Origin of the sequence: Microbacterium sp. P26 (genome assembly GCF_023712585.1) — a bacterium.
GTDB classification, from domain to species: domain Bacteria; phylum Actinomycetota; class Actinomycetes; order Actinomycetales; family Microbacteriaceae; genus Microbacterium; species Microbacterium algihabitans_A.
This window is the reverse complement of record NZ_JAMAXZ010000002.1, coordinates 397,368-454,284: the sequence shown is the minus strand read 5'-3', so window position 1 is coordinate 454,284 and position 56,917 is coordinate 397,368. Positions and strand designations below refer to the sequence as shown.

The window sequence follows — 56,917 nt, the reverse complement described above, 5'->3', positions numbered from 1 at the left end:
CAGCTCTTCGGGGCGCATGCGCGCGAGGGCGGGGCCGTCGAGGCGGATGCCGATGCGGTCGAGGTCGGGCGAGACGGTCCAGGTCGCCTCGACCACGGCGTCGACGGCGGCGGGGGCGAACCACTCCGCGCGGGGTCCGGGCCCGAGACGCACCTCGAGCACGGACGGCGGCACCGACCAGGGGAACCCGTCGATCGCGGGGACCTCGCCGACCGCGGCTCCGCTGTGCACGACGGCGTCCGCCCGCAGCGGCGCGGGGCCGAGACCGGCGAGCACGTCGGTCGCTCGGGAGCCGAGGGCGGTGGGCGCGTCGACTCCCCCGCGGATCGCGAGGTACAGCCGCAGGCCCGCGCGAGCGGGCGCGATGGACAGCTCGGCGCCCGCGGGCAGCAGCAGGGGCGCGTAGGCGTCGGCCGCGCGGCCGTTGACGGAGACGTCGGCGAGCGCGCCCGTCACGGCGACCCAGGTGTCGCTCTCGACCCGCGCGCGGAAGCCGCCGAGGGTGATCTCGATGCCCGCGGCCGACTCGGCGTTGCCGACGAGGCGGTTCGCGATGCGCAGCGCTGCCCGGTCGAGGGCGCCGGAGCGTGCCACGCCGAGTGACGCGCGGCCGGAGCGCCCGAGGTCCTGCACGGTGGCGAGCGGGCCGGGGGCGAGGATGCGCAGGGCGGGGGTCGCCTGCGGGGAGGGCGTCGCGGCTGCCGATGGTCCGCCCGCCGGATCTGCGGCGCCGACCCGCACCCGCTCCCGCGCGGGCACGAACCGCACGCGTGCTCGGGGAGGCAGCAACACGGGCTCGGCGGCATCCGGATCGAACAGCACCGCGTCGGTCGACGCGATCAGCCGCCACCCTCCCGGGGTGTCGCGCGGATACGCGCCGGTGAAGGCGCCCGCGAGGCCGACGGCTCCGGCGGGGACCCGCGTGCGCGGTCGGGCGAGGCGCGACACGTCGAAGGGCCAGTCCGGGCTCACGAGATAGGCGAAGCCGGGTGCGAAGCCGGTGAACGCCACCGTCCACTCCGCGGCGCGATGGCGGGCGACGAGGTCGTCGGGGCGGATGCCGAGGAGCTCGGCGGTGCCTGCCAGGTCGACGCCGTCGTAGCGGACAGGTACCTCTACACGGGGGCCCGGGGGCGCGGCATCCGGAACCGCGGTCTCGGCCGCGCGCACCCAGGCGCCCACGACCGCCGCGGAGGTGCGGCGCGGTTCGAAGGACACCAGCACCGTGCACGCGGCCGGCACGAGATCGTCGACGCCGGGGAGAGGATCCGCGGCGAGCGCCGCGTGCAGACGCGTGACGGCCGCGAGGTCGGCCACCTCGGCGAGCACGGCGCGCTCCCCCATCGGCCGCAGGATCACCATGGGGCGCGCACCTCGACACCGGCGTCGTCGAGGGCCGAGCGCACCGCCCGCGCCATCGCCACCGCGGCGGGGGTGTCGCCGTGCACGCAGAGCGACGCGGCGCGCACCTCGAGCATCGTGCCGTCGATCGCCTCGACGAGGCCGTCGCGCACGAGGCGCACCGCGCGTTCGGCCACGACCGCGGGATCGTCGACCAACGCACCCGGTTCGTCGCGCGGGACGAGGCCTGCGGCACGGGTGTAGCCGCGGTCGAGGAAGGCCTCGTGCACGAAGGGAAGATCCGCGGATGCCGCGGCCCCGGCGATCGCACCGGGCATGCCCAGCACGGGCAGGGCACGGCCGAGTCGCGCGGAGAGGTCGGCGACGGCGGCGACGACGGCCTCCGCCTGCCGGTGGTCGACGGTGACCGCGTGATAAAGGGCGCCGTGCGGCTTGACGTAGCGGAGGTCCGCCCCGGCGGCGGCGAGAGCGGAGAGCTGGCGGGAGACACCCGCGCGCAGATCCGCGGGGTCGGGGTCGCGGCGGATCCGTCCGAAGTTCGCGCGATCGTCGTACGAGGGGTGGGCCCCCACGGCGACGCCGAAGCGCGCGGCGCGCTCGACCGACGCCCGCATCGACGCCGCATCTCCCGCGTGCCCGCCGCACGCGACGTTCGCGCTCGAGATGACGGCGAACATCGCCTCGTCGTCGGCCGTGGGTACGCCGTCGACGGTCTCGCCGAGGTCGGCGTTCAGGTCCACCCGCATGCCGCCACGGTACCGGCGGGCGGCCCGACCCGGGCGGGTGCGGGGCGGGCCGCGGGTTAGCGTTGACGCATGGCACGGATGCGCGTGGAACCCGACGATGCTCCGACGGCGCGCCTGTCGGACGGATCCCTCGCCCGCGTCACGCCCTCGGGCTTCGTCTCGGGCTTCGAACTGGTGGTCGACGGCACGCCGCAGTCGCACGTCGACCTCGACGATCCCACGCACCTGCACTTCGAGTACGTGGCGCGCATGGGCGCCGTCATCGACAGACTCCGGATGCCGGGGCAACCCCTCACCGCCGTGCACCTGGGTGCGGGGGCCCTGACCCTGCCGCGGTACGTCGAGGCCACGCGGCCCGGATCGCGCCAGCAGGTCATCGAGCTCGAGCCGGCGCTCTGGGACCTCGTGCGCGAGAACCTCCCCCTGCCCCGCGGCGCCGCCGTACGCGTGCGCATCGGAGACGCCCGCGCGGGCGTCTCGCGATTGCCCGCCGGGCTCACCGGAGCGGTCGACCTTCTGGTGAGCGACGTCTACTCGGGCGCGCAGACGCCGGCCCACCTGACCACCGTGGAGTTCTACCGCGACGCCGCGCGACTGCTCGCCCCCGACGGCGTGCTGCTGGTCAACGTGTCGGACGGGCCCGGCCTCGCCTTCGCCCGCCGACAGGTCGCGACCGTGCGAGCGGTCCTGCCCGAGGTGATCGTGCTCGCCGAGGTGCAGGTGCTCAAGGGGCGCCGCTTCGGCAACCTCGTGGTGGCCGCCTCCGCCGCGGCGCTCCCCGTCGAGTGGCTCCCCCGGCTCATGGCCGCCGGACCCCACCCCGCGAAGGTCGCACAGGGCGCCGAGATCGACGAGTTCATCCGCGACGCCCGACCGGCCACCGACGCCGACGCGACGCCGTCGCCCAAGCCCTCGGCATCCATCTTCGAGAGGTGACCGCGTGGCGCGCCCGCCCGCGGGCCGCGGGCATCGCAGACTGGAACCCTGCCTGACCGAGAGGAGCGACGGTGAGCTTTATCCACGGGTACGACCCCGACACGTTGCGTGAGATCACCGACTCTCGTGAGTGCGCGGACCGTCTCGAGGAGATCGGTTCGCAGCGCAGTCTGCACGCGCTGCTCGAGCGCGTGTGGTTGCTGAAGGTGCTGGACCGCTTCGACGAGGCCCTGAGCATCTCCGAGCAGTCCGTGCGCGTCGCCCGCATGGCCGGCACCCGCCGCGACCTGCTGCGCGCGCGCATCCTGCACGCCACGATCATGCAGTGCCGCGGCGCCTACGCCGCCGCCGAGCAGGAGCTCACCATGTGCGCCGAAGAAGCCGAGGGCCAGGGCTGGGCGAGCATCGCCGCCTTCGCGCTGCAGCACCGCGGCAAGGTGCACTACGACGAGGGCGACTACGAAGGCGCCCGTCGCGACTTCAAGCAGGCCCTGTTCCTGCGCCAGAACTCCGGCGCGACCGACAAGCAGCTCGAATCGACCCTGCTCGCGATCGACGCCGCCGACCGTCGCCGCGCCCGCGAGGTCGTCGCGAGTTGAGTGTCGGAGCTTCGGCTTAGTCTTCCGGTCATGTCCGACCTGCAGCGAGTGCGCATCTGGGCCGAGGCGCTGATCGCCCTCCACCTCGATGCGTCGTGGACGTTCGCCTTCGACAACGCCAAGCGTCGCGCGGGGCTGTGCGACTACACCCGCAAGCGCATCAGCGTGTCGCGCTACCTCACCGCGCGTTACGACGACGACACCAACCACCAGACGCTGCTGCACGAGGTGGCGCACGCCCTGGCGGGTCCGGCCGCGGGCCACGGCCCGGGCTGGAAGCGGGTCGCGCTCGACCTCGGTTACGTCGGCGGAACGACGCACGCGGGCGAGACCGCCAACGAGCTCGCGCCGTGGGTGGGCACCTGCCCGGCCGGACACGTCGCCTATCGGCACCGCCGGGCCACCCGGCCGACCTCGTGCGCGCGCTGCGCCCCGTCGTTCGACCCGCGCTTCGCGCTGACGTGGGAGCACCGCGAGATCAGCACCGCGACACGTCTGGCGGCGGCGACGCCGCGCTGAGCCGGGTTCTGCGCGGGCGACCTGCTCAGGCGGGGCCGAACACCCCGTCGCGCAGCACCGGGACGACGGATGCCGCGTCGCGGGCCGCCGCGTGCAGCACGCCGTCGCGGCCGCCGTCGGCCGCCAGCGCCCGGCCCGTGCCGCTCGCGGTGAGCAGATGCCGCACGGCGCCCCCGAGGGCGCGGAAGCCCTCTCCGGCGACTGCGGCGTCGGGCGAGGCGTGGTCGACGCCGAGGTCGCCGAGCGCCGCGATCACCGCTCCCGCCCCGAGCAGGTCGTCGACCGCGAAGCGGAGGGCCTCGTCGCCGTCGGGGTATCCGGCCGCGACGATCGCGATGCTCGTGCGCTCTCCGCGCGATCGCTGCACGGCGAGCACGTGGTCGGCGACCGCGGCGGCGTTGCGCAGACCGCCGACGACGACGTGGGCTCCCGTCGCCTCTGCGGCGAGCGCAAGAGCTGCCGCGGGGTCGTCGTCGCCCGCCAGGTCGAGGGCAGCGCCGTGCTCCACCGCCGAGAGGGCGTGAGCGGTCAGGCCGAGGGTCTGCACCACGACGACGACGTGCGCCGGGGCGAGGCGGTCGAGGCCACGCCGCCCCCAGTCGAAGCGGACCTGGTAGTCGGACTGCGCGTGGGGATCACTGCTCGGCATCCTTCGAGCCTAGAACGCCAGGCTCCGGCTCCGCCGCGTCAAGCCGGGGTCGATGCCGAGGGTCGTCGTGCAGCATGGGCCGCATGCGAATTCTGCTGAAGTTCGTCGTCGACTGCGACCCGGATGCCGCCTGGCGCGCCCTGCACTCGCCGCGCGCCGTGGCGGAGCTTTACGGTCCCCTGCTCGATGTGGAGGCGCTCGGCACTATGCCCACGTCGTTCGAGTCGGGCGACGACGTGCCCGTGCAGATGAGCGTGGCAGGGCTCGTGCCGGTCGGACGCCAGCTCATCTCGGTGGCCGATCGGGAGACGCGCGACGGAAACGGCCGGGTGCGCGTGTTCCGCGACTGGGGCGTGCCGCTGACTGGTCCGCTCGCCGCGCTCGACGTGTGGGATCACCAGATGGCGGTGTCGGCGGCCCCGGGCGACGCATCGAAGACCCTCTGGCGCGAACGACTGACCATCGGCGGCGCCGCTGCTCCTGCGCTCTGGCCGGGCCTGTGGGCGACGTGGCAGTGGCGCGCGACGCGCATCAAGGCCCTCGCCCCGACGTGGGCGCACGACCCCGAATCCGAGAGCACCGCTTCGTCGTGACCGCCCTGTCCGTGCGTTCCGCGATCCCGGCTGACGGTCGGCGCATCGCCCACGTGCACGTGCGCAGCTGGACCGAGGCGCACGCCGGAACCGTGCCCCAGTCGCTGACGGATGCCTTTGACGAAGACCTGTCGGCCTGGCGCTGGGAAGTACGCCTGGCCGGAGGCACCCCTGTTGGCGCCGAACGACTGGGTGACGCCTGGGTCGCCGATGTCGACGGACGCGTCGTCGGGTTCGCCTCGGCCGGCCCCACCCGCGATCCCGACCTCCCCGCGAACCAGCGCGAGCTCTACGCGCTCTACGTTCTCGCGCAGCACCACGGCACGGGGGTCGGGCCCGCGCTGCTCGATGCCGCACTGGGAGCCGACCCCGCAAGCCTGTGGGTGCTCGACGGCAACGACCGTGCCGTCGCGTTCTACCTCAAGCACGGGTTCCGCCCCGACGGTGCCCGTCGCGACGACGAGCGCTGGGGAGATCCCCTTCACCAGGTACGCTTCGCGCGCTCCTGACAGGCGGTGCGCCTCAGGCCAAACCGTGCCGATAGGCGAAGACCACGAGCTGCACGCGGTCGCGCAGGGCGAGCTTGGTGAGGATCCGGCTGATGTGGGTCTTCACCGTCGCCTCCGACAAGAACTCCCGCTCCGCGATCTCGGCGTTGCTCAACCCCGCGGCGGCGAGGGCGAAGATCTCGCGCTCGCGCTCGGTGAGCGCGCCGAACGACGCGGGCACGGGCTCCGTCGACCCGGCGTCGGCGATGTGCGCGAACAGCTCCCGCGTGGCCTGAGCCGCGATCACCGCGGATCCCGCGTGCACGGTGCGTACCGCCGACAGGAGGAATTCCGGTTCGGAGTCCTTCAGGAGGAAGCCACTGGCACCACCCTGGATCGCGCGCGCCGCCGCCTCGTCGAGATCGAAGGTGGTCAGCACGATCACGCGCGGCGGCTCGGGCTCGCGCAGGATCTCGGCGGTGGCGGTCAGGCCGTCCATCACCGGCATCCGCACGTCCATGAGCACGATGTCGGGCCGCACCTGGCGCATCACCTCGATCGCCTCGCGTCCGTCGGAGGCCTCGCCGACGACCTCGAGGTCGCTCTGCGAGTCGATCACCATGCGGATGCCCGCTCGGAATAGGGACTGATCGTCGACGAGGACGATGCGCACGGGTGCGGTCATGACGACGCCACCTCTCTGGAATCGCGAAGGGGTCGGCATCCACTCTGCCCCGACGACCCTCGCGGCGTCGACGCCGCGCTCACGCCCGTGCGCCGATCGGCAGGCTCGCCCGCACGGCGAACTCGCCGTACTCCGGCCCGGCCGTGAGCCACCCGCCCACGAGCTGCGCGCGCTCGCGCATGCCGATGAGCCCGTGTCCTCCCGACGCGACCGGGGCCGTGGAGGGGGCGGATGCCGCGCCCCGGGCGTTGCGCACTGAGAGGTCGACGCGGTCGGGCCACCAGCCCAGGTGCACGCGCACCTCTCCCCCGGCGCCGTGTCGGAGGGCGTTGGTCAGGGCTTCCTGCATGATCCGGTAGACCGCCAGCTGGATGGCCGCGGGCGGCTCCCCGGGCGGTCGCGGGTCGACGTGCACGTCGAGGGCGAGTCCCGCGGCGCGCATGCGGTCGAACAGCGCGTGAAGGTCGGCGAGCGTCGGCTGCGGGCCCTCGCCCTGACTGTGGCGGAGTTGGGTGAGCAGGAGACGCACGTCGGTGAGCGCTGCGCGGGCCGTCGACGAGATCGTCGTGAGCGCCTCCGCCGTCGCGGTGGGGTCGGAGGCCGCGGCGTACCGCGCCCCGTCGGCCTGCGCGATGACCACCGCGAGCGAGTGGGCCACGACGTCGTGCATGTCGCGGGCGATGCGCACGCGCTCCTGCTCGGCGATGGTCTGCGCCTCGGCCGCCCGCTGGGCCCGGCTGGTGTCGGCCGCGCGCATCGCCGTGCGCACGAGCGCGCCCGACACCCACGACAGCATCAGGGCGAATCCGGATGCCAGCAGCAGGGCGACCAGCGCGAACCACTCGTTCGGCGAGGGAAGCGCGGTCATTCCGCGGCCCACGAGGTACAGCGGCACGATGACCGCCCCCGCGATACCGGACGCGAAGCCGCTCCAGAACACGCGCCGTGACCCGTAGGCGGCAGTGGTGTACAGCACCGCGAAGATCGCCACGTCGGTGGGCGAGGGTTCGCGACCGAACCCCATCTGCAGCAACGCGCCCGCCCACGCGAGGGACAGCCCCAGCGCCGGATGGAGGCGCCGGAAGGCGACCGCGCCGGTGAAGGCGAGGGTGACGAGCACGGCGCCGACGATTCCGCCGAAGCTCGTGCCGCCCGAGGTCTCGATCGCCAGAGCGATGAGGAAGAACGCCGCAGCGACCGAGAGATCGGTGATCAGCTGCGCGCGAGTGAGAGAACGGAGGACGAACATCACCGCAACGCTACGCGGGGCCCTCCGACACGGCATCCGCCGCACGATGTATCCGCGCGTACCTCGCGAGGATCAGGCGGGGAACTCGGCGGGTTCGATGGGCCGCGCCTCGAAGAAGGTCTGCAGCACGACCGTGGTGCGCGTGTTCACCTGGGCTGCGGCTCGGATGTCGCGGATCAGCGCCTCGAGGTCGCGCGGGGTGGGCACGCGGACGAAGAGCATGTACGCCGCCTCACCGGCGATCGAATGGCAGGCCTCGATCGCGCTCAGGTGCGCGAGCAGCTCGGGGGCGTTGTCGGGTTGAGCGGGATCGAGCGGGGTGATCTCGACGAACGCGGCGAGGGGGCGGCCGAGGGCCTCCGCATCGAGGATCGGCCGGTAGCCCTGCACGATCCCCCGGGCCTCGAGACGCCGCAGCCGCGACTGCACGGCCGAGACCGACAGACCGACGCGATCGGAGAGATGCGACAGGGTGGCGCGCGCGTCGATCGAGATCTCGCGCACGATCGCGGCATCGACGGAATCCTCCAGTCGCGGTGCGCGGGAGGGGGCCTCGGTCATGCGCTCGACAGTACCAGTGCGGCAAAACGGCGCTCTGGCGCATGCCGTAAGTTTTCCGTTAGCATGACGTTTTAACAGGAATATTTCCACCCTCGATCGGAGGATGCCATGACCATCGCGACGCCCACCCGTGCCGGCCACGAGCTGCTCGACGGACACACCGTCGACACGGTCGAACGGACCCCCGCATGGACGCAGCTGAAGACGGCCGCCACCGCCCTGCAGGCGCTGCAGGCGAAGGACGGCTCGATCGAGGACACCGCCGCCGCCTCCCCCCTCATCGACGAGGTCATCCAGTCCCTCGACGCGCTCGCGCCGCTCTTCCCGCACGATGAGGCGTATCTCGCCGCTTCGGTCGTCGACTTCCGCCGCTGGCGCGACGAGGGGCTCGGCGTGCCCGACTTCCTCGACTCGCTCGTGGCGTTCCAGCCACAGGAGCACCGCGTCGACGGCATCCGCCACCTCGTCGTCTTCCCGATGTACACCCAGAACGGCTCGAGCGACCGCCACGTCGAAGCCCTCATCGTCGAGGCGATCTGGCCCGAGTTCATCGCGCGGCTCGAGACCGAGTACACCAACCGCCTGTTCGTCTCGCTGCGTCTGGTCGACTTCACCTCGGGCTACGACACGAACTCGGCCGTGCTCTTCCCCGAGACCGTGGCGATGCGCGAGATCCCGACCTTCACCTGGGGCGCGATCTTCCAGGACCGCGAGGCCGCGCGATACCGCCGGGTGACCCGCGCCGCCGCCGACATCACCAAGCTCGACCTGCCCGCCGCCGCCGCCCGCATGCTCGACGACCAGGCGCTCACCGAGCAGACGTTCGTGATGTGGGACCTCATCCACGACCGCACGCACATGCGCGGCGACCTGCCGTTCGACCCGTTCATGATCAAGCAGCGGATGCCGTTCTTCCTCTACTCGCTCGAGGAGCTGCGTTGTGACCTCACCGCGTTCCGCGAGTGCGTCTCGCTGCAGGCGCGCCTGTCCCTCCGACAGGCTGAGGGAGCGGAGCTGGATGCCACCGAGAAGGCGATGCTCGAGCACGCCGAACTCGTGCAGTACGCCGTGATCTTCGACCGGATCTTCCGCTTCGCCATCACCGGCTCGCGCGTGCGCAACTACGACGGCCTCGGCGGACAGCTGCTGTTCGCGTGGCTGCACCAGCACCGCGTGCTGCACTGGACCGACACCTCGCTCGCGTTCGACTGGGACGAAGTGCCCGCCGCGGTCATCGCCCTCGCCGACGCGATCGACGAGCTGTACTGGCGATCGATCGACCGCCCGAAGGTCGCCCACTGGCTCGCGGCCTACGACCTCGTGCGCGGGGTCGTCACGCCCCACCCCGCCTCGGTGTGGGCGCGCGGACTGTCCGACGAGGTGCTCGCGGGATTGCCGAAGGGGTACACCGACGCAGTGCTCGACGACGAGTTCCCGCTGTCGATGTTCTTCGAAGCGCTCGAGAAGAAGATGCGCCCCGTGATCGCCTCGACCGAGGGCATCCGCGGCACGGACTGACGAAGGGGCCGACATGACCGATCGCACCGACGAAGGAGTGAACGGGCGGCTCGTGCTGCTCGCCGGCGGAACGAGCGCGGTGGGCCGTGCGAGCGCCCGCGCGCTCGTCGACGCCGGGGCGCGGGTGGCGATCGTCGGCTCCGACGCCGAACGGGTGGCCGCGGCGGCGGCCGAGGCGCCGGGGGCGTTCACCGAGGTGTGCGATCTGACGGATCCGGATGCCGTGACCGCCCTGCGTGATCGCGTGCACGCCGCGCACGGCAGCGTCGACGGCCTGTTCCCCCTCGTCGGGGGTTGGCGCGGCGGGGGCGGACTGGCCGGTCAGAGCGACGACGACCTCGCCTTCCTGATGCGCTCGTTCACGGCGTTGCGGCACGTCACGCGCGCATTCGACGCCGACCTGCGCTCATCTACCGCGGGCCGCCTCGCGATCGTCTCGTCGACCGCGGTCGCCCGCCCCCTCGCGGGCGGAGCGAACTACGCGGCGGTCAAGGCGGCCAGCGAGGCGTGGGTGCGCGCTGTCGCGCAGGGGTATGCGAAGGCCGCGCGGGATGACGCACGTGAGGTGTCGTCGGCCGCGGTGATCCTGCGGGTGCGGAGTCTCGAAGGACTCGAGTCCGCCGTCGCCTCGGCCTTCATGGCGCTGTGGGACGACGCGGCCGACGCATGGAACGACGTCGTGATCGAGATCGGGGCCGGCGGCTAGGACGCGGGCCGGTCGGGGCCGGAAGGGCGCTCGGCGGGGGCGTGTCGTTCGGGCGAGACGTGTCGTTCGGGCGAGGCGAGTCGTTCGGGCGAGGCGTGTCGTTCGGGCGAGGCGGACAGCGCGGAGGCGGGTCGTTCGGCGGCGGCGAGTTCAGCGGCGATGCCCGGCTCGCCCGGACCGACGGGGTGCTCAGCGGCGGCGGATCGCTCGGCTCCGGCGGCATCCGTCCCGTTCGTCTCGGCCACCTCGGTGTTGACCGTCGCCTCGCTGTACTGGCGCGAAAGAATCCGGTACGAACGGGTCAGAAACGCGAGCGCGCCGATCACCACCATGACGAGGCCCGCGATGAGGAAGACGAGGGCGATCCCCCGCGACTGCCCCTCGCCGAGCAACCAGCCCCACGTGGCCCGGCCGCTGTCGTCGTTCATGTAGGGGATGATCAGGAACTGCGCGATCGGGGCGATGAGGAACGACGTGACCGGCGCAGCCGCCGACTCGAACGCCGCCGCGAAGCCGAAGACCCGCCCCTGCGTCGCGAAGGGCACGACCTTCTGGATGACCGTCTGCTCGGCAGCCTCGACGGGCGGGATGAGCGCCATGTAGACCCAGATGCCGAGAGCGTAGAGCCACCACCATTCGCGAAGGGTGAACACCGCACCGAGGACGCCCATGCCGATGACGATCCACAGCATCGTGCGGATGGGGTTCTTGCCGAGGCCGAACTTCGCCACGAGCCCGCCGCCGATGATGAACCCGGTGGCCGTGACCCCCAGCACGATGCCCCAGATCTGCACGTCGAACAGCTCGAGTCCGTAAGGATCCATCAGCGCCATGTAGACGCCGCCGATGAGGTTGTTGAACGTCGAGAAGATGATCAGCGCGAACAGGCCCGGCGCGGAGCGGACGGCGCGCAGGGCCCCGCGCAGATCGACCATCGGCCCGGGCTCATCGGCGGCCGCGGGGCGGTCTTCGGGGATGCGGATGGTGAGGAGGTGCAGCAGCGCGAGCGCCGTGCACACCACGGCGATCGCGAGCGTCCACCCCATGCCGAGGAAGCCGACCGACAGGCCGCTGAAGACGCTGGTGACGACGAAGGCGAGGCCCTGCACCGTGCCCACGAGCCCGTTGGCGTTGGCGTGCCGTTCCACGGGGACGAGGAGCGTCACGGCCGTCGAAAGCGCGATGTTGCGCATGTTCTCGACGACGGAGCCGGCGAGGATGATGCCGGAGAACAGCCAGAACCACGGCTTACCCAGATCGAGCAGCGCCGCCTCGGGGAAGGCGAGCCAGAGCGCGCCCGCCAACAGGAACGCCGTCAGAGTGATGACGCCCGAGACCACCATGACGCGGTGCTTGCGGTGCCGGTCGACCAGCGAGCCGAACAGCATCGCGAACACGGCGAGCAGCAGCATGTAGGCACCGCCGACGATGCCCGTGGCCAGCACCGACCGGGTTTCGAGGTAGACCCAGAAGGTCAGGGCGAACCACAGGAAACTGGTGGTCACGTTGGCCGCGGCCGTGTTGACGAGCACGGCGAGGAAGGTGCGGTTGCCTCCCGCCGGGGCGGCGATCGCACCGGCGCCGACGGCGGCGGACGGCTGCGGTTCGGACATGGGGGTCACGTTAGACCGAACCTCCGACATCGACCAGGGCACCACCGTCACCGGGCATCGCGCGTGCCCGGGCGGCCGGGCGCGCGCGGGCGGCACCATCACCGGGCGTCGCGCGTGCTCGGGTGGCCTGGGGCGCTGCGGCGGCCCGGCGCGCTCGGGCAACCCTGCGCACTCCACCAGTCGGGCGCGCTCGCCCAACCGAGTGCGCTCAGTCGATGAGGCGGCGGATGTCGGCGGCGGTGAGGCGCGGCCCACCGGCGACCGACTCGCCCGCGAAGGTCTCGCCCTCGGCACCGTCGAGCACCTTGGCGAACAGCTCGGCCTTCGCCTCGCGCAGGGCCACGACCTTCTCTTCGACCGTGTCGGACGCCACGAGTCGATAGACGATCACCGGGCGCGTCTGACCGATGCGGTGCGCGCGATCGATCGCCTGCTCTTCGACGGCGGGGTTCCACCACGGATCGAGCAGCACGACGTAGTCGGCCTCGACCAGGTTCAGACCCACGCCTCCCGCCTTGAGCGAGATGAAGAATGCGGGGTCGTCGCCGTCCCGGAAGCGATCGATCTCGGCCTGCCGGTGCGTCGTCGCTCCGTCGAGGTAAGCCGAGCCGAGTCCCGCATCGGTGCACCGCTGCCGCGCCGCCCGGAGAAATCGCGTGAACTGGCTCAGGACGAGCACGCGGTGCCCCTCGGCGGCGGCCTCGGTGACGAGGTCGACGAGGGCGTCGAGCTTGGCCGACGGCGCCTCGCCCTCGTCGGTCAGCGCGGGATCGAGCGCGAGTTGCCGCAGCAGGGTGAGCGACCGGAAGATCGCGAAACGATTGCCGTCGACGTCTTCGAGCAAGCCGAGCAGGCGCTGGCGCTCGCGATGGAAGCGCCGATCGTAGATCTTGCGGTGCGCCGGGTGCAGGGTCACCTCGATCACCTGCTCCTGCTTGGGGGGCAGCTCGGAGGCGACGAGCTCCTTCGTGCGCCGCAGGAGGAACGGACGGATCCGGCTGCGCAGCAGCTCGAGGCGTGCGGCGTCGGAGTTCTTCTCGATCGGCGAGCGGTACCGGGCGGAGAAGGATTCGCGCGTTCCGAGGAGACCGGGGGCCACGAGCGAGACCAGCGCCCAGAGCTCCTGCAGGTTGTTCTCCATCGGGGTGCCGGTGACCACGAGCGTGAACGGCACCGACAGCGCCCGCGCCGCGCGGTAGCCGCGTGAGGCGGGGTTCTTGATCTGTTGGGCCTCGTCGAGAACGACCCCCGACCACGCGACGTCGGCGTACTGCTCCTGCTCGAGTCGCAGGAGGGCATAGCTCGTCACCACGACGTGCGCACCCTGGGCCACCTCGGCGATGGGTGCGGTCCGCCGAGCCTGCGTCGCGGTGACGACGGCGACGCGGAGTCCCGGCGCGAAGGTCGCGCACTCGCGAGCCCAGTTGCCCACCACGCTGGTGGGCGCGACGATCAGGAACGGCGGCGCGTCCGCGTCGGCGGTGCGCACGGTCTCCATCAGTGCGATCGTCTGCACCGTCTTGCCGAGTCCCATGTCGTCGGCGAGGACCCCGCCGAGGCCGTTCGACCAGAGGAAGGACAGCCAGTCGAGCCCTGCACGCTGGTAATCGCGGAGCGTCGCGCGCAGCCCCGGGGGCGGTTCGACCGGCACGATCGCCGCCTCGTCGGTCAGCCCGCGCACGCGCAGCCACCAATCGGCCTCTTGCGCCGCGATCATGCCGAGCTCGGCGAGGTCGTCCCACAGCCCGACGTTGTAGCGGTTGATCGACAGATCGGCACCCGGCCGATCGGCGAGGGCGCGCGCTTCGTCGATCACCTCCCGCAACCGGTCGAATGCCTCCGAGTCGAGTCGCACGTACGAGCCGTCGCCGAGGAACAACGCGCGATCGCCGTTCACGAGAGCCGTGTAGAGATCGGCGAAGTCGACCTCGATCTCGCCCACGCTGACCCGCGCATGCAGATCGAACCAGTCGCTGCCGTCGTCATCACCCGTCGAGAGGTGGACGGACGGTTCGGCGTCGGCCGGTCGATAGCGGACGGTCTCGCCGGAGACCGTCACCCGGACGTCCTCGAGATCGCGGAGTCGCGGAAGCACCTCGCCCTCGAGGATCGCCGCGACCGGGGCGGGCAGGATCACGGGGGACGACTCCCCCACCGCCCGCGGATCGGGGAGCTCGAGGCCGAACTCGTGCGCCGTGGTGCGAACGGCGGCGCCGACGCGGGCCTCGTGATCCTCGTCACGTCGCCCTCTCGTGGGGGTGCGGTCCCAGCGCATCCGGACCGACGCCCGACCGGCCCCGTGCTCGACGAGCACCTCGAGCACGTTGCGCGGGGCCGGCGGGAGGTCGACGGAGCCGCTCGGCGAGACCACCGGGCCCTCGAGCTGCAAGCGGGGCAGATACTCGCTCACGAAGGTGTCGGTGGCGGCGTCGATCGAGAGGGCGTCGGGCTGCGCCAGGAGGGCGCGGACGGGGCCTGCGACCGGGGACGCGAACCGAGCCAGCGTGATGCGTTCGTCGACGCCGTCGCGGTCGTCGACGACGGCGACGGCGACCGCCGGGTCGCCGATCACCCACGACGGCAGGCCCGCAGCGTCGTCGGTGAGGCCCTGCACCACTCCGCGCACCTCCAGCGCGTCGCCGATGCGGTCGACGGACACCGCGGCGGTGACGGTCTCCTCCGGGATGTGCACGGGGTGGTGGGCTCCGCCGCCCGAGACGAGCGGCACCCCCGCCGCGATGACGGCCTCGAGCTGCAGCCAGAGCGAGTGCGGAGGGACCGCCGACAATGGCATCCATTCATCGGAGAGGAAGACGCCGTTCGCGGAGCGGCCCAGGCGGCCGAGGCTGTCGAGGGCCGCGCGGGCACGCGGTTCGGCCGGGAGAGAGGGCAGGCTCGACCACCCGGCGCGGCCCTTGATCCACGTGCCGCGGGTGCCTCGGATTCCGGGGCGTACGGCCGGGGCGAGAGCCGCCCCGCGTCCGAAGCCGCCCGTACGGCGCACCGAGAGGAACAGGCAGAGGTCGGCGGAGGGCTCTTCGAGAGCCGGGGGGACGACCTCGAAGAGCTCGTCGAGCGACCGCTGCCACGCGAGCCGGCGCGGGCGGCCGACCGCGAGCATGCGATCGAAGAGCACCAGGGCCGCGGCGCAGGAGTGCTCGCACTCGGGCCCGCGCCCGCACGAGCACCAGCCCGAGACGCGGGAGAAGTCGGTCGGCACACGCAGTTCGAGGTGCTCGTATCCCGTCGGACCGAAGGACTGCGCCGTCGCCACCACCACGCCGTCGTACGCCTTGGCGTCGCCCACCTCGACCGAGCCGTAGATGAGCAGCCGGTCGGCCCGGGTCATCGCGCCCGACGAGAACATCTCGCCGGCGATGCTGATCGCCTCGGGGTCCATGTGCATCCCGTCATTCTCTCCGGGGCGGACGACATCGGGCCGCCGCACCGTCGGAGAAGTGGACAGTCCGACCACATCTCCCGATGGGGAGGAGGGGTGGGCCCGACGGTCGTTACGCTGGAGAAGTGACCACCCTCCACGACTCCTCGGTGCGCGGTTTCGCCTCCGACAACTACTCCGGCATCCACCCCGATGTCCTCGCCGCGATCTCCGCCGCCAACGAAGGCCACCAGGTCGCCTACGGCGAAGACGTCTACACCGCCCGCCTTCAGGAGCTGTTCGTCTCGCTCCTCGGCGACGGCGTCGAGGCCTACCCGGTCTTCAACGGCACGGGCGCCAACGTGGTCGGCCTGCAGTCGATGCTCCCCCGCTGGGGCGCCGTCATCTCGGCATCCACCGCGCACATCAACGTCGACGAGGGCGGAGCCCCCGAGCGCGTCGGCGGCATCAAGCTGCTGACCGTTCCGACCGACGACGGCAAGCTGACCCCCGAACTCGTCGACCGCGAGGCCTGGGGATGGGGAGACGAGCACCGCGCGCAGCCGCTGGTCGTCTCGATCACGCAGTCGACCGAACTCGGCACGCTCTACACGGTCGACGAGATCCGCGAGCTCGCGGCCCACGCGCACGGCCACGGCATGCGTCTGCACATGGACGGTGCGCGCATCTCGAACGCCGCCGCGGCCCTCGACGTTCCGCTGCGGGCCTTCACGCGCGACGCCGGCGTCGACGTGCTGAGCTTCGGCGGCACGAAGAACGGCGCGATGATCGGCGAGGCCATCGTCGTGCTCGACCCCGAGGCCTCCACCGGCCTCACCTACCTGCGCAAGCTCGACATGCAGCTGTCGAGCAAGATGCGGTTCGTGTCAGCGCAGCTGGTCGCCCTGCTCGAGAACGACCTGTGGCTGACGAACGCGCGGCACTCCAACGCGATGGCGCAGCGGCTGCGCCAGGGCATCGAGGCCGGTCTCGCCGACGGTTCCATCCAGGGTGTCGAGTTCACCCAGCCGACGCAGGCCAACGGCGTGTTCGCGATCCTCCCGGCCGGCGTCGCCGACCGCCTGCGCCAGAGCTTCCGCTTCTACGACTGGGACGAGCTGCGCCGCGAGGTGCGCTGGATGTGCTCGTTCGACACGACCGAGGCCGACATCGACGCCTTCGTCGCGGCGATCGCGCGCGAGACGACGGCCTGAGCCGCGTCAGCGCCCCCTCCCGTCGGACCCGAGGGCCGCGGCATCCGCTCGAGGATGCCGCGGCCCTCGTCGTTCACGCTCCCGCGAGCCAGGCCCGGTAGGCGTCGAACGTCGACTCGCGACCGAGGAACGACTGCACGAGGTCGCGGGCGTCGCGGGTGCCGCCCGGCTCGAGGATCTCGCGCCGGTACCGCGCGGCCGTGTCGACGTCGAACAGATCGTCGCCGAAGGCCGACAGCAGGTCGCGGGCGATCACGAGGCTCCACTGATACGTGTAGTAGCAGGCGCCGTAGCCGGTCAGGTGCCCGAAGCCCGCGTACGAGTGCGAGCCGTCGAGCGGGGTGACGGGGCTGGCGGCGCGATAGTAGCCGTCGACGGCCCCGGCGAGGTCGGCGGGGCGGTCGACGTGCAGGCGGTACGAGGTGGTGGCGTGCCCGAGCTGACGCGTGACCTCCAGGGCCCGGCCGAAGGCGTCTGCCGTGCGCATGCGCGCGACCAGATCGGCCGGGATCGGCTCGCCCGCGTCGTTCACCGCGAAGGCGGCGAGCGCCTCGGCGTCCCACGCCCACTCCTCGAGCAGCTGGCTGGGGGCCTCGACGAAGTCCCACTCGGTCGCCACGCCCGTCCACCGCGCCCACTTCTGGTGGCCGCCGAGGATGTCGTGCACGAGGTGACCGAACTCGTGGAAGAACGTCACCACCTCGTCGTGCTCGAGCAGGCCGCGCGAGAAGTTGCACAGCAGCACCGACTCGGGAAGCGACCGGTCGGTGATGCCGGGCGCCAGGCCGAAGCACGCCGCGTGGTTGTACTTGCCGTCACGCGGATGCAGGTCGAGATGGATGCGCCCGAGGCGCTCCGCTCCGCGCACGACGTCGTAGGTGCGCACGTCGTCGTGCCACGAGGGGGCGTCGACGGGGACGTACTCCACATCGAGAAGGCGAGCGGTGGTCGCGAGGACTCCCTCGAGAACGCGGTCAAAGCGGAAGTACGAGCGCACGAGCTGTGAGTCGACGTCGTACTCCTCGCGCTTGAGGGCGCTGAGGACGTACCAGAAGTCGGCGATCGTGACGGCGTCGGCGGTGGGCTCGTCGCGGCGGAGACGCTCGAGGACGCGGTCGTACTCGACGGCGGCGGCGGGAGCCACGGCATCCGCCACCTTCTCGAGGAACGCCTTCACCGCGGCCGACGACCCGATCATGCGGGTCTCGGTCTCGTAGTCGGCCCAGTCGCCGTACCCGAGCAGCTTCGCGCGCTCGGCGCGCACCGCCAGCAGCTCGGCGAGCACGGGCTCGTTCACGGGCCACGCGAGGTCGTTGTAGGCCCCCATGAGCTCGTGGCGAACCGCGCGGTCGCGCGCGTACTCGCGCACCGGCATGAGGTCGGTGTACTCGGTGGTGAGCGTCACCATCCCGTCGGCGTCGACCGGGTGCTCGGCGATGAAGTCGTCGGGGAGCCCGTCGAGCGACGACGCGGGCACCCGGATCTCGCGGCGACCTTCGCGGATGTTGCGCGAGAAGGTCAGCGAGAGCTCGGTGTCGCGGTCGGTGAGCTCGCGCACGCGCTCGCGGTCGGCGTCGTCGAGGTCGACGCCGCCGCGACGGAAGTCGCGCTGGATCTGGGCGAGGAGGCGCTGCTCGTCGGCGTCGAGTCCATCGGCGGCGGCGTCGGCGAAGACGCCCCACAGCGCGCGGTCGAGCAGCCGGCGCGACTGCACGGCGTCGACCGCCTGCGCCTGCTTCTCGGCGGCGTCTCGCACCTCGGCATCCGGATGCGATTCGCTCACCAGGTGCGAGGGCGCCGCGGCCTCGCTCAGGGCGATCTCGGCCTCGTTCCACAGCGCGAGACGCTCGCGCAGTGGGAGGTCGGACTCGGCGGTGAGTCGGGCGTCGATCTCGGCCACGCGCGCGAGGCGCTCGGTCGGACGGTCGTCGGCGAACGCTCGCCAGCCGTCGAGATCGCGCGGGAGGGTCAGGGGTTCCAGGGGAGGATGCGGCATGCTTCGACCCTAGGCAGGGCCTCCGACACAGGCAATGATCCGGCGCACGGGCCCGGGCCCGAGGGGTCAGCGCAGGGCGCCCACCGAGGCGAGCGCCTGACGGATGAGGGTGCCGCGGCCGCCCTCCATCTCATCGGACAGGGCGTCGGATGCCGCCTCCTCGGGCGAGAGCCAGGTGACCTCGAGCGCGTCCTGGCGCGGTTCGCACGTGCCCGTGACGGGGACGACGAAAGCGAGCGCCACGGCGTGCTGGCGGTCGTCGTGGAACGCGCTGACCCCGGGGAGGGGAAAGTACTCGGCGACCGTGAAGGGTGTCGGCGAGGGCGGGAGCAGTGGGAACGCCATCGGTCCGAGGTCGTTCTCGAGGTGACGGAAGAGTGCGTCGCGGACCGTCTCGCCGTAGCGGACGCGGCCCGAGACGAGGGTGCGGGTCATCTCGCCGAGCGGCGTCGCCCGCAGCAGGATGCCGACCTGGGTGACGGCACCCATGCCGTCGGTGCGCACGGGCAGCGCCTCGACGTAAAGCATCGGCAGGCGTCGCCGCGCCTCCGCGAGTTCGACCTCGCTCAGCCACCCCGGGTTGGAATTGGGCGCCGCGGGGGCACCCGAGAAGGAGGCTCCGAGCGACTCGCGCTCATCGCCGTTGTCACCGGGTTCGGGATCGGGGGTGCGCACGGGCATGCTCCCTGTATATCAACCGACCGGCCCGGGTGCCGCGTGTCCGGCCCACGGAGACCGGAACGGTACCGTCCGCGGGCCGCGCGCCGGAGCAGATCGCGGGCCGCGGTGCGGGCGATGTCGGAGGCCCTTGCCACAATGGCCGCATGAGTGTTGAGTCCTCCCTCGACCCGTCCGTCGTGCGGTGGTCGGTACCGCCCGCAGAGCGCGTCGGCCGGCCCGTCCTGCTGTTGCTGCACGGCTACGGCTCCGACGAACACGACCTGTTCGGTCTGGTGCCGTACCTGCCCGAGGCCTTCGTGGTGGCGAGCCTGCGCGCACCGCTCTCGCCGCCCTGGCCCATGCCGGGCGCGTCGTGGTACCCGATCGAGGGTCTCGACGGTCGTGATCCCGACGCGGTCACCCGCGCCGCTCAGGCGGTGCTCGCCTGGATCCGCGACGCCGTGGGTGATGGCCCCGTCGGACTCCTCGGTTTCTCGCAGGGCGGTGCCGTCGCGCTGCAAACCCTCCGGGCGAATCCGGATGCCGTGCAGTTCGCGGTCGTGCTGGCGGGGTACGTCGCAGGAGGTGAGCTGCCCGGCGACGCCGTGCTCGGCGAACGACGCCCGCCGGTGTTCTGGGGCCGCGGGGCCGCCGACGACGTCATCCCGACGCCTCTGATCGACGCGACATCCCAGTGGCTCCCCGCTCACAGCGACCTCCGCGGCCGGGTGTACCCGGGGCTCACGCACTCGATCTCGCAAGACGAGCTCGACGACGTGCGCGCCTTCCTCGACGAACGGCTGGCCGACCGCGCCGGTGACGACGCGACGTGACCAGAGGGGTACCGCACGAACCGACCGTCGGTTATCGTGAGTGCTCCTGTCCCCGAGAACGAGGTCTCCTCCGGTGAAGAACGTCGACGCTTCCGCGCCCCTGTCCGCGCGCTGACCCGTCGACCCGCCGTCTTCTCGGCATCCCTCCGCTGATGCGGACGGGTCCGGTGTCCGCGCACCCCGCGTCATCGGAGTTCCGTCTTGTCATCTCTTCCTCCTTCCCTCGTTTTCGACCGTGTCCGCCTCGTGTGGCCCGACGGAACCGTCGCCCTCGACGAGATCTCGGGGGCGATCGGCGTCGGCCGTACCGGCCTGGTCGGTCGCAACGGGGCCGGTAAGTCGACGCTGCTGCGCGTGGCCGCCGGTCTGCTCGTCCCGACCTCGGGGCACGTCTCCGCCTCGGGTGCGGTCGCGATGCTCCCCCAGCGTCCGATCGTCGACCCCCATCGTCCCGTCGCCTCGCTTCTCGGCGTGCAGCAACCCCTGTCCGCGCTGCGCGCGATCGAGAGCGGCGACGTCGATCCCCGCCACTTCGACGCCGTGGGCGACGACTGGGACGTCGAGGCGCGCGCCCACGCCCTGCTCGCCGAGGCGGGTCTGCCGCCCGAAGCCCTCGAACGCACGGTCCGACAGCTGTCGGGCGGGGAGGCGATGCTGGTCGCCCTGCTCGGCGTGCGCGCCGCGCAGGCAGCGGTCACTCTGCTGGACGAGCCCACGAACGATCTCGACCGCGACGCGCGCGCTCGGGTCGCGGAGCTGGTGCGGTCGTGGCCGGGCGCGCTCGTCGTGGTCAGTCACGACGTCGGTCTGCTCGAGCTGATGGATGCCACCGCCGAGCTGTACACGCACGAGCTCAGCGTCGTCCGCGGACCGTACAGCGTGTGGCGTGCCCACCGCGACGCCGAGCAGGAGGTCGCCCTCCGCGCCGAACGCGACGCCGCCCAGGCAGTGCGTCGTGAGCGTCGCGAACGCATCGAGGCCCAGGACAAGCTCGCCGCCCGCTCACGCACGGCGCGCAAGGCGCAGGTCGAGAAACGTGTGCCCGGGATCGCCGCGGGCCTTCGCGCCAGCGCCGCCCAGGTCAGCGCGGGGCGGCTGCGCACCGAGACACGCGCAAAAGAGGAGTCCGCTCGGTTGGCCCTGGCTGAGGCGTCGGCTCGGGTCCGCGACGACGACGTCGTCCGCATCGACCTGCCCGATCCCGGCAATGCCGCCGGGCGGCGCGTCCTCTCGCTCGGCGACGACGAGCACGCGTGGATCGTCACCGGTCGCGAACGCGTCGCGGTGGTCGGGCCGAACGGCGCCGACAAGACCACGCTGCTCGAGTTCCTCGTGCGCGGCGGCGAGCCCACGGCATCCGTTCGCTCCCGGACGCACGTCGATCGGCTCGGCTATCTGCCGCAGCGACTCGACGGGTTGGACGACGACCGATCCGTGCTCGAGAGCATCCGGGCGGCGGCGCCCGGCGTGTCCGACGCGGAGCTGCGCGATCGTCTGGCGCGGTTCCTGCTCCGCGGCGACACCGTCGCGCGGCCGGTGTCGTCGCTGTCGGGCGGCGAGCGCTTCCGGGTGGCGCTCGCCCGGCTGCTCTTCGCCGACCCGCCCCCGCAGCTGTTGGTGCTCGACGAGCCGACGAACAACCTCGACCTCGACACCGTCGACCAGCTCGTCACCGCTCTGCAGGCCTATCGCGGGGCGGTGCTCGTCGTGAGCCACGACGACGGCTTCCTCGCGCGCCTCGGCCTCGACCTGCGGCTCGAGCTGAGGGAGGGGAGGCTCCGCGAGGAGCCGGTCTGAGCGGGTGTTTCCGCGGCGGGCGAACGTCAACCCCGACCCGATGTCGGAGGTCCGGGAGAGGATGTCGGCATGGCCGACGTGTTGGAGAGATTCGGTCCTGCGACGCAGGACTGGTTCCGTGGCGCCTTCTCAGCGCCGACCAATGCGCAGAAGGGCGCGTGGGAATCCGTGTCGTCGGGCCGCAACGCGCTCGTGGTCGCGCCCACCGGTTCGGGCAAGACGCTGTCGGCCTTCCTCTTCGCGATCGACCGGGTGTTCCGTGAGAAGGGGCCCGAGGTTCCGGATGCCGCTCCCGCACGCCGCGGCAAGAGCGCTGCCCCGAAAGCGCCTCCGACCACTACCCGCATCCTCTACATCTCACCGCTGAAGGCCCTCGGCGTCGACGTCGAGCGCAACCTCCGCTCGCCGCTCGTCGGGATCGGGCAGTCCGCGCGCCGTCTCGGGATCGACGTGCCCGCGGTGACGGTGGGCGTGCGCTCGGGCGACACGAGTTCGAGCGACCGACGCAAGCTCGTGACCGCGCCTCCCGACATCCTCATCACCACGCCCGAGTCGCTCTACCTGATGCTCACGAGCCAGGCGGCCGAGACGCTGCGCGGCGTGCACACGGTGATCATCGACGAGGTGCACGCGGTCGCGGCCACCAAGCGGGGCGCGCACCTGGCGGTGAGCCTCGAGCGGCTCGACGCCCTGCTCGACAAGCCGGCCCAGCGCATCGGCCTCTCGGCCACCGTGCGTCCCATCGATGAGGTGGCGCGTTTCCTCGGCGGGGCTCAGCCGGTCGACATCGTCGCCCCGCGGGCGACCAAGGCCTACGACCTCTCGGTCGTGGTGCCGATCGACGACATGCTCAACCCGCCGCCGCCCCCGGGCTCGCCGGCCCCCGACGAGGCCGTCGACGGCGAATGGTTCTCCGAACGCCCCGAGAGCACCGAGATGGCCGGGTCGGTCTGGCCGCACGTCGAAGAGGCGATCGTCGACCGCATCCTCCAACGGCGCTCGACGATCGTGTTCGCGAATTCGCGTCGCCTGGCCGAGCGTCTGACGGGCCGGCTGAACGAGATCTACGCCGAGCGGCAGGGCATCGACGTGCCCGAGCCGACTGTTCCCGCGGCGACCATGGCCCAGGCGGGCTCTTCGGCGGGCGTCGCGGCGATCCTCGCCAAGGCCCACCACGGCTCGGTGTCGAAAGAACAGCGCGCCCAGGTCGAAGACGAACTGAAGTCGGGCGTGCTGCGGTGCGTCGTCGCGACCAGCAGCCTCGAGCTCGGCATCGACATGGGCTCGGTCGACCTCGTCATCCAGGTCGAGTCGCCGCCGAGCGCGGCCTCCGGCCTGCAGCGCATCGGGCGCGCCGGCCACCAGGTCGGAGAGGTCAGCCGGGCGGCGCTCTTCCCCAAGCACCGCAGCGACGTGCTGCACACCGCCGTGGTCACCGAGCGCATGCTCGCCGGGCAGATCGAGGCGATCTCGGTGCCCCAGAACCCGCTCGACATCCTCGCCCAGCAGACCGTCGCCGCCTCGGCCCTCGGCGCGATCGACGTCGAGGAGTGGTTCGACACGGTCAAGCGCAGCGCGCCGTTCCGCTCGCTCCCCCGCTCGGCGTACGAGGCCACGCTCGATCTCCTGGCCGGCCGCTATCCCTCCGACGAGTTCGCCGAGCTGCGCCCCCGCCTGGTCTGGGACCGCGACGCCGGCACGCTCACGGGCCGACCCGGAGCGCAGCGCGTCGCTGTCACCAGCGGCGGCACCATTCCCGACCGCGGTTTGTTCGGCGTCTTCGTCGCGGGCGAGTCGCAGAACGCCCGCGTCGGCGAGCTCGACGAAGAGATGGTCTACGAATCGCGCGTCAACGACGTCTTCACCCTCGGCACCACGAGCTGGCGCATCGTCGAGATCACCCACGACCGCGTCAACGTGCTGCCCGCCTTCGGCCAGCCCGGCAAGCTCCCGTTCTGGCACGGTGACGGCATCGGCCGACCGGCCGAACTCGGCGAGGCTCTCGGAAAGTTCTCGCGCGACATCGCGGGCATCGACCGAGGCAAGGCCGAGGAGCGCCTGCGAGAGTCGGGGCTCGACGACAACGCCATCACCAACCTGCTGGCGTATCTGGCCGAGCAACGCGAGGCCACAGGGAGCCTTCCCACTGACAAGACGCTGACCGTCGAGCGCAGCCGCGACGAGGTCGGCGACTGGCGCATCATCCTGCATTCCCCGTACGGCATGCAGGTGCACGCTCCGTGGGCTCTCGCCGTCAACGCCCGCATCCGCGAGCGACTCGGCGTCGAGGGGGCGGCGGTCGCGAGCGACGACGGCATCATCGCCCGGGTGCCCGATGCCGCGGCCGAGCCGCCCGGCGCCGACCTGTTCGTCTTCGAGGCCGACGAGCTCGAGCAGATCGTCACCGACGAGGTGGGCGGTTCCGCGCTGTTCGCCTCGCGCTTCCGCGAGTGCGCCGCGCGCGCCCTTCTGCTGCCCCGGCTGAACCCCAACCGGCGGTCTCCGCTCTGGCAGCAGCGGCAGCGCTCCGCCCAGCTGCTCGAGGTGGCCAAGCGACACCCCGCGTTCCCGATCATCCTCGAGACGCTGCGCGAGGTCCTGCAAGACGTCTACGACCTGCCCGCCCTGCTGCGGCTGACCCGGCAGATCGGCGAGCGCCGCATCCGCCTCGTCGAGATCACCACGTCGCAGCCCTCGCCCTACGCCCGCGATCTGCTCTTCGGCTACGTCGGGGCGTTCATGTACGAGGGCGACTCTCCGCTCGCCGAGCGTCGCGCGGCGGCGCTGTCGGTCGACCCGGCCCTGTTGAGCGAGCTGCTCGGCAAGGTCGAGATGCGCGAGCTGCTCGACCCCGACGTCATCGCGCAGTTCGAGCGCGAGGCCCAGCGCCTCGATCCCGACCGCAAGGCCCGGGGCGTCGAGGGCGTCGCCGACCTGCTCCGCATCCTCGGACCCCTCGATGCGGGCGAGGTCGCACAACGCCTCGACACCGAGGGCGACGCCCTCGCCGAGGCGGAGTGCCATCTCGCGGCCCTGGTCGACGACCGCCGCGCGATCCGCGTGACCATCGCGGGCATCCCGCGAGTCGCGGGGATCGAAGACGCCGGCCGACTGCGTGATGCCCTCGGCGCGGCCCTTCCCGTCGGCATTCCGAACGCCTTCCTCGAGCCGCTCGCCGATCCACTCGGCGACCTGGTCGCCCGCTTCGCGCGCACGCACGCCCCCTTCACGACGGATGCCGTTGCGCAGCGCCTGGGTGTCGGCATCGCGGTCGCGCGACTCACTCTGCAGCGCCTCGAGTCGCAGGGGCGCCTCTCGAGCGGGTTCTTCCTTCCCGCCTCTTCGGCGGGCCCAGGGGCCGGTGATTCCGGACGCGGCGACGAGATGGAGTGGTGCGACGCCGAGGTGCTGCGTCGGTTGCGCATGCGCTCCCTCGCGGCGATCCGCGGCAGCGTCGAGCCCGTCTCACCGGCGGCGTACGCCCGCTTCCTCCCGGTGTGGCAGCACCTCGGCCGCCCCCTCGAAGGGGTGGATGGGGTGCTCGCCGTGGTCGAGCAACTGGCTGGAGTGCCCATTCCCGCCAGTGCGTGGGAGTCGCTCGTGCTGCCGTCGCGCGTCGCCGACTACACGCCCGCGATGCTCGACGAACTGACCGCGACGGGTGAGGTCGTGTGGTCGGGGCACGGCACCCTCCCCGGCCGCGACGGGTGGATCGCGCTGCATCCCGCCGAGGCGGCGCCCTTCACCCTGCAAGACCCCGAAGACGCCGACGACCCGGCGCCCGACTCGCTCGAGGCGCGCGTGCTCGCGGCGCTCGCGGGTGGGGGCGCGTACTTCTCGGCGCAGTTGCGGCAGTTGGCGGGGGCCGAGAACGAGCAGTCGGTCAACGACGCGCTGTGGGCCCTCACGTGGGCCGGACGCGTCACCAACGACACCTTCGCCCCTGTACGCACCCTGCTCAGCGGTGGAGGGCAGTCGCACCGGGTGGCCCGCCGCGCCCCGCGCGCCCGCATGTACCGCGGCGCGTCCATTCCGCGCGCGACCTCCGCTCCCCGCCCTCCCTCGCTCGGCGGGCGCTGGTCGCTCCTGCCCGAGCGGGAGGAGGATGCCGCGGCCCGCGCGACGGCGACCGCGAGCCTGCTGCTCGACCGCTACGGCGTCGTCACGCGCGGGGCCGTGCAGTCCGAGGGCGTGCCGGGCGGGTTCGCGCAGGTGTACCGCATCCTCGCCGGCTTCGAAGAGGCCGGTCACTGCCGCCGCGGCTACGTCATCGAGAAGCTCGGCGCCGCGCAGTTCGCCGCGTCGGCGACCGTCGATCGTCTGCGCGAGTTCGCCGCCGTCGCCGATCCGCCCCCGCTCCGGGCGGTCACACTCGCCGCCACCGATCCGGCCAACCCTTACGGCGCCGCCCTCGGATGGCCAGCCATCGAGGGTGTCACGCATCGACCCGGCCGCAAGGCCGGCGGACTCGTGGTGCTCGTCGACGGCGAATTGACGCTGTACCTCGAACGCGGAGGCCGCAGCGCCCTCGCCTTCAGCGACGACGAGGCGCGACTCCAGGCGGCCGGGCGCCACCTCGCCGAGACGGCGAAGAAGCGGCGCCTCGACACCCTGACCGTCGAGCAGGTCAACGGCGAGTTCGTCTACGGCACCGCCGTCGGCCGATCCCTGCGCGAGGCGGGCTTCGTCGAGTCGCCCAAGGGCCTGACGCTGCGCAAGGTCACCGCGGGAGACACCCTGCGAGAGGCCGCCCGTGCCTGAGCAATCGCCCGCGACCCCCACCCACCGAACCGACGGAGTCACCTGTGCCCGAGGGTGACACCGTCTACCGCGCCGCAGCGAAGCTGTCGGCCGCGCTCACCGGCAAGGTGGTGACCCGTTTCGACATCCGCGTTCCCGGAAGCGCCACCGCCGATCTCCGCGGCGAGACGGTGCACGAGGTCGCCGCGCGCGGCAAGCATCTGCTGCACCGCATCGGCGGCTACACCCTCCACTCGCACCTGAAGATGGAGGGCCGGTGGGACGTCTATCGCCCGGGCGAGCGCTGGCGTCGCCCGGCGTTCAAGGCCCGTGCGATCGTCGGCGTCGCGGGAGCCGACGCCGTCGGGTTCGACCTCGCCATGGTCGAGGTGCTGCGCACGAGCGACGAGCACACCGTCATCGGTCACCTGGGCCCCGACCTGCTCGCCGACGACTGGGACGAGGCCGAGGCGGTGCGTCGAGTGGCCGCCGACACCCGCCCCGCGCACGTCGCCCTGCTCGACCAGCGCAACGTCGCCGGATTCGGCAACGTCTACGCGAACGAGCTGCTGTTCGTCCGAGGGATCGCACCGACGACCCCCGCGACCGAGATCGATGCTCAGGCCACGATCGCCCTCGGCGAGCGCATGATCCGCGCGAACCTCCCGCGCCCCGAGCGCACCTTCACCGGCGACAGCCGGCCGGGCCGCCGGTTCTGGGTCTACGGGCGCGAGGGGGCGCCGTGCCGCCGGTGCGGCACGCCCATCCGCGCCACGACGCTCGGAGCCTCGGCCACCAGCGAACGCAACGTCTTCTGGTGTCCCACCTGCCAGCCCGGTTGAGCCCTGCCCCGCTCCCCCGCGCCGACGAGCCGCGCCGACGAGCCGCGCCGACGAGCCGCGCCGACGAGTCTTTCGCCTCCCCGTGTCAACCCGTCCATCACGCTCGGCGCGACGTGCGAGAACGTAGGGACAACTTGAACCACGGGCCACGCCGACGTTCTCTCGACATCGAGGAAACCGATCGGCTAGGGGGCGACGAACAACTGCCAGAGGGAATGAAGGGCATTCCCGACCCGTTGTCATACATGTCGGCGGACCCGAGAGCCGACCGGAGGGGATCGTGGGAAAGAACTACATCGACATCGAAAACGACCACGGCGAGATGCTGCGTTACCGCAAGCACGTCAATGGTCGCGGACTCGTCGCGCACGGCGCGAAGGTCCACCCGTCGGCGCTGGTCGAGAACGGCGCCTACGTCGAACCCGGCGTGCAGATCGCCGCGGGTGTTCGTGTCGGTCGCGGCGCGTGGATCGAATCCGACGCCGTCATCGGCCCGGAAGCGCGCATCGAGCCTCACGCCCACATCTGCGCGGGTGCCGTGATCGGCGCAGGCGCGCACATCGGCGTCCGCACCCAGGTGGGTCACAACGCTCGCATCGCGGTGGGTTCGCTCATCGGCGACGACGAGATCATCAACGACGGTGAAGCCGTCGCCACCGATCGGCGGGGCCTGCGCCTGGCGGCGTGAGCACTGCCCGTCGGGCACAAACGACCCGCACGACTCTTCGGAGCGTGCGGGTTTTCGTTTGTCCGGGGTCGCCGCCTGCCCGGATCCCGCGGTAGGCGATCCCGCCGTGCCCGCGCGATTCTGCGAGGACAGGCGGAGACCGCGCAGCGTCAGGCGAAGATCGCCAGCACGAGTCCGATCAGCGGCAGGGTGCCCTGGATCGATGCGGGGCGCAGGTATTTGCGGCCCGAGGTCACGAGCACGAGTGCGGCGGCCACCATCGACCCCAGCGAGAAAATGAGCAGCGTGCGTCCGGCTACGTCGCCGATGCCGTTCACGAGCCAGAACACGATTCCGACGAACGCGCCGATGGCGAGGAACAGGTTGTAGAAGCCCTGGTTGTACGCCATCGGCTTGGTGACGTCGGCCGCCTGCTGGTCGGCGATCCCGAAGGTGCGCCACGTCTTCGGCTGGGTCCACCGGACGCTCTCGAGCACGAAGATGTACACGTGGAGCAGGGCCGCGAGGCCGGCGAAGGCGAGCGCCAGGATGCCGATCATGCCCCCACGTTAGCGTCGCGGATAGCCTGGGGACATGGCGAACGGCAGCGGGGCACGAGGTCGCGGCGGAGCCCCCCGTCGCGCACAGGGTTCGAAAGCCGCGCCCGCGAAGCGGGGTTCCGCTCCGAAAGCGAAGCCGAAGCCCGCCCCGAGGCCCCCTCGCGAAGCGCCGCGCACCTTCGTGCTCGGCGCGATTCCGGGCGCCACCCCCGGCAAATGGATCGGCCTGTGGCGCGATCGGATGCCGCGGGTCGCCCTCGAACTGCGCGAGATCGCGGTCGAGACGCAGGTGGCCGCCCTCGACGAGGTCGACGCCGCTCTGGTGCGCCTGCCGCTGGCGGCATCCGACGACCTTCACGTCATCGCGCTGTACGAGGAGCGGCCGGTGGTCGTGATGTCGACGGAATCGCATCTGACCGCGGCCGACGAGGTGGATCTCGCCGACCTGGCCGGTGAGATCCAGATCACTCCGGCCGACGACGTGCTGCATCTCGAGATTCCGGATGCCGTGGCCCCGAGCTTCGCGCCACCTTCCGACACCGCCGAGGCGATCGCGACCGTCGCCGCGGGTGTCGGGATCGTCGTGGTGCCGATGTCGCTCGCCCGGGCTCACCAGCGGCGCGATGTGGAGTACCGCGTGCTCCGCGACGGACCGGTCTCGACCGTCGCCCTCGCCTGGCTGCGCGAGCGGACGACGCCCGACGTCGAGGAGTTCGTGGGCATCGTGCGCGGACGCACCGCGCGCTCGTCGCGCTGACGATCGACCCCCGCGCCGGGAAAACGCCCGGGAGGGGATTCGTTCGCCCGCAGGACGAATCGAATTCACCCGTCGCGTCCCCGCCGGCCACGCCGCGCTCGTAGCGTTCCTCCGTCTCACGTCGGCCGTTCCGGTCGCCCCTCCCGAGAGACCCGAGAGGAAACCATGTCATTCCCGAGCCTTTCCGCCGGCCGCACCGTCGCCGGACTCGCCCTCGCCACGGCCGCGGCCCTCACGCTCGCCGGCTGCGCGGGCGGCAGCGCCGACTCCTCCGCCGACGGCGGCGTCGACGCGAAGACCGCGACGAGCGTCGCCGCCTTCGGCACCCTCGCCGACCTCGAGACCGCGGCCAAGGCCGAGGGCCAGCTCAACGTGATCGCGCTGCCGCGCACGTGGGCCAACTACGGCGAGATCCTCGACCTGTTCGCCCAGCGCTACCCCGAGATCACGATCAACGAGCAGTCGCCCGACGTCTCGAGCGCCGAGGAGATCCAGGCCGCGACCGCCAACGAGGGTCTCGACACCGCGCCCGACGTGTTCGACCTCGGCCTCGCCGTGGCCCTGCAGAACACCGACAAATTCGCCGCGTACAAGGTGCAGACCTTCGACGAGATCCCCGATGCGCTGAAGGAGTCGTCGGGTCTGTTCGTCGGCGACTACGGCGGATACATGTCGATCGGCTACGACTCCGCGCGCTTCCCCGCGCCCACCCAGCTCAGCGACCTGCTGAAGCCGGCCTACAAGGGTGCCGTGGCGATCAACGGCGACCCGACGCAGGCGGGTTCGGCCTTCGCCGCGGTGGGCCTCGCGACCGTGCAGAACGACGGCAGGCTCGACGACTTCACCCCCGGGATCGAGTTCTTCGGCGAGCTCAACAAGGCCGGCAATTTCCTCAAGGTCGACCCCACCGACGCCACGATCGCCAGCGGCGAGACCCCCGTGGTCTTCGACTGGGACTACCTCAACGCCGCGCAGGCGTCGGCCGTGCCGACGTGGAAGACCGTGGTGCTGCCGGGCACCGGATACGCCGGCTACTACAACCAGGCGATCAACAAGGACGCCCCGCACCCGGCCGCCGCGCGCCTGTGGCAGGAATTCCTCTACAGCGACGAGGTGCAGAACCTCTGGCTCAAGGGCGGCGCCCGCCCCGCGCGCATGGAGGCCATGACTGCGGCCGGCACGATCGACGCGACGCTCGCCGCGGCGCTGCCGACGGCGCCGAGCGACACCGTCGTGCCGACCGAGGCCCAGTCGACCACGGCCGGCGAGACCCTCGGACAGAAGTGGGCGACGGCGGTCCAGTGACCGTTCTCGACCAGGTCGTCGTCCCCGCGGCGTCGGAGCAGCCCGCTCCGTCGCCGCGGGGCGCGGCGCGTCGAAGCTGGGCGTGGCTCGGACTCGTCCCCTTCGCCGCGTACGTGGTGCTCTTCCTCGCCCTGCCCACCGTGCTCGCGGTGGGCTCGGGCTTCGTCGGTCGCGGCGGTGCCCTCACCCTCGACAACGTCGCCGCGCTCGGTGATCCGCTCGTGCTGGCGACGTTCGCCAACTCCGCGTGGGTGTCGCTCGTGACCGCGGTGATCGGCTCCGTCGTGGGCGCCCTGGTGTGCTGGGCCCTGCTCGGGCTCGCCGAGACCGGAGCCGTGCGGACCGCCGTCGACGCGGCATCCGGGGTCCTCGCCCAATTCGGCGGCGTGATGCTCGCTTTCGTGCTCATCGCCGCGATCGGTGCGCAGGGAGTGGTGACGGTGATGCTGCGCCAGCTCACCGGCATCTCGCTGTACGAGAACGGCGTGTGGCTCTACGACCTGCCCGGGGTCGTCGTGGCCTACCTCGTGTTCCAGATCCCGCTCATGGTGCTGACGTTCATGCCCGCCCTCGCCGCGCTCAAGCCGCAGTGGGTCGAGGCGCACCTGACGCTGGGCGGCACGCGCGGCGGCTTCTGGCGCCACGTCGGCATCCCCGTGCTCGCCCCGTCGTTCCTCGCGAGCCTGCTGCTGTTGTTCGCGAACGCGTTCTCGTCGTATGCGACCGCCGCGGCCCTCGCGAGCCAGGGGTCGCAGATCGTGCCCCTGCAGATCCGCACCGCCCTGACCAGCGAGACCGTACTCGGGCGCGAGAACCTCGCGGGGGCGCTCGCCCTCGGCATGATCGTCGTAGTGGCCGGGGTCATGGTGGTCTACGCGCTCATCCAGCGCCGTGCGGCGAGGTGGCAGGCATGAACCCGCTCGCTCCCCCGCGCACCGCGCGCTGGATCATCGCGGTCGTCGTCGGCCTCGCCTTCGCCGTGCCCTTCGCCGCGACCGCACTCTTCACGCTCACGCCGCTGCCCGGCGGTTCGGGACTGTCGTTCGATCGCTGGGCGGGCATCTTCGACCCGGCCAACGCCGCGAAGTACCGCCCGATCTGGACGGGTCTCGGCAACTCCCTGATCCTGGCCGCCGTCACGGTCGCCCTCGTCCTCGGGCTCTTCACCCCGACCCTCGTGCTCGTCGCGCTGGCCTTCCCGCGGCTCCGGCGGGTGTTCGAGTTCGTCGCCCTCCTGCCGATCTCGATCCCTGCCATCGTGCTGGTGGTGGGGCTCACGCCGATCTATCTGCAGATCGGACGCACGCTCGGCACCGGAGCGTGGACGCTCGCCTTCGCCTACGGCATCCTGGTGCTGCCCTTCGCCTACCGCTCGATCCAGGCGTCGATCGACGCGATCGACATCACGACCCTGTCCGAAGCCGCCCGCACGCTGGGCGCCGGCTGGGGCTCGGTGCTGCTGCGGGTCATCGTGCCCAACCTCCGACAGGGTCTGCTGGCGGCGGCTCTCATCTCGGTCGCGGTCGTGCTGGGCGAGTTCACGATCGCCTCGCTGCTGAACCGCCAGACGCTGCAGACCGCGCTCGTCGTGGTCAACAAGCAGGACGGCTACGTCGCGGCGATCTTCACCCTGCTCGCACTGGCGTTCGCGTTCGTGCTGCTGCTCATCATCGGCCGTGTCGGACGCATCGGCGCCGGCGCCGGAAGGAAGACCTCATGACCACCGCCGACACCCCCGCTCGCGCCCTTCCCGACACCGCAGCGACCGCCCTGGCGCCGAGCGCGAGCTCGGGAGTCGAGCTGCGCGGGGTCGTGAAGGACTACGGCTCCGCGCGCGTGCTGCACGGCGTCGACCTCGACGTCGCGCCCGGCGAGTTCGTGTCGCTGCTCGGGCCCTCGGGCTGCGGCAAGACGACGGCCCTGCGCGTGCTCGCGGGACTCGAGCAGGCCAGTGCGGGCGAGGTGCGCATCGGCGGGCGCGATGTCTCGGGCGTGCCGACGAACAAGCGCGACATCGGCATGGTGTTCCAGTCGTACTCGCTGTTCCCCCACCTGCGCGCGCTCGAGAACACCGCGTTCGGCCTGCGTCGCCGCGGCGTGGGCACGGCCGAAGCTCGCCGCCGAGCGGGCGACGCGCTCGACCTCGTGGGCCTCGGCCACCTCGCCGATCGGTACGCGCATCAGATGTCGGGCGGCCAGCAGCAGCGCGTGGCGCTGGCGCGGGCCCTGGTGACAGAGCCGCGCGTGCTGCTGCTCGACGAGCCGCTGTCGGCTCTCGACGCCAAGGTGCGCGTGCAGTTGCGCGACGAGATCCGCCGCATCCAGCAGCGCCTGGGCACCACGACCGTCTTCGTCACGCACGACCAGGAGGAGGCGCTGGCCGTGTCCGACCGTGTCGCCGTGATGGGCGCCGGCCGCATCCTGCAGGTCGGCAGCCCCGAAGAGCTCTACACGCGCCCCGCGAACGCCGAGGTGGCCGCCTTCGTCGGGTCGTCGAGCCTCGTGCCCGGCGTCGTCACGGGCGACACGGTCGAGGTGTGGGGCCGACGCCTCCCGCTGCTCGCCGCGGCCGACGACGGACCCTGCGAGGTGTTCGTGCGTCCCGAGAACGTGCGGCTCGTCGGCGCGGGAGATGAGGGGACGGATGCCGTGGTGGAGCAGACCACGTTCCTCGGCAGCATCCGCCGCTCGCTGGTGGCCACCGCCGAGGGCTCCCATGTGCACGTGCAGCATGGCGCCGACCTCGGGCTGGCGGTCGGTGACCGCGTGCGCGTGCGCCTCGACGACATCGCCGTGCTCACGCGTCCTGTCGCCGGCTGACGCTCCGGGCGATCGGCATCCGCCCCCCCCGGACGATCCGACGCCCCGCGGGCTCGAGCACCCCGCGACCCGCAGGTTTCCCCGCGTTTCCACCCCTGCTCGGCGTCGGCGCGAGCCGAATAGAATCCCTGGGTGACTCCGCTGCCCCTGCTCTACGTCTGCGCCCGCCCGCAGCGCGATGCGGCCGTGGCGGAGTGGGCCTCGTTCCGCGACGGACTGGGGGTGCGAGACGACGACCTCGTGCACCACGACCTCGTCCGCGAGCCCCTCCCGGCCGACCTCGAGAGCTACGCCGCGGTGGTCGTGGGCGGCAGCCCGTTCAACGTCACCGCGACCGACAAGACCGATGAGCAGCTGCGCCTCGAGCGCGACCTCGAGCGTCTGGCGGCGGCCGGCATCGAGGGCCGCACGAACGTCATGTTCACCTGCTTCGGCATCGGCGTGGTCACGCGCCTACTGGGCGGAGTCGTGACTCTGGAGCACCCCGAAGACACCGGACCCGCCGAGATCGCGCTGACCGCGGCCGGGCGGGCCGACGAGCTCTTCGGCATCCTGGACGCCCGCTTCCAGGCGTACACCGCGCACAAGGAGGGCACCGCGGCCGTGCCGCCCGGCGCCACGCTGCTGGCGTCGAACGACGCGTGCCCCGTGCAGGCCTACCGGGCCGGGACGGGTCTGTGGGCGACGCAGTTCCACCCCGAGCCGACCGCCGACGCCTTCGTCGCCCGCATGCGCGTGTACCGCGAGGCCGGCTATTTCGACGCCGACGCCTTCGACGAGGTGTCGGCGCAGGTGCGTACGGCCACGGTCGAGCAGCCGACCCTTCTGCTGCGGTCGTTCGCCGCCCGCGCCGTCGCCGCCTGAGCCTGCCGTCGCACGAAGGCCGAGCGCGGCGCCGCCCGCAGCCGCCGTCCCGCGGATCCCGACCACGACACTCCGTCCCGACGAGCGTCCACACGGCGCGTCCCTCCCCCCGTCCGCACGACGGCATCCGACCGGGCGATGTCAACCCCGGCCACTCCATTTACCTAGCTTTTCTAGTGTTCTAGACATGAACGCAACAGCTCAGTGGCGGGGCTCGGACCTCGCGCGCCAGATCGTCGTCCTCTCCGCCGTGTCGTTCATGCTGATCGCGGCCGTCATCGGCGCGGGCGCCTTCGGAAACTCCGCCGTGCAGGACCAACAAGGGGGCGCGCTCAACACCGACGGCTCGTACCTCGCGCCCGCCGGCCCCGCGTTCTCGATCTGGTCGGTCATCTACCTCGGCCTGATCGTCTACTCGATCTGGCAGGCGCTCCCCCGACAGCGCACGAACCCGCGCCAGCGCGCCCTCGGCTGGCTGATCGCGCTGACGATGATCCTGAACGGGCTGTGGCTGGTGGCCGCACGCTTCGGGACGCTCTTTCTCACCGTCGTCGTAATCGTCCTGCTTCTCGCGGCTCTCGGCTGGACGTTCCGCGTCGCGGTCGCCACCCGCGAACCGCGCGGCGGCGTCCTGGACTCGGTGCTCATCGACGGCGTCACCGGCCTCCACCTCGGTTGGGTCACCCTGGCGACCGTCGCGAACACCGCGGCATGGCTGACGACCATCGTTCCGCCGAGCTGGGAGCAGGGGGCGGATGCCATCGGCGTCGCTGTCCTGATCGTGGTGGCCCTCATCGGACTCGCGATCGCCTGGCGCAGCTCGTGGCGCGTGACTCCCGCGATCGCCCTCGCCTGGGGCCTCAGCTGGCTCGCCGTGGAGCGCTTCTCCGGCGAGCCGCAGAGCGGCCCGATCGGGGTGACGGCGATCATCGTGGCCGTGGTCGTGCTGCTTCCGCCGGTGGTCGTCCGTGTGCTGCGTCTGATCCGCCCGAGCGTCGACTGACGGCTAGACCCGTTGCATCCGCCCCGCAAGAGGGGCGGATGCCATGGGCGTGGGGAGTGTAATCGGGCGGTGGACTCGCTACCGTTCTTCCTGCTCGTCGTGATCTTCGTCGCCGCGGCCGCGGTGGTGTGGGTCGCCGGGATCCAGCTGTCGAAAGCGACCGACGTCCTCGACGCCCGGCTGCACCTGGGCAGCGCGCTCGGCGGCCTCATCGTGCTCGCCGTCGCGACCAACCTGCCCGAGATCGCGATCACGGTGTCGGCGGCCGTCTCGGGCAACCTCGAGGTCGCGGTGGGCAACATCCTGGGTGGGATCGCCCTGCAGACGGTCGTGCTCGTCATCCTCGACGCCTTCGGCAAGCGGGGCCGCGGTGTGAAGCCGCTGACCTACCGCGCGGCATCCCTCACCCTCGTCCTGGAGGGCCTCGTCGTCGTCGCCGTCCTCGCCGTCGTCATCGCGGGAAGCCAGCTCCCGAGCGGACTCGAGGTGCTGCGACTCACCCCCGACGTCGTGCTGATCGCGGCCCTGTGGATCGTGGGATTGATCCTCGTGCAGCGCGCCGGAAAGCACCTGCCCTGGCACGAGGACGGTCGAGCCCCGGATGCCACGCCGAAGCCCCAGAAGAAGAACTCCGCCAAGGCGATGAGCACGAAGAAGGCCGCCCTCGTCTTCTCGGTCTCGGCCCTCGCCACCCTCGTCGCGGGCGTGGTGCTCGAGCGCGCGGGAGATGCCGCGTCGTCGCAGATCGGGCTGTCGGGGGTGCTCTTCGGCGCGACCGTGCTCGCCCTCGCGACCTCTCTGCCCGAGATCTCGACCGGGCTGCAGGCCATCCGCCAGGGCGACGACAACCTCGCGATCAGCGACATCTTCGGCGGCAACGCCTTCCTGCCGGTGCTCTTCCTGCTCGCGACCGTCATCTCGGGCGCGGCCGTGCTCCCGCAGGCCAACGGAGCCGACATCTACCTGACGGCACTCGCGGCCCTGCTCACGCTCGTGTACGTGGTCGGGCTCATCTTCCGCCCGCAGCGGCGGATCATCGGGATGGGCGTCGACTCGTTCGTCGTCCTCGTGCTCTACGCCGTGGGCATCGCCGGCCTGTTCGCCATCTCGGCCTGAGGGGCTCAGCGAGCCGTCAGCTCCACCACCACCGCCTGCTGGGGGTTCTGCACGGGCGGGCGGATTCCGGATGCCGCGAGCTGGCGCCCGGTGAGTTCGGTGTCGTGGTGGGCCCACGGCAGGGGCGACTGCGCGGGCTCCTGCACCAGGCCACCCGGGGTCACCAGGCGCACGCGGTAGGTGCGGTCGGGATCGAGGCCCGGCAGGCGCACGCGTCCCGCGGGTGAGGCGATGAGGGTCTGCGTCTGCGCGATGGTGAAGAACGCGTGGTCGCGATCGGCCGAGACGACTCCGCGCACGTCGAGGCCGGGGTCGGCGACGTCGACGTTCACGAGGCGCCCCGTCGCCACCAGCGGGCGCACGCGCCGCGCGAGGGCGACCCACTCCCCCACGACCGCGCGGTCGCGCTCGTCGAGCGTGGTGAGGTCCCACTCGATACCGAAGTGACCGAACAACGCGACGGCTCCGCTGAACGCGAGAGAGACGGTGCGCCCCGTCGAGTGCACGTGCGGGGTGGTCAGATGCATGCCCATCATCTCGGGCGGCACGACCAGCGCCGTGTAACGCTGCGTCTCGAGCCGCTCGATCGGATCGAGGCAGTCACTCGTCCAGATGCGGTCGGTGCGGTCCAGGATGCCGAGGTCGACACGCGCCCCACCCGAGGCGCAGCTTTCGATCTCCAGACCCGGGAAGGTCGCTGTGAGCTCGTCGATCAGCCGGTACACGGCGAGGGTGTGGGCGTGCACGGCCGAGCCTCCGCCGGGCCCGGTCGCGGCATCCACCAGATCGCGATTATGGTCCCACTTCACGTAGGCGATCGGATAGGCCCGCAGCACCTCGGTCATCCGCTCGAGGATGTAGGCGTACGCCCCGGGATGCGCGAGGTTCAGCACCTGCTGCTGGCGCGCCGAGGGCGGCAGCTCCTCGCGACCGCGCAGGATCCACTCGGGGTGCGCGCGGGCGACGTCACTGTCGGGGTTGACCATCTCGGGCTCGAACCACAGCCCGAACTCCATGCCGAGGCCCGTGACGTGGTCGGCGAGCGGGCTCAGTCCCTCGGGCCAGACACCCTCGTCAACGAACCAGTCGCCGAGGCCGGCGGTGTCGTCGCGACGGCCGCGGAACCAGCCGTCGTCGAGCACGAACCTCTCCACGCCGATCTCAGCGGCGACGTCGGCGAGCTGCAGCAGCTTCGGCAGGCGGTGGTCGAAGTACACCGCCTCCCAGGTGTTGAGGGTGATCGGGCGCGGACGCTCGGGGTGCTGAGGCCGGGCGCGCCAGGTGTCGTGGAAGCGCGCGGCGAGCTGGTCGAGACCGTGGCCCCACGACCCGTAGACGAGCGGCGACGAGACCTCGGCACCCGGTGCGAGCACGAGCTCGCCCCACGCGGCCATCTCGCCGCCGGCGAGCAGCGCCTCCCCCAGCGGCAGCCGCTCAGCGAACACGCGCTGGTTGCCGCTCCAGGCGACGTGGATGCCGTGCACCAGACCGGTCTCGAACCCGAAGCCCGGCCGTCCGGCGGCGAGCAGCAGCGTCGCGTCGGCGCCGGGGCGACCGCGGCGGCTCTCGCGCAGATGCGTGCCGAAGGCGAAGGCGTGGCGCTGCGACGAGCGCTCGCGAAGGTGCCGACCGGTCGTGTCGAGGATCTCGGTGGCCTCCCACGGCAGCGGGAAGCTCGGCTGCAGGGTCGAGACGACGAGGTCGTCGACACCGTCGTTGACCACGGTGAGCTGCTGCGAGAACAGGCCCGCGGCATCCACCCGCAGATCCGCGCGCAGACGCAGATCGCGCTGGACGTCGACGAGGTGCAGCGTCACGGCGTCGGGGGTGGAGTCGACGGATGCCAGAGAGAAGACCGTTCCCTGCACGACGCCGCCGCGCCCTCCCTCGTATCCGGGAGCGCCGGGCCAGCCGGCCGCGGCCGTCGGCACGATCGTGAGTCGGGGGGTCTGGTCGATGCCGCCCGAGACGCGTTGCGGACGCGCCGCCACGACCATTGACGAAAGCGCACCCTCGTCGAGGGCGCCGAGGTCGGGCCCCCAGTGGATGATGGCGGGCGCGGGCAGGGCAGTGAGGTCGATGACGACACTGGTTCCGCCCGCGCGGAGGTGCGCCGCCGGAGCGGTCTCGGGTGCGACGACGATGTGCGACATGGCATTATTTCTACCACGGAACAAATGTCCGCCTGATGTAGGCGAACGGGAGGGGCACGATGCTCACCGAGAGCGAAGCCGCCGTCGCCCGTGCCGTGCTGACCCACGGCCCCCTCTCGCGCACCGCCCTCGCCGCGCGCCTGCACCTGTCGCCGCCGAGCCTCACCCGCCTGACGCGCCCCCTGGTCGACGCCGGCATCTTGATCGAACTCGACGACGAGGTCGACGGCTCGGTCGGGCGCCCCTCGCGGCCCCTCGACATCTCGCCCACCGCCGGGACGTTCGTCGGCGTCAAGCTCACCGACGACCACCTCTACCTCGTCGCCACCGACATCCGGGCCGAGGTGCGCGAGCGCTCCGACCGCAGCCTTGCCGGTTCGACGCCGGAGGCCGTGATCGACGAGATCGCCGCCGCGGTTGATTCGCTCGGCCTGAGCGATGTGCGCGGGATCGGCGTGAGCCTGGGCGGCGCCGTGCGCGATGGGGTCGCCGTCGACGCCCCCTTCCTCGGCTGGCGCGACGTCGCCCTCGCCGACGCGCTCGCGGCGCGCCTCGACGTGCCGGTCGCCCTCGAGAACGACGTGGTCGCCCTCGCCGAGGCCGAGCGCTGGTTCGGGGTGGGCCGCGACCTGCCGGGCTTCGCGATCGTGACCGTCGGCGCGGGAGTGGGCTTCGGTCTCGTGATCGACGGGCGCACCGTGCGCACCCCCGATGCCGGGGTCGGCACCGTCGGCCACCTCTCGCTCGTCGCGGACGGACCCCCCTGCCCCGAGGGCCATCGCGGCTGCGCCGCCGCCCTGCTCACGACGACCGCGATCACCTCGCAGGTGTCTCAGGCACTCGGCCGGTCCGTCTCGTACGACGAGGCCCTCTCACTCGCCCAGGCCGGCGATCCCGCAGCCCGCACCGTGCTGGAGGCCGCGGGCGACGCCCTCGGCACCCTGTGCGCCCTCGCCGCCAACCTGTCGCTGCAGTCCGACATCGTCCTCGCCGGGGAGGGCGTCGAGGCGTTCGATCTGGTGCGCGACCGGGTCGAGGCGTCGCTCGCGCGCGGCCGCGAGCGCTCGGCATCCGCCGTCTCGATCCACCCCGACCGCTCGGGCTTCTCCGCCTGGGCGCGGGGAGCAGCTGCCGTGGCGATCCAGGCCGCGATGGGCCGCATCTCGCTCAGCGACTGAACGACGCCGTCCCTCGCACGCGCCGGCGCCAGTCTTCGACAGCCGAAAGAGAAACCCCGACCGTCACACGAGGTGCGCTGCGTCGGGGGCTGTTCAGTATCCTACTTCGACAATCCCCCGCCGGCAATGAGGTCTCATGCATCGTCTCCGCGCAACGATCCCCGTGGTCCGTATGCACCGCTACGACGACGCGTGCCGACTCGATCCGGACGTCGACGGTGTTGATCTGTATCGCTGGGCGAATTCTGTCGCACTCGCTGTTTTCGAGGATCTCGGTCATGTCGAGGTCGCCATGCGCTCGGCCATGGCGAGAGAACTCGCCGACCGGTACGGGCTGGAATGGTACGACGATCGGTCGCTTCTGGACGAGGACGGGACCGAACTTGTCGAGGAGGCCAAGGGACGCATCCGTCTCAACAAGCTCCCCGATGATCCCTCGCTGCGGCACGGCAAGCTTGTCGCTTCCTTGATGTTCGGCTTCTGGGTCAAACTCCTCGGACGCGGGCAGTTCGCCGAACGCGACGGCATTCGTGAGCGCCGGATTTATGACACGACGATCTGGAAGGCCGCCGTTCGTCGAGCCTTCCCCGGCGTGGGCGATGTCGAACGCCAGCGTGTGGAGAATGTCGCGCGCAGGGTCCAGGTTCTTCGGAATCGAATTGCTCACCACGAACACATCATCTGGGGCGTACCTCTCGTGGGCGAACGAAAGCACGCCGACGAGCCCGTGCGTCTGGACTTAGAAACGGCCCACGCGTCAGTCATCCAAATCGCCAGGTTCCTGGACGACGGTCTCGCGTCGTGGCTCACCGAGAACAGCCGAGTCGGACAGCTTCTCGACGCCTGTCCCATATATCCGGGAGAGCTGCTTCTACGGCAGGAGTGACCGGGGCTTGCTGAACGACCGCCTCGCTCAGAGTGCCGGTGCGACGATCGCGCTCGCTCCGGCGGGCACCGTCAGCGTGGTGCCGTCGAGCACGACGCCCTCGGCGGTGGCCAGCAGCACACGGGCGCCGGATGCCGCGGATGCCGACGTCTCAGCATTCGACAGGTTCACGACGACGAGGAGGTCGCCGCGACGCAGCTCGTACACGCGCCCACCGTCGGCCTCGCGGGCCGCGGCCGACAGGCCCTCGCGCGAGGGGTCGGTGAGCTCGGGGCGCTCGCGCCGGATCTTCGCGAGCTCGCGGTACAGACCGAGCAGCTGCGCGTGGTCGCCCTCACCGACCTCGTCCCAGTCGAGCTTGGAGTTCTCGAAGGTCGAGGGGTCCTGCGGGTCGGGCACGGTCGACTCGTCCCAGCCCATCTTCTCGAATTCGGCGATACGACCCTCGGCGGTGGCCTTGCCGAGCTCGGGCTCGGGGTGCGAGGTGAAGAACTGCCAGGGCGTGGTGGCGCCCCACTCCTCGCCCATGAACAGCATCGGCGTGCCGGGAGCCGTGAGCGTGAGCACGGCGGCCGCGGCGAGGCGGTCGTAGTCGAGCGTCTGCGAGAGGCGGTCGCCGGCGGCGCGGTTGCCGATCTGGTCGTGGTCCTGCGCGAAGGTCACCAGGCGCCAGTTCGGCACGTCGGCGGGAATGGGCTTGCCGTGCTTCTCCTCGCGGAAGGTCGAGTAGGTGCCGTCGTGGAAGAAGCCGCCCTCGCTCACCTTGCGGAACGCGTCGAGGTCGGCGAAGTCCTCGTAGTACCCGATCGTCTCTCCGGTCAGGGCGACATGAGCGGTGTGGTGCCAGTCGTCCGACCACTGCGCGGTGAGTCCGTAGCCGCCGGCCTCGCGCGGGAGGATCAGCTTCGGGTCGTTCATGTCGCTCTCGGCGATGGTCGTGAGCGGGATGCCGCGGTGCGCCGACAGGGCGTCGGTGCGCTCCGCGATCTCCTGCAGCACGTGCGGGTCGCGGTGATCGAGCAGCGCGTGCACGGCATCGAGGCGCAGACCGTCGACGTGGTAGTCGCTCATCCACATGAGGGCGTTCTCGACGATGTAGGCGCGCACGGCGTCTTCGTCGAGGTTGACCGAGTCGCCCCAGGTGTTTCGGCTGCCCTCACGGAGGTATTCGCCGAAGAGGGGCAGGTAGTTGCCCGAGGGTCCGAGGTGGTTGTAGACGACGTCCTGGATCACGGCGAGACCCGCGGCGTGAGCCGCATCGACGAAGCGCTGGTACGCCTCGGGTCCGCCGTAGGCCTCGTGCACGGTGTACCAGAGCACCCCGTCGTAGCCCCAGTTCCACGTGCCGTTGAAGCCGTTCACCGGCAGCAACTCGACGTGGGTCACGCCCAGGTCGACGAGGTGGTCGAGGCGGCCGATCGCGGCATCCAGGGTCCCCTCGGGGGTGAAGGTGCCGAGGTGCAGCTCGTAGATCAACCCGCCCGCGAGCTGCTTACCCGTCCACGCGGCGTCGTTCCACGCGTACACCGAGGGGTCGAACCACGCCGACGCCTCGTGCACGCCGCCGGGCTGGCGCCGCGACCGCGGGTCGGGACGCAGGTCGTCGCCGTCGCCGAGCACGAAGCCGTAGCGCTCCCCGTCGGCCAGGTCGACCGGAGCGGTCCACCACCCGCCGGCATCCGCCGACATCTCCACATCTTCGACGACGGTGTCGCCGCTGTCGTCGAGTCGGCGCAGCCGCACTCGCTCGGCCTTGGGGGCCCAGACGTCGATGCTCATGTGGGTTCTTTCCTTCGCGTGAGGAGTCGAGAATTGTCGCTGAGACGGGCGCGAGGCGACGGAAAGCGCCCCCTCACGCGCGGGACGGGTCAGGAGATCAGCAGAGCGACCGGGTACTTGGCGAGCAGCTCGCCGAGGCGGGTCGGACCGCCCTGGTACTGCGTGCCGGTGAGCACGTCGATGACCAGCGTGTCGGGCAGCAGCAGCACGGTGTCACGCCAGCCGCCCGCGGTGCGCAGGCCGTGGGGCAGGCGCGTCGCGACAGCGAACACCCCGCCGCGATCGAACGCGACGACATGATCGGATGCCACGCCCGCGGCCTCCAGCGGACGGTACACGTCCAGCGGCACGTCGCCCCGCACCCGGAGCGCGCGCGAGGTCACGAGCAGCTTCGCGGCGCCGGTCCCGTCGATGGGCGGGCGCACGGCATCCGTCCCGTCGATCGAAGCGAGCAGGCGCCGACGCTCGGCGAAGTCCACCGCGCGGCGGTTGTCGGGGTCGACCAGCGACTGCTCCCACAGCTCCGAGCCCTGGTACACGTCGGGGACGCCTGGGCCCAGGATCTGCAGCAGCTTGGCCGAGAGGCCGTTCGACCAGCCGTCGGCCGAGATCTCGTCGACGAACGCGCGCACGCGCTCGGCCGCGGGACCGGTCGCCGCATCGACCAGCGCGTGCATGCGCTCCTCGAAGGCCTCGTCCTGCTCCCACCAGCCGGTGACCTCCGACGCCTCGCGCGCGGCCTTCTCGGCGTAGGCGTGCAGGCGTTCGCGGTAGTCCTTCAGCCCCTCGGGGGTGGATGCCGAGGCCGGCCACGCCCCGACGATGGCCTGCCACAGCAACGCGTCGAAGGGACCGTGCCCGGTGGAGGCGATGCCGCGGAACTCTTCGAGTCGCGCGGCCCAGCGCTCGGGGATCTCGGCGAGCACGGCGATGCGCGCACGCGTGTCTTCGCCGCGCTTGGTGTCGTGCGTCGAGAGCGTCGTCATCGCGGTCGGCCACGACGCGTGGCGCAGCGCCTGAGCGGTGTGGAAGCCGTGCACGTCGAGCGCGAACTGGCCCGGGTCGCCGCCCACCTCGGTGAGCGAGCCGAGCCGCGTGTAGCGGTAGAACGCCGTGTCTTCGACGCCCTTCGCCATCACGGGTCCGGTCGTCTGCTGGAAGCGCCACGCGATCTCGAGGTCGGTGTCGGCGAGCGCCGGCACGAGCTTCTCGATCACGTCGTCGAGTTCGGGGCGGCGGATCTCGGCCTCGCCCGCGGCGGCGTCGAGGTGCGCGCGCCCCGCCGGCAGGTACGAGCGGTAGACGGGGAAGCACGCGAGGATCTCGGCGAGGGCGTCCTGCAGCACCTCGGCCTCGAACTCCTCGCGCAGCTCGGCGGGAAGGCCACGGACGATGCGGCGGATCTCCGACACCTGGATGGAGTCGGCGATCTTGCGCTTGGTGTCGTGGATGAGGTCGTGCCAGCCGGTCAGGGCGGGAAGGCCGCTCTCGGTGCGCAGACGCGCATCCAGGGCGTCGAGGGGCACCTCACCCGCGGGGTCGGTGAGCACGCGGTCGATCTCGGCGAGCGCGTCGTATCCGGTCGTGCCGGCGGTCTTCCACCACGAGGGCAGGGCTTCGCCGTGCTCGAGGATCTTCTCGCCGAGCACGTAGCCGACCTCGTCGTCGCTCGCCTCCCGCAGGGCGGCCGAGAGGCGGTCGAGGTACCCACCCGGGTCGACGAGGCCGTCGGGGTGGTCCACGCGCAGGCCGTCGGCGAGGCCCTCGCGCACCCAGCGCAGGATCTCGGCGTGGGTCGCCTCGAACACCTCCGGCAACTCGACCCGCACGCCCGCGAGGGTCGTCACGGCGAAGAACCGGCGGTAGTTGAGGTCGGCCGCTTCGTCCTGCCAGAAGCGCAGCTCGAAGTTCTGCGCGTCGAGCAGAGCCTCGATCGCGTCGCGCGAGCCCGAGGCCGCGGCATCCGTCCCCGTTCCCGGAGCCACCGGGAAGGCGTGGTCGTAATAGCGGATCAGCCCGTCGGGGGCGTCGTCGGCCGGCGTCGGGTCGTACGAGATCTCGTCGAGGACCTCGGCGAGATCGGCACCGAGAATCGGCACACGCACCTTGCCCGCGCCGAACTCCCAGTCGATGTCGAAGGCGGAGGCGTGGGCCGAAGCGCGTCCCTGGCGCAGCACGTCCCACCACCACGCGTTGCTCCGCGGTTCCGAGACGCCCATGTGGTTGGGCACGATGTCGATCAGGATGCCGAGATCCTTCGCGCGCGCCGCCTGCACGAAGCGCGAGAGCCCCTCGGCGCCGCCGCGGGCGGGGTCGACGCGCGTGACGTTGACGACGTCGTAGCCGTGGTCGGACCCGGGCGTGGCCTCGAGGATCGGCGAGAGGTACGCCCACGAGACCCCGAGGTCACGGAGATAATCCGTGACCTCGGCGGCGTCGTCGAGGGTGAACGATTCGCGGATCTGCAGGCGATACGTCGAAAGCGGATGCCGCATCTCGGTCACAGCTCCGGCTTGGGCGCCTGCCCGGGCAGGTCGTCGGTGCCGAGTGTCTGGATCTGCGCCGTGAGCGAGGCCGCGACCGAGTGGTCGACCTCGGGTTCGGGCAGGTGGTGCTCGCGGAGCACCATCAGCGACTTCGGCTCCAGCGGCAGCGTCTCGCCGGGGTTGAGCGGCTCGGTGTTGGCGCGCTCGCCCGCGGTGTCGACATACGCGTCCCACTTGGGGGCGTACTCGAAGTCGGGCAGCTGGAAGTCGACCTTGTCGTCACCCGCGTTGAACAGCACGAGGAAGTGGTCGTCGCTGATCGACTCGCCGCGGCGGTCGCGCTCGCGGATGCCCTGGCCGTTGAGGAAGATCCCCACCGCCAGACCGAAACCGTTGTCCCAGTCCTCGGGCTGCATGAGCGAGCCGTCGGGGCGCAGCCAGACCACGTCGGGGATCGGCGAGCCCTCCTCCATTTTCACGGGGCGACCGTCGAAGAACCGGCTGCGGCGGAAGGTGGGGTGCTGCTTGCGCAGGCGTGCGAGGGCCGCGGTGAACTCGATGAGCGGAGTGTCGATGTTCGACCAGTCCACCCAGGTGATCTCGTTGTCCTGCGCGTAGCCGTTGTTGTTGCCGCCCTGCGTGCGACCGAGTTCGTCGCCGTGCAGCAGCATCGGCACACCCTGGCTGAGCAGCAGCGTGGCGATGAAGTTGCGCTGCTGCTGCGCACGACGCGTGAGCACCTCGGGGTCGTCGGTGGGACCTTCGATGCCCATGTTGCTCGAGCGGTTGTGCGATTCGCCGTCGTTGTTGTCTTCGCCGTTGGCCTCGTTGTGCTTCTCGTTGTACGACACGAGGTCGCGCAGGGTGAAGCCGTCGTGAGCGGTGACGAAGTTGATGGATGCCACGGGGAAGCGACCGGAGTGCTCGTACAGATCGGCGGAGCCGGTCAGGCGCGAGGCGAACTCGCCCAGGGCCTGCGGCTCGCCGCGCCAGAAGTCGCGGACGGTGTCGCGGTACTTGCCGTTCCACTCGGTCCACTGGGGCGGGAAGTTGCCGACCTGGTAGCCGCCGGGGCCCACGTCCCACGGCTCGGCGATGAGCTTGACCTGCGACACGATCGGGTCCTGCTGCACGAGCTCGAAGAAGGCCGCGAGGCGGTCGACCTCGTAGAACTCGCGCGCGAGGGTCGAGGCGAGGTCGAAGCGGAAGCCGTCGACGTGCATCTCGAGCACCCAGTAGCGCAGCGAGTCCATGATGAGCTGCAGCGTGTGGGGGTTGCCCACGTTCAAGCTGTTACCGGTGCCGGTGTAGTCGGTGTAGTAGCGCTTGTCGTCGTCTTCGAGGCGGTAGTACGCCTCGTTGTCGATGCCGCGCATCGACAACGTCGGGCCCATGTGGTTGCCCTCGGCGGTGTGGTTGTAGACCACGTCGAGGATGACCTCGATGCCGGCGGCGTGCAAGGCCTTGACCATGGCCTTGAACTCCTGCACCTGCTGACCGTGGTCGCCGGTGGACGAGTAGGTGTTCTGCGGAGCGAGGAACGCGATGGTGTTGTAGCCCCAGTAGTTCGACAGCCCCTTCTCCTCGAGAGTGGAGTCGTTGACGAACTGGTGCACCGGCATGAGCTCGATCGCCGTGATGCCGAGCTTCTTGAGGTGCTCGATGACGACCGGGTGGGCGATACCGGCGTAGGTGCCGCGCAGCTCTTCCGGCACGTCGGGATGCAGCTGGGTGAGGCCGCGCACGTGCGCCTCGTAGATGAAGGACTCGGCGTAGGGGATCTTCGGCTGACGGTCGCCCGACCAGTCGAAGAACGGATTGATGACGACGCCCTTCATCATGTGGGCGGCGGAGTCGTCGTCGTTGAACGAGTCCGGGTCACCGAACTCGTAGCTGAAGACGGGCTGGCCCCAGTCGATCTGGCCCTCGACGGCCTTCGCGTAGGGGTCGAGCAGAAGCTTCGCGGGGTTGAAGCGCTTGCCGTTCGCCGGGTCGTATTCCCCGTGCACGCGGTAGCCGTAACGCTGCCCCGGCTGGATGTTGGGGAGGTAGGCGTGCCAGACGAAAGCGTCGACGTCGATCAGCTCGACGCACGTCTCCGTTCCGTCCTCCTCGAAGAGGCAGAGCTCTACTTTTTCCGCTCCTTCACTGAACAGGGCGAAGTTCGTCCCGTTACCGTCGTAAGTGGCCCCGAGGGGATAACTGGATCCTGGCCATACCTGCTGCACGTCGCTCACGATAGACCAGCGTCGTTTCCGCGAACCTGCGTGGTCACGGCAGTTGACACCCACCCCACCCCCGACTATGCGCGCGGGTCTCTATGCCCGCTCGGGCGGATGCCGCAGCAGCTCGATGCGCTCGTCGAGGTAGCGCTCCAGGGGCATGTACCCGCCTGCGGCGCTCCAGCGCACGAGCACCTCGTCACCCCGGAGCGCGAGCGGTGCGGTGCGCTCCCCCAGCGCCGACACGTCAACCGGCGTCCACTGGATGTGGATCGTCTCGCCCTCGGGCACGCCTCCTCGAGCCGCCGCGGCCGAGAGCTCCGCGCGACGCCGCTGCGACTCCGCGGCGAATCCGCGGCGCACCTCGGCGCGCGATCGCACGATGTCACCGGTACTCAGCACCTCGTCGTCGGTGAGCAGCAGCGCCCCGAGGTGCCACGCCGTCCCCCGCGGGGCGATGCGCGCGGCCCGCGGGATGCCGAGCAGACGGCGCCCTTCCTGCAGTTCGCCCAGGCGCTCGCGCGGGGCGTCGGCCAGCCGCGTCCGCGCGGCGGCGAGGATCCCCTCCACGGCGGCGTTCATCCGCGCTCTCCTTCTTCGCAGGCGGCGCGGGCCTTCTCGAGCGTGCGAAGGCTCGACGCCACCGCCGCAGCGGCATCCGCCCTCTCCTTCTCACGCTCGTCGAGCTCGTGGGCGGCGGCGTCGGCCTCCGCCTCGGCACGCTCGAGATCGGCGCGGAGCCCGTCGACGCGCTCGCGCAGCCGATCCGACCGTTCCCGCGCCGAGACTCGTCGGCGCTCCGCCGCGGTCTGCTCCCGCTCGGCGGCGGCGTGCGCGCGCTCCGCTTCGCGTTCCGCACGTTCGGCGGCCTTGCGCTCCCGCCGTGCGGCGAGGTCGTCGCGCGGTGCCGGCGCCGGAACCGCCTCGGGGACCGACCCCGCGACGGCCGCCGCCAGCTCTCCCCCGCCGAGATCGGCGAGGTCGATCGGAGCGATGAGACGCCCCGTGAGCACGGCCGCCGCCACCGAATCGTCGACCACCGCGGCGTTGATCGTCTTCTGCACGGCATCCGCCACCGTCTGGCTGAGGGGTGTCCCGGCCTCGGCCGCGAGCTCTCCGGCCCGCCGCGCGAGCGCGGCCACCAGCTGCCGGCGTTGACGCCCCAGCCGAGACAGTTCGGCGGCGTCGAGGTCGTCCTGCGCCTCGTGCAGGGCCCGCGACAGCTCGACGGCCTCGCCGAGCTGCCCGTCGCGCACGAGCAGGTTGACGGCCCAGGCCGCCACCGTGGGCTTGCGCAGCTTCGCGATGCGTCGGCCCACCGCCCCCGACTCCGCCGCGGCACGTTCGTTGCGCGCCGCGGTGAAGTGCGCCGGTGGCAGCGCGAGCAGCTCTGCGGCGACCTCGTCGAGGCGGGCGGCGTCGTCGCTCATCCCTCCATTGTGACCACCGCGGCCTGCCCGGGCCACTCGGTGCCCTCAGAGGGAGACGACTCCCGGCCGCGGGCCCCGGATCTCGCGGTGGAGGCGCTCCATGCGGTGATCGAGTTCGGCGGCGATGTCGGCGGCGTCCTTCAGCTCGTCGAGGAGGTCGGAGGGGACGAGGCGGTCGTACTTGTAATAGATCTTGTGCTCGAGGCTCGCCCAGAAGTCCATCGCGATCGTGCGGAACTGCACCTCGACGGGCACGTCCACCCTGCCGGTCGACAGGAACACGGGCACCTCGACGATCACGTGCAGACTCTTGTATCCGTTCGCCTTGGGCTGGGCGATGTAGTCCTTCACGTCGCGGACGGTGATGTCGTCCTGCTGGGTGAGCAGATCGGAGAGCCGGTAGGCGTCGTCGATGAAGCTGCACGTGACGCGGATGCCGGCGATGTCGGTGATCGTCGAGCGGATCGACGCGAAGTCGGTGTCAATGCCCTTGCGGCGCACCTTGTCGACGAGGCTGTCCGGCGACTTCACCCGGCTCGAGACGTGCTCGATCGGGTTGTACGCGTGCATCTCCTGGAACTCTTCGCGCAGGATCGAGATCTTCGTCTCGACCTCGGCGAGCCCGAAGCGGTACTCCATGAGGAACCGCTGGAACTCGTCGCGCATCGCACGCAGCGCGGCTCCCGAAACGGTGATCTGCTGATCGTCCAGCGGGTCAGACATGGTCCGACCGTAACCAGCAGCGCTACGAGGTCGCTGGGAGCCTTACGCTCGCGGCGGCGCGGGAGCCCGCGGAACGAGCTCGCCGTCGACGACGTCGATCGCGGTGAGACCATCGAAGACGTCGGGAAGATCGTCGTCGTGGCCGTCCGCAGGTTCTGGGTGCCTAGGATTCGGGGGAGATGTCACGGCGCCCTCCTTCCGTGCATACCCCTCACGATGACACGCCCGGGGTGCACGACCCCCGCCCTTGACACTCGCCGACGCCCCGCGTACCCCACGGGCGTCCTGGCGTATCGTGGCCGCATGGGGACCATTCACTACGGCGGCAGCGGCACGATCGTGCACATCGAAGACCGCGCCCTCGCGCACCTCAAGGTCGTGATCTCCACCAAGTTGCGCCGCGGAGAAAGCTTCACGCTCTCGTGGCGTCACCGCGACGACGAGGAACGCGGCCGCAGCACGCTGTGGCTGCACCCGGCGATTCCGCTGCGCTTCGTCTTCGACGACGCCGAGCCGACGATGCTCAGCCGCGAGTGGATCGAGCGCCTGGCCGATTCGGCCAACTCCTCGGGCGGCATCATGCTCGTGCCCGAAGACATCACCCCGGCCGAAGAAGCCGAGAAGCACTGAGGCGGGTCAACCCTCTTCGACGAGGGCGTCTTCGCTGGGTTCGGGCGTGATCGCCAGACCGTTGGGGCCGGATGCCGCGAGCATGAGGTCTTCGACCCACACGCGGTTGATGCGCGGCTGACGGCTGCCGTAGAAGTGGAACTGGATGGGCACCGAGGGGTGCATCCAGAAGCTGCGACGCCCGCTGCCGTCTCCGACCTCGACGTCGAACATGAACGACTCCGACCGGCGCAGCTTGTTCATCACGACGATGCGCAGGTGCGCGAGCGTGCGGTCATCGATGTCGACCGCATTGGCGACGGTGTCGTAGATGAATCTGCCCATGCGCACGAGCCTATCCGAGGAACGCAGATGGGACCGCTTCCGCGGAACGACCGGTCGTTGCCACGTCAGCGGACGCGAATCAAGCCCCGCGATCGGCTCGCGGCGTCGCGACTAACGTTCCGGGTGTGGGAACGCTCTACTACGGCGACGTCGCGACGCCGATCGAGATCGAAGACCGCGCTCTCGCGCACGTCAAGGTCGTCATCGCCACCAAGCTCCGCCGCGGCGAGAGCTTCACCCTGTCGTGGACGCACGGACCCGACCAGGAGGTCGGGCGCAGCACCGTGTGGCTGCATCCGTCGATCCCGCTGCGGTTCGTCTTCGACGAACCCGAGCCTGCCCTCCTGAGCCGTTCGTGGATCGAAGCCCTCGCCACCTCGGCCAACTCCTCGGGCGGTCTGATGATCGTGCCCGAGCCCGAGCACCCCGGGTCCTGACTCAGACGAGCGGCGGGCCCAGGATCTCGCGGGCCCCGTCTTCGACGGCGGTCGGCACGACGAGCGGACGACCGGCCGAGAAGGCCTCCCACTCGCGCAACACGATCGCCTCGATGCGGCCGGGATCCTCGTCGGGGTAGTCCGCGCGCAGTCGACCGAGGACCTCGCGGAACGGAGCGACCAGCACGCCGTCGACCTCGCGGACGACGTCGCTCGGGCGCGCGGAGATCACCGCATCACGCGCATCCTCGTCCATATGTCCATGGTTTCACGCGCTCTCACGCCCGCCTAATGCTGCGAGGGAAAGAAGGTCGCCTAGCTACTCGCCTGCTTCGCGATCGACGCTCAGGGGGCGGCGTCGACCTCGACCGGGTGAGGGTCGACCTGGTCCACGGCATCCTGCAGGCGTCCGAGGCACGCGATGACCGCGGCGCTGTCCTCGGGCGACATGTCGACGACGGCAGCCATCATGCGGGTGTGCATCGACCCCAGCGTGGCGCGCACCTCTTCGTCGCTCTCGGTCGTGGCCACGATGAAGATGCTGCGGCGATCGGTGGGATGCGGAACGCGCGTGACGTGTCCGGTCTTCTCGAGTCGATCGACGATCGCGGTGGTGGACGCCGTGGAGACGCCGAGGTAGCGGGTGAGTTCGCTCGGCGAGACCTGTCGCTTCTGGCCGGCGGCCCGCAGCAGGTAGCGCAGCACGAGCAACTCGTTCTCGCCCATCGACATCGATTCTCGTGTGCGGCGTCGCATCGCCACCTCGGCGGCGCGGTACACACGGAAAGCCTGAAGCACGTCGACCGCTCGACGGCGGCGATCCTCGTCGCTCGCGCCGTACCAGTAGCGCGACGCTTCCGTCCCGTTTTCCACCTGGGCATCCTATGTCAGAGCCGCGCGTCCAGCCCCCTGCCCCTGCGGATCATGGACAGGTAGCATGGCGGATTAGAACAGTCGCCTACTTGATCGGCTTCCAAACCACTAGATCATCGAGACACCCGAGGAGGAGAGATGCGACACACGGCTTCCGCCGACGACGTCGTGAAAGCCCTCAACGACCTCACCGACTCGGGGATCGCTTCGGAGCGAGCGGCGCTGAACTCCCTGGGCATCGGCCCCAACGACGCGAAGGTGCTGCGCTTTCTTTTGCAGCGCTCCCCCGACGACGAACCCGTCACCCCTCGTCTGCTCGCCTCGATGCTCGGCATCTCGTCGGCGGCGACCACGGCGCTCATCGACCGCCTCGCCGACGCCGGCTGGGTCGCGCGCGAGCCGTACCCGGGCGACCGTCGGTCGATCGTCGTCCGCGAGACCATCGACCCCTCATCCCCCGCGCGCCGTGTGCTGTCGGTACGGCGCGCCTCGGCCGTGGCGGCGGCCGGACGCCTCGGCCCCGCCGAACGCCGCGTAGTCGCCGACTTCCTCGACGACATCGCGCGCGGAGAGCAGCAGGACATCGACGACATCTCCGCAGACGAAGAAGCGTCCCGCACGACCTGATCAGGTCGCGGGGACGCCTCGTCGTTCAGAGGGTGAGGGTCACTCGGTGGAGCGGCCGGTCTCGCCCTGCAGACGCTCGATCTGCTCCGACGCCTCGGCCTTCGTGAGGTCGGCGGAGATCTCCTCCCCGGCCTGGCGGGCGAGGGTGTCGAGGTAGCTGGCCTGCGGCGCGGTCATCGGCTCGTCACCGGTGAGCCAGTCCGACGGGTCCTTCTCTGCGGGGTTGTCGCCCTCGCGCTGTGCGCCGAGGGTCTCGTGTTCACGGGAAGTATCGCTCATGCAGGAAGGCTAGGCCGCGCCTGCGACGTCGGGTCCGGGATTGACAGCGGATGCCGTGGCGTAGGGCATCCTGGATCGATGGCCGACTCCTCCATCGACGTGCAGGTCGAGACGCACCGGCGGGGCGCTGTCCGCACGCGCGTCACCCGCATGTCGACCGGGGCTCGGGAGGACCGCGCCTTCGTCCTCATCGCCGGTATCGGCGTGGCCGCGACCTACTTCGAGTTCCTCGCTCCGCTGCTCGCCGAACGCGGAGAGGTGTTCGCTCTCGATCTGCCCGGTTTCGGTGGGGTCCCGGCATCCGGAGAGCAGCCCACCGCCGCGTTCTTCGCCGACCAGGTCGAGAGCGTGCTCGACCATTACGACCTCGCCGACCCCGTCCTCCTCGGCCATTCGATGGGCACGCAGGTGGTCACCGAGGTGCTCGCCCGGCGCCCCGACCTCTCGCACGCCGTTCTCGTGAGTCCGGTCGTCGACGAAGCGGAGGCCAATGCCCTGGTTCAGGCCGTGCGGTTCGTGCAGTCGACCGTGCGCGAGTCGCTGCACATCGCCCTCCTGGCCGTCTCGGCCTACCTGCTGTGCGGAGTGCTGTACTTCTTCGAGGCGCTCCCCCACATGCTCCGCTATCGCATCTCGGACCGCGTCGGCGCGGGCCACGCGCGACTGCTCCTGCTGCGCGGCGAGTTCGATCGCCCGTCGCCGCGGCGGTTGCACTCCCGTCTCGTCGCGCGCGCCCGCAGCGCCCGCCGATGGGAGATCGAGGGCGCCGCGCACTGCGTCGTCAACAGCCACGCGGTCGGCGTCGCACGGCTGGTCTTCCGACACATCGACGACGATCTGGGACCGAAGGGGCGGATGCCGGCGGCCGAAGCCGCAGTGCCGCCCGCGAAGCACGCCGACATCAGCATGGTGCTCGGAGCGGTGGTCAGTCGCCTCGCCGAGTGGATCAGCGCGGCCCGCAAGGACGAGCACGGCGTGGAGCGGGCCAAGGCCCGTCACGCCCGGGTGCTCTGGAGGGCCTACCGCCCGAAGGGGTGAGGGCTACCCGCCCCGTCGCGCCGCGGCAACCCCCGCGACGAGATCGGCGCGAGCACGCAGCATGGGGTGGTGTCGCCTCGCCCCCGCACGCTGCGCCTGTGAACGTTCGCCCCGCCCTCGACCCCCGACGGTGGTGGGCCGACGCGGTGACCGCCGACCGCCTGCTGCTCGCCGCCAAGACGGCCGTCGCCGCCGCCCTCGCCTGGTATCTCGCGCCGTACGTCCCGTGGGCCCAGAGCGAGTATTCGTACTATGCGCCGCTCGGGGTGCTCGTCAGCATGTATCCGACGGTCGCGCGGTCGGCCTCCAGCGGCGTGCAGGCCGTGGTCGGGCTGGGGATCGGCATCGGCCTGGGGCTCGCCAGCCTCGCCGTCGTCGGACTCGGGGTGCCGCGCATCGCCGCCGTCGCCGCCGTCATCCTGATCGGCGTGCTGCTCGCGGGGGTCCGCGCTCTCGGCGTGGGCCGCGACTGGGTGGCCATCGCGGGGCTCTTCGTGCTGCTGCTGGGCGGCGCCGACCCCGACGGCTACTCCGTGTCGTACCTCGTGACCATGGCGTTCGGCGTCGTCGTCGGCGTGATCGTGAACCTCGTCGTCGTCCCGCCCCTGCGCGTGAAGCGCGCCGACGACCGACTCGCCGAACTGCGCGACGCCCTCGCCGCGTCGCTGCGGAGCATCGCCGATTCGCTCGCCGGCCGCGCGTTCGATCCCGACGCCGCGGACGAGGCTGCGGCTCGCCTGCGCGGCACCCTCGCCGACGTGCGCGAAGAGGTCGAACTGGCCGACGAGAGCCGCCGCTACAACCCCCGCGGTCGCCGACTGCAGGCGCCGCGCGATCTCGGCCGGCGGCGCCTCGACGCCCTGACCGGTACGGCCGACGCCACGCGGGAGCTCTCCGCCGCCCTCGCCGGGCTCACCAGCGGTCCTTCCGTCGACGCCAAGCTTCCCCCCGACGCGCGCCGCGTGCTCTCCGAGGCGATCACGACGGTGGCGCACCTGGTCGAGACGCCGCCCGATCCGGTCGGCACGGCCGATCAGCTGCGCGCCGCCGACGAGGCACTGACGACCTTCACCGACCGCCTTCGCGCGCTCGAGGCGCACGACGAACCCCTCGACGCCTGGGCCGCGGCCGTCAGCCTTCGCCGCGTGATCGCCGCGTGCGGGCCGTTCTCCGATCCGGATGCCGACACCGGGGCGCACTGACCCCGCACGCCGTCGTGGGTCAGCGTCGGCCGCACGCCGCGTCGAGGGCCCGATCGAGGGCGACGGCGGTGGCGCGTCGGGCCGCAGCGGGCACCGCGGCGAGGAAGCCCCCGACGAAGGTATCGCCCAGGCCGATCGTGGTGGGGTGCGCCGTGTCGACGACGAAGGCCGCCACTCCCGTCGCGCCGAGCTCACGCTCTGCGGCGGCGACGACCGTCTGTCCACCGGAGTGTCGGCCCAGGCGCGCGGTGTCGTCGAGGTCGGCGGCCGTGCAGGCGTCACCGAGCCGGAAACGCGTGGCCGCCGTGCGCACCGCGCTCTCGAGGCCCGCGCGGTGCGCGGCCGCTGCGGGGCCGACCGCGATCGCCCAGTACCGGGTGTGCACGACCAGGGCCCGTGCGGGGATCAGCGCGTGCGCGTCGGCGAGGGCGGCGCAGACATCGGCCGGAGAGAGCAGGTCGACCGGGCGGGCGAGGTATTCCTGCAGCTCGTCCTCGTTCATCCCGTAGACGTCGATGCGCTCCAGGAGGCGCTCGCGCACGAGCGCCGACAGCTCGCGGCGGTAAAACCCCGCGTCCTCGTAGTAGACGAGGGCCTCGGGCGGGAGGCGCCGCATCGCCGCGACGAGATCGTCGAGCCGCGACGCGAGCAGGGCGGCATCCTGCATCGTGTTGAAGCCCGACACCAGGAACGCCGCCGCGTCGGCGAGGGCGTCACCGAGGCCGGTCGCGATCGCCATCTCGCGGTTCGGGGCGTCGTTCGCGAAGATGATGCGGTTCGACGCCGGCGCGGTCACCGCCCCGTCGACCAAGCGCACCGTCGTCGTTTCGGGGTACTGCACGATGAGGTGCGGGTCGAGGGTGTCGTGCCTGGCCGACGAGACGATGCTCATCGACGCGGGCAGCAGACGCCGCACGGTGTCGTCGATGCTCACGAGATGCTGCACCGTAGGCACGCCGATGCGGTCGAGGGCGATCCCCGCCCGCACCCCCGTCCCGCCGAGCGTGACCGTCTTGTCGAAGTGCGCCGCGAAGGTCTCCACGATCTCCGACGACAGCACGAAGCGCTCGCCTCCCCCGCCGGTGGCGAGGAAGGCGAGCACCGTGACGACGAGCGCACGCTCGTCGATGATCGGCGTCGTGGTGGTCAACTCGTCGACACGGATGCCGTGGCTCTCGGCGAGGGCTGTGAGCACGTCGGCATCCCACCGGATCTCGTAGTCGACGGTGCCGCCGAGTCCGAGCACGAGGTCTTCCGCCATGACGTCGATCACCGTCCGATCAGTAGAGGTCGGCCTTGCCGGCGGCGCCGAACAGGTCGATCTTCTCAGCGGCGGTCACCTTCATGGCGGCGATGCACTCGGGCTGGATGGCGTTCGGCTCGCGCAGGCGGCGGTCGGTGCCGAGCACCTCGCGCATGCGGTCGTGGTACGCCACCTTGATGTCGCTGGAGATGTTGATCTTGTTGATGCCGAGCGACACCGCGCGGGCGAGCTCCGCGTCGGGGTTGCTCGACCCGCCGTGCAGCACGAGCGGGATGCCGACGGCGGCCTTGATCTGCTCGAGCAGGTCATGGCGCAGCTCGGGGTTCTTCTCGGCCGGGTAGAGCCCGTGCGAGGTGCCGATGGCGATCGCGAGGCTGTCGACGCCGGTCTGCTCGACGAAGCGCACCGCGTCGTCGACGTTGGTGTAGATGATCTCGGCCGCACCCGACTCGCCGTAGCTGTCGTTCGCACCGATGGTGCCGAGCTCTCCCTCGACCTGCACGCCGACGGCGTGGGCGGCCTCGACGACCTTGCGGGTGAGCGCCACGTTCTGCTCGAACGGCTCGAGCGAGGCGTCGATCATGACCGAGGTGAAGCCGGCCTTGATCG

The 56,917-nt window shown here is 71.3% G+C and carries 52 protein-coding genes (2 of these 52 only partly in view); 28 read left to right on the top strand and 24 right to left on the bottom strand.

The genetic code is table 11. The features are described from left to right. Positions 1-1,362: the 5' portion of an urea amidolyase family protein gene (locus M3667_RS05760; protein ID WP_251506161.1), read on the bottom strand. 180 nt of this gene lie to the left of the window's left edge; only the first 1,362 of its 1,542 coding nucleotides appear in the window; its start codon is at positions 1,360-1,362; the stop codon falls past the left edge of the window. After that, positions 1,356-2,108, bottom strand: a complete 753-nt coding sequence (gene pxpA / locus M3667_RS05755) for a 5-oxoprolinase subunit PxpA (RefSeq protein ID WP_251506158.1) — start codon at positions 2,106-2,108, stop codon at positions 1,356-1,358. Before pxpA ends, M3667_RS05760 begins: the two co-directional genes overlap by 7 nt. A gap of 69 nt (positions 2,109-2,177) precedes the next feature. On the opposite strand from pxpA, the gene M3667_RS05750 reads away from it, so the two are divergent. The 3 genes from M3667_RS05750 (at position 2,178) to M3667_RS05740 (ending at position 4,162) form a co-directional block, all read left to right on the top strand. After that, a complete protein-coding gene (locus M3667_RS05750; RefSeq protein WP_144829823.1) occupies positions 2,178-3,044 on the top strand; it encodes a spermidine synthase in 867 nt (288 codons plus the stop codon). A gap of 71 nt (positions 3,045-3,115) precedes the next feature. Further along, on the top strand, positions 3,116-3,643 hold the full coding sequence (locus tag M3667_RS05745) for a hypothetical protein (protein ID WP_251506155.1): 528 nt from the start codon (positions 3,116-3,118) through the stop codon (positions 3,641-3,643). 30 nt (positions 3,644-3,673) lie between these two features. Further along, positions 3,674-4,162 (top strand): SprT-like domain-containing protein, encoded by a 489-nt coding sequence (locus M3667_RS05740; RefSeq protein ID WP_144829829.1) that lies wholly within the window; start codon positions 3,674-3,676, stop codon positions 4,160-4,162. Positions 4,163-4,187: 25 nt separating this feature from the next. On the opposite strand, the gene M3667_RS05735 is transcribed toward M3667_RS05740, so the two are convergent. After that, positions 4,188-4,811 (bottom strand): 2-phosphosulfolactate phosphatase, encoded by a 624-nt coding sequence (locus tag M3667_RS05735; protein WP_251506152.1) that lies wholly within the window; start codon positions 4,809-4,811, stop codon positions 4,188-4,190. Between the two features lie 83 nt (positions 4,812-4,894). Between M3667_RS05735 and M3667_RS05730 the strand changes: the two genes are divergently transcribed. Then, positions 4,895-5,404, top strand: coding sequence for a hypothetical protein (locus tag M3667_RS05730; protein ID WP_251506149.1), 510 nt, complete (start codon positions 4,895-4,897; stop codon positions 5,402-5,404). Continuing rightward, a complete protein-coding gene (locus M3667_RS05725) occupies positions 5,401-5,913 on the top strand; it encodes a GNAT family N-acetyltransferase (protein WP_251506147.1) in 513 nt (170 codons plus the stop codon). Before M3667_RS05730 ends, M3667_RS05725 begins: the two co-directional genes overlap by 4 nt. 13 nt (positions 5,914-5,926) lie before the next feature. Here M3667_RS05725 and M3667_RS05720 read toward each other — a convergent pair whose 3' ends face one another. The 3 genes from M3667_RS05720 to M3667_RS05710 form a co-directional block, all read right to left on the bottom strand. After that, positions 5,927-6,577 (bottom strand): response regulator transcription factor, encoded by a 651-nt coding sequence (locus tag M3667_RS05720; protein ID WP_251506145.1) that lies wholly within the window; start codon positions 6,575-6,577, stop codon positions 5,927-5,929. 79 nt (positions 6,578-6,656) lie between these two features. Beyond that, positions 6,657-7,826: a sensor histidine kinase gene (locus tag M3667_RS05715; RefSeq protein WP_251506142.1), complete on the bottom strand. Its 1,170-nt coding sequence runs from the start codon at positions 7,824-7,826 to the stop codon at positions 6,657-6,659. 72 nt (positions 7,827-7,898) lie between these two features. Continuing rightward, the gene (locus tag M3667_RS05710; RefSeq protein WP_187358364.1) at positions 7,899-8,387 is read right to left on the bottom strand and encodes an Lrp/AsnC family transcriptional regulator; all 489 of its coding nucleotides are present in this window, start codon (positions 8,385-8,387) and stop codon (positions 7,899-7,901) included. A 108-nt stretch (positions 8,388-8,495) separates the two neighbouring features. Between M3667_RS05710 and M3667_RS05705 the strand changes: the two genes are divergently transcribed. Together M3667_RS05705 and M3667_RS05700 are read left to right on the top strand one after the other, a co-directional pair. Then, entirely contained in the window at positions 8,496-9,905 is a 1,410-nt protein-coding gene (locus tag M3667_RS05705) for a DUF6421 family protein (RefSeq protein ID WP_251506139.1), read from the top strand. Positions 9,906-9,918: 13 nt separating this feature from the next. Continuing rightward, on the top strand, positions 9,919-10,611 hold the full coding sequence (locus M3667_RS05700; RefSeq protein ID WP_251506136.1) for an SDR family oxidoreductase: 693 nt from the start codon (positions 9,919-9,921) through the stop codon (positions 10,609-10,611). Here M3667_RS05700 and M3667_RS05695 read toward each other — a convergent pair. Continuing rightward, positions 10,608-12,224: an MFS transporter gene (locus M3667_RS05695; RefSeq protein WP_251506133.1), complete on the bottom strand. Its 1,617-nt coding sequence runs from the start codon at positions 12,222-12,224 to the stop codon at positions 10,608-10,610. The genes M3667_RS05700 and M3667_RS05695 overlap by 4 nt on opposite strands. 208 nt (positions 12,225-12,432) lie before the next feature. After that, a complete protein-coding gene (locus tag M3667_RS05690; RefSeq protein ID WP_251506131.1) occupies positions 12,433-15,630 on the bottom strand; it encodes a DEAD/DEAH box helicase in 3,198 nt (1,065 codons plus the stop codon). A 119-nt stretch (positions 15,631-15,749) separates the two neighbouring features. Between M3667_RS05690 and M3667_RS05685 the strand changes: the two genes are divergently transcribed. Further along, positions 15,750-16,817: a low specificity L-threonine aldolase gene (locus M3667_RS05685; RefSeq protein WP_251506128.1), complete on the top strand. Its 1,068-nt coding sequence runs from the start codon at positions 15,750-15,752 to the stop codon at positions 16,815-16,817. Positions 16,818-16,890: 73 nt separating this feature from the next. Here M3667_RS05685 and M3667_RS05680 read toward each other — a convergent pair whose 3' ends face one another. Next, positions 16,891-18,813: a M3 family metallopeptidase gene (locus tag M3667_RS05680; RefSeq protein WP_251506125.1), complete on the bottom strand. Its 1,923-nt coding sequence runs from the start codon at positions 18,811-18,813 to the stop codon at positions 16,891-16,893. A 66-nt stretch (positions 18,814-18,879) separates the two neighbouring features. Beyond that, positions 18,880-19,494, bottom strand: a complete 615-nt coding sequence (locus M3667_RS05675; RefSeq protein WP_144829862.1) for an NUDIX hydrolase family protein — start codon at positions 19,492-19,494, stop codon at positions 18,880-18,882. 143 nt (positions 19,495-19,637) lie between these two features. Between M3667_RS05675 and M3667_RS05670 the strand changes: the two genes are divergently transcribed. The 5 genes from M3667_RS05670 (at position 19,638) to M3667_RS05650 (ending at position 28,373) form a co-directional block, all read left to right on the top strand. After that, a complete protein-coding gene (locus M3667_RS05670; protein ID WP_251506122.1) occupies positions 19,638-20,306 on the top strand; it encodes an alpha/beta hydrolase in 669 nt (222 codons plus the stop codon). Positions 20,307-20,507: 201 nt separating this feature from the next. Continuing rightward, complete coding sequence (locus tag M3667_RS05665) at positions 20,508-22,103, top strand: ABC-F family ATP-binding cassette domain-containing protein (RefSeq protein ID WP_251506119.1); 1,596 nt, start codon at positions 20,508-20,510, stop codon at positions 22,101-22,103. Positions 22,104-22,172: 69 nt separating this feature from the next. Next, positions 22,173-26,864, top strand: coding sequence for an ATP-dependent helicase (locus M3667_RS05660; protein ID WP_251506115.1), 4,692 nt, complete (start codon positions 22,173-22,175; stop codon positions 26,862-26,864). A gap of 44 nt (positions 26,865-26,908) precedes the next feature. Beyond that, complete coding sequence (locus M3667_RS05655) at positions 26,909-27,685, top strand: DNA-formamidopyrimidine glycosylase family protein (protein WP_251506113.1); 777 nt, start codon at positions 26,909-26,911, stop codon at positions 27,683-27,685. A 280-nt stretch (positions 27,686-27,965) separates the two neighbouring features. Then, positions 27,966-28,373, top strand: a complete 408-nt coding sequence (locus M3667_RS05650; protein ID WP_144829878.1) for a transferase — start codon at positions 27,966-27,968, stop codon at positions 28,371-28,373. Positions 28,374-28,522: 149 nt separating this feature from the next. Here M3667_RS05650 and M3667_RS05645 read toward each other — a convergent pair whose 3' ends face one another. Beyond that, positions 28,523-28,912 (bottom strand): DUF1304 domain-containing protein, encoded by a 390-nt coding sequence (locus M3667_RS05645; RefSeq protein WP_251506111.1) that lies wholly within the window; start codon positions 28,910-28,912, stop codon positions 28,523-28,525. A gap of 181 nt (positions 28,913-29,093) precedes the next feature. Between M3667_RS05645 and M3667_RS05640 the strand changes: the two genes are divergently transcribed. The 8 genes from M3667_RS05640 to M3667_RS05605 all read left to right on the top strand — a co-directional run bounded on the left by M3667_RS05640 (position 29,094) and on the right by M3667_RS05605 (position 36,777). Then, positions 29,094-29,669 (top strand): LysR substrate-binding domain-containing protein, encoded by a 576-nt coding sequence (locus tag M3667_RS05640; protein ID WP_251506108.1) that lies wholly within the window; start codon positions 29,094-29,096, stop codon positions 29,667-29,669. A 165-nt stretch (positions 29,670-29,834) separates the two neighbouring features. Further along, on the top strand, positions 29,835-30,974 hold the full coding sequence (locus tag M3667_RS05635) for an ABC transporter substrate-binding protein (protein ID WP_251506105.1): 1,140 nt from the start codon (positions 29,835-29,837) through the stop codon (positions 30,972-30,974). Continuing rightward, on the top strand, positions 30,971-31,888 hold the full coding sequence (locus M3667_RS05630) for an ABC transporter permease subunit (protein WP_251506102.1): 918 nt from the start codon (positions 30,971-30,973) through the stop codon (positions 31,886-31,888). Before M3667_RS05635 ends, M3667_RS05630 begins: the two co-directional genes overlap by 4 nt. Then, positions 31,885-32,694, top strand: a complete 810-nt coding sequence (locus tag M3667_RS05625; protein ID WP_251506099.1) for an ABC transporter permease — start codon at positions 31,885-31,887, stop codon at positions 32,692-32,694. The genes M3667_RS05630 and M3667_RS05625 overlap by 4 nt, the downstream gene beginning before the upstream one ends. Further along, on the top strand, positions 32,691-33,794 hold the full coding sequence (locus M3667_RS05620; protein ID WP_251506096.1) for an ABC transporter ATP-binding protein: 1,104 nt from the start codon (positions 32,691-32,693) through the stop codon (positions 33,792-33,794). The genes M3667_RS05625 and M3667_RS05620 overlap by 4 nt, the downstream gene beginning before the upstream one ends. A gap of 132 nt (positions 33,795-33,926) precedes the next feature. Next, positions 33,927-34,658, top strand: coding sequence for a GMP synthase (locus M3667_RS05615; RefSeq protein WP_251506093.1), 732 nt, complete (start codon positions 33,927-33,929; stop codon positions 34,656-34,658). A gap of 187 nt (positions 34,659-34,845) precedes the next feature. Further along, on the top strand, positions 34,846-35,661 hold the full coding sequence (locus tag M3667_RS05610) for a tryptophan-rich sensory protein (protein WP_251506089.1): 816 nt from the start codon (positions 34,846-34,848) through the stop codon (positions 35,659-35,661). Positions 35,662-35,730: 69 nt separating this feature from the next. Then, positions 35,731-36,777, top strand: a complete 1,047-nt coding sequence (locus M3667_RS05605; RefSeq protein ID WP_251506087.1) for a sodium:calcium antiporter — start codon at positions 35,731-35,733, stop codon at positions 36,775-36,777. Positions 36,778-36,782: 5 nt separating this feature from the next. Here M3667_RS05605 and M3667_RS05600 read toward each other — a convergent pair whose 3' ends face one another. After that, a complete protein-coding gene (locus tag M3667_RS05600; protein WP_251506084.1) occupies positions 36,783-38,930 on the bottom strand; it encodes an alpha-galactosidase in 2,148 nt (715 codons plus the stop codon). 59 nt (positions 38,931-38,989) lie between these two features. On the opposite strand from M3667_RS05600, the gene M3667_RS05595 reads away from it, so the two are divergent. Next, positions 38,990-40,108 (top strand): ROK family transcriptional regulator, encoded by a 1,119-nt coding sequence (locus M3667_RS05595; protein ID WP_251506081.1) that lies wholly within the window; start codon positions 38,990-38,992, stop codon positions 40,106-40,108. A 163-nt stretch (positions 40,109-40,271) separates the two neighbouring features. Then, complete coding sequence (locus M3667_RS05590) at positions 40,272-40,994, top strand: hypothetical protein (RefSeq protein ID WP_251506078.1); 723 nt, start codon at positions 40,272-40,274, stop codon at positions 40,992-40,994. A 27-nt stretch (positions 40,995-41,021) separates the two neighbouring features. On the opposite strand, the gene treZ is transcribed toward M3667_RS05590, so the two are convergent. The 6 genes from treZ to M3667_RS05560 form a co-directional block, all read right to left on the bottom strand. Beyond that, positions 41,022-42,773, bottom strand: a complete 1,752-nt coding sequence (gene treZ / locus M3667_RS05585) for a malto-oligosyltrehalose trehalohydrolase (protein WP_251506075.1) — start codon at positions 42,771-42,773, stop codon at positions 41,022-41,024. 89 nt (positions 42,774-42,862) lie between these two features. Further along, positions 42,863-45,268, bottom strand: coding sequence for a malto-oligosyltrehalose synthase (gene treY, locus M3667_RS05580; protein ID WP_251506539.1), 2,406 nt, complete (start codon positions 45,266-45,268; stop codon positions 42,863-42,865). A gap of 5 nt (positions 45,269-45,273) precedes the next feature. Then, positions 45,274-47,487: a glycogen debranching protein GlgX gene (glgX, locus tag M3667_RS05575; protein ID WP_251506072.1), complete on the bottom strand. Its 2,214-nt coding sequence runs from the start codon at positions 47,485-47,487 to the stop codon at positions 45,274-45,276. Between the two features lie 90 nt (positions 47,488-47,577). Further along, positions 47,578-48,063 (bottom strand): glutaminase, encoded by a 486-nt coding sequence (locus M3667_RS05570; RefSeq protein ID WP_251506069.1) that lies wholly within the window; start codon positions 48,061-48,063, stop codon positions 47,578-47,580. Further along, positions 48,060-48,911 (bottom strand): transposase, encoded by an 852-nt coding sequence (locus M3667_RS05565; RefSeq protein WP_251506066.1) that lies wholly within the window; start codon positions 48,909-48,911, stop codon positions 48,060-48,062. Before M3667_RS05565 ends, M3667_RS05570 begins: the two co-directional genes overlap by 4 nt. Positions 48,912-48,956: 45 nt before the next feature. Next, complete coding sequence (locus tag M3667_RS05560; protein WP_144829916.1) at positions 48,957-49,634, bottom strand: GTP pyrophosphokinase family protein; 678 nt, start codon at positions 49,632-49,634, stop codon at positions 48,957-48,959. 303 nt (positions 49,635-49,937) lie between these two features. Between M3667_RS05560 and M3667_RS05555 the strand changes: the two genes are divergently transcribed. Continuing rightward, on the top strand, positions 49,938-50,264 hold the full coding sequence (locus tag M3667_RS05555; protein WP_144829919.1) for a hypothetical protein: 327 nt from the start codon (positions 49,938-49,940) through the stop codon (positions 50,262-50,264). 6 nt (positions 50,265-50,270) lie between these two features. Here M3667_RS05555 and M3667_RS05550 read toward each other — a convergent pair whose 3' ends face one another. Then, positions 50,271-50,588, bottom strand: coding sequence for a hypothetical protein (locus M3667_RS05550; RefSeq protein WP_056226105.1), 318 nt, complete (start codon positions 50,586-50,588; stop codon positions 50,271-50,273). 125 nt (positions 50,589-50,713) lie between these two features. On the opposite strand from M3667_RS05550, the gene M3667_RS05545 reads away from it, so the two are divergent. Then, entirely contained in the window at positions 50,714-51,025 is a 312-nt protein-coding gene (locus M3667_RS05545) for a hypothetical protein (RefSeq protein ID WP_251506063.1), read from the top strand. A gap of 1 nt (position 51,026) precedes the next feature. On the opposite strand, the gene M3667_RS05540 is transcribed toward M3667_RS05545, so the two are convergent. Further along, the gene (locus M3667_RS05540; RefSeq protein WP_251506060.1) at positions 51,027-51,257 is read right to left on the bottom strand and encodes a hypothetical protein; all 231 of its coding nucleotides are present in this window, start codon (positions 51,255-51,257) and stop codon (positions 51,027-51,029) included. A 113-nt stretch (positions 51,258-51,370) separates the two neighbouring features. Next, positions 51,371-51,898 (bottom strand): MarR family transcriptional regulator, encoded by a 528-nt coding sequence (locus tag M3667_RS05535; RefSeq protein ID WP_251506057.1) that lies wholly within the window; start codon positions 51,896-51,898, stop codon positions 51,371-51,373. Between the two features lie 138 nt (positions 51,899-52,036). Between M3667_RS05535 and M3667_RS05530 the strand changes: the two genes are divergently transcribed. Continuing rightward, entirely contained in the window at positions 52,037-52,525 is a 489-nt protein-coding gene (locus M3667_RS05530) for a MarR family winged helix-turn-helix transcriptional regulator (protein ID WP_251506055.1), read from the top strand. Between the two features lie 39 nt (positions 52,526-52,564). On the opposite strand, the gene M3667_RS05525 is transcribed toward M3667_RS05530, so the two are convergent. Beyond that, positions 52,565-52,804 (bottom strand): DUF3072 domain-containing protein, encoded by a 240-nt coding sequence (locus tag M3667_RS05525; RefSeq protein WP_251506050.1) that lies wholly within the window; start codon positions 52,802-52,804, stop codon positions 52,565-52,567. Between the two features lie 78 nt (positions 52,805-52,882). Between M3667_RS05525 and M3667_RS05520 the strand changes: the two genes are divergently transcribed. After that, on the top strand, positions 52,883-53,842 hold the full coding sequence (locus M3667_RS05520; protein ID WP_251506047.1) for an alpha/beta fold hydrolase: 960 nt from the start codon (positions 52,883-52,885) through the stop codon (positions 53,840-53,842). 98 nt (positions 53,843-53,940) lie between these two features. Further along, positions 53,941-55,044: an aromatic acid exporter family protein gene (locus M3667_RS05515; RefSeq protein WP_251506045.1), complete on the top strand. Its 1,104-nt coding sequence runs from the start codon at positions 53,941-53,943 to the stop codon at positions 55,042-55,044. A gap of 19 nt (positions 55,045-55,063) precedes the next feature. Here M3667_RS05515 and M3667_RS05510 read toward each other — a convergent pair whose 3' ends face one another. Both M3667_RS05510 and M3667_RS05505 read right to left on the bottom strand, forming a co-directional pair. After that, positions 55,064-56,317, bottom strand: coding sequence for an ADP-dependent glucokinase/phosphofructokinase (locus M3667_RS05510; protein ID WP_251506042.1), 1,254 nt, complete (start codon positions 56,315-56,317; stop codon positions 55,064-55,066). Positions 56,318-56,324: 7 nt separating this feature from the next. Next, positions 56,325-56,917, bottom strand: the 3' portion of a protein-coding gene (locus M3667_RS05505) for a ketose-bisphosphate aldolase (RefSeq protein WP_154096228.1). Its footprint extends 271 nt past the window's final position; 593 of the gene's 864 nt are visible here — the last part of the coding sequence; its start codon lies beyond the right edge, outside the window; it ends in the stop codon at positions 56,325-56,327.

Excerpts from the sequence above, each read along its gene's own strand:
- pxpA (WP_251506158.1), bottom strand. The coding sequence starts at position 2,108 with ATGCGGGTGGACCTGAACGCCGACCTCGGCGAGACCGTCGACGGCGTA.
- M3667_RS05750 (WP_144829823.1), top strand. The coding sequence starts at position 2,178 with ATGGCACGGATGCGCGTGGAACCCGACGATGCTCCGACGGCGCGCCTG.
- M3667_RS05740 (WP_144829829.1), top strand. The coding sequence starts at position 3,674 with ATGTCCGACCTGCAGCGAGTGCGCATCTGGGCCGAGGCGCTGATCGCC.
- M3667_RS05735 (WP_251506152.1), bottom strand. The coding sequence starts at position 4,811 with ATGCCGAGCAGTGATCCCCACGCGCAGTCCGACTACCAGGTCCGCTTC.
- M3667_RS05730 (WP_251506149.1), top strand. The coding sequence starts at position 4,895 with ATGCGAATTCTGCTGAAGTTCGTCGTCGACTGCGACCCGGATGCCGCC.
- M3667_RS05720 (WP_251506145.1), bottom strand. The coding sequence starts at position 6,577 with ATGACCGCACCCGTGCGCATCGTCCTCGTCGACGATCAGTCCCTATTC.
- M3667_RS05715 (WP_251506142.1), bottom strand. The coding sequence starts at position 7,826 with ATGTTCGTCCTCCGTTCTCTCACTCGCGCGCAGCTGATCACCGATCTC.
- M3667_RS05710 (WP_187358364.1), bottom strand. The coding sequence starts at position 8,387 with ATGACCGAGGCCCCCTCCCGCGCACCGCGACTGGAGGATTCCGTCGAT.
- M3667_RS05705 (WP_251506139.1), top strand. The coding sequence starts at position 8,496 with ATGACCATCGCGACGCCCACCCGTGCCGGCCACGAGCTGCTCGACGGA.
- M3667_RS05700 (WP_251506136.1), top strand. The coding sequence starts at position 9,919 with ATGACCGATCGCACCGACGAAGGAGTGAACGGGCGGCTCGTGCTGCTC.
- M3667_RS05695 (WP_251506133.1), bottom strand. The coding sequence starts at position 12,224 with ATGTCCGAACCGCAGCCGTCCGCCGCCGTCGGCGCCGGTGCGATCGCC.
- M3667_RS05690 (WP_251506131.1), bottom strand. The coding sequence starts at position 15,630 with ATGCACATGGACCCCGAGGCGATCAGCATCGCCGGCGAGATGTTCTCG.
- M3667_RS05680 (WP_251506125.1), bottom strand. The coding sequence starts at position 18,813 with ATGCCGCATCCTCCCCTGGAACCCCTGACCCTCCCGCGCGATCTCGAC.
- M3667_RS05675 (WP_144829862.1), bottom strand. The coding sequence starts at position 19,494 with ATGCCCGTGCGCACCCCCGATCCCGAACCCGGTGACAACGGCGATGAG.
- M3667_RS05670 (WP_251506122.1), top strand. The coding sequence starts at position 19,638 with ATGAGTGTTGAGTCCTCCCTCGACCCGTCCGTCGTGCGGTGGTCGGTA.
- M3667_RS05660 (WP_251506115.1), top strand. The coding sequence starts at position 22,173 with ATGGCCGACGTGTTGGAGAGATTCGGTCCTGCGACGCAGGACTGGTTC.
- M3667_RS05645 (WP_251506111.1), bottom strand. The coding sequence starts at position 28,912 with ATGATCGGCATCCTGGCGCTCGCCTTCGCCGGCCTCGCGGCCCTGCTC.
- M3667_RS05635 (WP_251506105.1), top strand. The coding sequence starts at position 29,835 with ATGTCATTCCCGAGCCTTTCCGCCGGCCGCACCGTCGCCGGACTCGCC.
- M3667_RS05625 (WP_251506099.1), top strand. The coding sequence starts at position 31,885 with ATGAACCCGCTCGCTCCCCCGCGCACCGCGCGCTGGATCATCGCGGTC.
- M3667_RS05620 (WP_251506096.1), top strand. The coding sequence starts at position 32,691 with ATGACCACCGCCGACACCCCCGCTCGCGCCCTTCCCGACACCGCAGCG.
- M3667_RS05610 (WP_251506089.1), top strand. The coding sequence starts at position 34,846 with ATGAACGCAACAGCTCAGTGGCGGGGCTCGGACCTCGCGCGCCAGATC.
- M3667_RS05600 (WP_251506084.1), bottom strand. The coding sequence starts at position 38,930 with ATGTCGCACATCGTCGTCGCACCCGAGACCGCTCCGGCGGCGCACCTC.
- M3667_RS05595 (WP_251506081.1), top strand. The coding sequence starts at position 38,990 with ATGCTCACCGAGAGCGAAGCCGCCGTCGCCCGTGCCGTGCTGACCCAC.
- treZ (WP_251506075.1), bottom strand. The coding sequence starts at position 42,773 with ATGAGCATCGACGTCTGGGCCCCCAAGGCCGAGCGAGTGCGGCTGCGC.
- treY (WP_251506539.1), bottom strand. The coding sequence starts at position 45,268 with ATGCGGCATCCGCTTTCGACGTATCGCCTGCAGATCCGCGAATCGTTC.
- M3667_RS05570 (WP_251506069.1), bottom strand. The coding sequence starts at position 48,063 with ATGAACGCCGCCGTGGAGGGGATCCTCGCCGCCGCGCGGACGCGGCTG.
- M3667_RS05565 (WP_251506066.1), bottom strand. The coding sequence starts at position 48,911 with ATGAGCGACGACGCCGCCCGCCTCGACGAGGTCGCCGCAGAGCTGCTC.
- M3667_RS05560 (WP_144829916.1), bottom strand. The coding sequence starts at position 49,634 with ATGTCTGACCCGCTGGACGATCAGCAGATCACCGTTTCGGGAGCCGCG.
- M3667_RS05555 (WP_144829919.1), top strand. The coding sequence starts at position 49,938 with ATGGGGACCATTCACTACGGCGGCAGCGGCACGATCGTGCACATCGAA.
- M3667_RS05550 (WP_056226105.1), bottom strand. The coding sequence starts at position 50,588 with ATGGGCAGATTCATCTACGACACCGTCGCCAATGCGGTCGACATCGAT.
- M3667_RS05530 (WP_251506055.1), top strand. The coding sequence starts at position 52,037 with ATGCGACACACGGCTTCCGCCGACGACGTCGTGAAAGCCCTCAACGAC.
- M3667_RS05525 (WP_251506050.1), bottom strand. The coding sequence starts at position 52,804 with ATGAGCGATACTTCCCGTGAACACGAGACCCTCGGCGCACAGCGCGAG.
- M3667_RS05520 (WP_251506047.1), top strand. The coding sequence starts at position 52,883 with ATGGCCGACTCCTCCATCGACGTGCAGGTCGAGACGCACCGGCGGGGC.